This is a genomic window from Massilia alkalitolerans DSM 17462 (assembly GCF_000427785.1).
GTDB lineage: Bacteria > Pseudomonadota > Gammaproteobacteria > Burkholderiales > Burkholderiaceae_D > Telluria > Telluria alkalitolerans.
Genome location: NZ_ATYR01000004.1, coordinates 115,144 through 170,759 on the forward strand (window position 1 = coordinate 115,144; position 55,616 = coordinate 170,759).

Below are 55,616 nucleotides of genomic sequence, written 5' to 3' on the forward strand. Positions count from 1 at the left end.
GCGACAGCCACTTCATCTTCGGCGACGCCTGCACCGCGGTGATCGTCGAAGCCGCCGAGACGGCGACCAGCGCCCACCAGTGGGAAATCCTGGACAGCAAGCTCAAGACCAAGTTCTCGAACAACATCCGCAACAACTTCGGCTTCATGAACCGCTTCGACGAAGCCGGCATCGGCGCGCCGGACAAGCTGTTCCGCCAGCAGGGCCGCAAGGTGTTCAAGGAAGTGTGCCCGATGGCGGCCGAGATGATCGCCGACACCGTCACGAATGCGGGCCTGAAGATCGAGGACGTGTCGCGCTATTGGCTGCACCAGGCCAACCTGAACATGAACCTCTTGATCACTCGCACCCTGCTGGGCCGCGATGCCGAGCCGAACGAAGCGCCGGTGATCCTCGACACCTATGCGAATACCTCGTCGGCAGGGTCGATCATTGCCTTCCACAAGTACCAGGATGACCTGCCGAGCGGCGCGAACGGGGTGATCTGCTCGTTCGGGGCGGGTTACTCGATCGGGTGCGTGGTGGTGCGCAAGAAATAAGTCCATGCGAGGGCGGTCCTGACCCAAGCATTTTCTGCCATTGCGTACCGCGAAGCTACTCCTACTTCCTATCTCTCAAATATCCCGGCAAGCGCTCTACAAGCGCTTGCTGAGGTTTGTTGCAGTGCGGCAGCATGGCACACCCTGGTGTCCGCTGTGTCGCGCAGGATTTTAAACAAAAAGTTTGCGCTGGCAATCTTCAAAGAGTATTATTTCCTACGCAACAAAGAGTAACTCTGCCTTATCAGCAAACTTGGACGTTTTCACGAAAACGTTTGCCCCTCGACTATCAATTTCCCGGGTTGTTCATGCTTCAAAAAGCCGTCCATTCACGCTTCGCGAGCATGCTGATCCTGTTCGTACTCTATTGGATCGTTGCAGCTGCCAGTGTTTCCGGATCTCTGGGCAAATGGGCATTGCGTGATGGAGAGCAGAATTTTGGAATTGAACAAATTCTGAATGAACAGGCAAGCCGGCCATTTGTGTACCGCCGTCTGCTACCCGAAGCTGCGGATTTCGCCGAACGGATCACACCACAGTCGATAAAACTTTACGTAAGTGACAAGCTGTCGCCTCATCGCACATTTGCGCGCGCCAGTGCCGCTGGCAATCCGAAGTATGCATTCCGTTATGTGGTGATGGCTTATCTCTGCCTGGGTGCCAGTTTGCTGACCTTGTTCGTTCTCTCTGCCTTGCTGAGAGACCTCGGCTTTACCCGTCAGACGACAGTGATGGCACCGATTGCACTTGTGCTGGCATTCCCCTTCCTGCAAACTGTAGGCGGCTATTTTTACGATTCCGTGGAACTGTTCTTTTTGAGTGCCGCTGCCTTGCTCGCGGTGCGTGGGTACTGGATCGTGCTCGTTGCTTTGGCAGTCCCCGCAACCTTGAACAAGGAAGCATTTTTCTTTTTCGTACCGTCCTTGTATCCGCTACTGCGCATCCGCCGTGACCGTAAAACGGCCCTGGCGGCGATTGTCGCTACGGTGGCCGTCTCCGGTATCGTGAATGCATGGATAAAATGGCTTTATGCAGGAGCAAGGGGAGATGTGGCACACCTGCAACTGCTGAATAACATAGAAAAATACTTTTACCTGCCTACTTATACCCAGTTCGAGGTAACTTATGGCATGGTTGGGCCAAGTGGCGCTTTTCTCGGCACCTTGCTGGTCATGGCAATCGTTGTTGTTCGTGGCTGGTCCACCTGTCCCCTGGTCGCGCGCCAACACTTGATTATTGGCGCCGCCCTCAACCTTCCCCTGTTCCTGGTATTTTGTGCGCCAGGTGAGTTACGCAATCTCAGCATGCTCTTCGTCGGCTTCGTTGTACTGCTTGCATGCGTGTCGGATTCCGTCAGTTCGCGGACTCCGCTGGCCTCGGCTGATACAAAACGGACCAGCAATATGGATGACGCCAAGCTTAGCGCTTGACCAGCCTGAATGCGTGAATGTGAACGTAAGCCGTCAATTGCTTTGAATGCGATCGATAGCGTCACCGGGTCGCAGCCCTCCGGGCACACCGTGCAACTGTCGCTTTTGACTTACTAATCAATTTCCTCATTTCAAAATACTGAACAAAATGGTAACCTACTATTGGTTATCACATGAATTTCCAATAGTTTGCCGTCATCCTTGCTGCTTGTTGACATGTTCAGGTAGCACTAGTTGAAATGCATGCCTCAGCTAGCAAGATCGGCGCCCCCCATCAGAACAATAAGCCATGAAACGAATTTCTCCAGCTACGGCGCCACAGTTCGGCATCGGCCTGCTCGCCTTCTTCTTGTTATTCAGTGTGTTACTCGCATCCGTGCTGCCGATCTATACCAATGATGGACCAGCTCACCTCGGTATTGCCAACTTCCTGGCACATGCTGTCGAGGGATCGCTGGCCACCGATATGTATCGGTCTAACGACACGCTAAATCCGAATGTCGCCGCCTATCTCGTGCTGATACCATTGTTGAAATTTGTCTCAACGGACCATGCCGAGTCAGTGGTGCAACTGATTGCTTTGCTCGGCCCGCCGCTTGCCGCATATTTTGCGATCGCGCAGATCCGCTCCGACCGGGCATGGCTAGCGATCCTGATCCTGCCGCTATCCTTTAATCAGTGCTTTTTCCTTGGCCTGTACAATTTTTGTTTCTCCATCGTCGCGTTCTTTCTAACGCTCGGTGCCTATTTCTGGATGCTGCGATCAGACGCGATCAAGCGAGCACTGTTTCCGATCGCCATGCTATACCTGGCCTTTTTTGCTCACGCGGCGGGTTTCATTGCTGCCCTCGTCAGCATTGCAAGCCTGGCCCTCGTGCGTGTCGGGTTGGAGCTGCGTATCCACCGAACCTGGGGGAAGTCAATTCTGTCTCTCAAGCGTGAGTTCCTGATCGCCGCCAGCCTCACGCCCCTCGCCTTGCTAATGCTAACCAGCAACAGCAAGGGCCCCATGATTTATGGAACTTGGCTACAAGGACGGCTGCTCGACCTGGCGACACTGCGAATCCTGGAAGTGAACGCGCTCAGCGATGCAAAGATCGGACTGGTGTTGAATCTTGTACTCGTCGGCGGTGTGGTATGGGGGATTGTGAGACTGTGGTTCGCACGCGCGGCCTTGAGCGAGGATATGGCCGGGCTGGCGGGCGCCGTCGCACTCGTTGCAGCGCTCACTCTGCAGGCGTTGCTATTCCCTGACGTCATGGGAGGAGGGTGGACCCATTTTCTGCGGATGTGTCTGTTTCCTGCACTAACCGCGCCCTTCTGCTTTGCCTACTTGCCGCTTGGAAGCAGAACCAAAGCCGTTATTGCGATCGTAGCGGTAGGCGCCAGCGTCGGCCTATTGGCCAGCACGATGCACACACAAGGGAAGGTGAAGGAAGAGCTGGTTCATCTGGACGCGATCGATCGGATCGTCGGCCAGCATTGCGCGGTCTTGCCAGTAGTTCTTGAGAAGCGGCCGCAAAACCAGCAAATGCGCTATAGCCCTTTTTTTCACGTGGCAACACGTCTCGAACACCGGTATGACCGGGTAGCGCTATTTAACTATATCGTCCGGCTCGACGTATATCCGATCCAATACCGCGAAAAACATAATGTCCAAGAACTTCTGTTCGACTGGCAACCAGCTCAGCAGCGCACGGCCATCGAGCACTTGAGCGTGGACCGCTTTGAAGCGCAATCCGGCATCCCTGTCGATTACTTGCTGCGCTGGGGCCACGCCGACCAGGCCAAAATGCCACTCAAGGCGGATATCGCTAACATTGCCGCCCCGAGTACGCTGGTCTATGAATCAGCGGACCGGCGTATCCAGCTGTACCGACGTCCCATCCATCCGCGATCACGCTGCACGACTTGAGAGTGGATTCAATTCTCCTTTAAATGGAGGTAAGGGTAAGTGTTGGCCAAGCACCGTGCTTTCGCTATTCCCGTGCGTCCTGCCTCTTCATGAATTTCATCGAGAGTAGAGGAATCAAGGCGCGCAAGTAATTGCGCAGTAGTGGTTCCCCATATGCAGAGACGGCATAGGCTGCGATGATGGTTGCCGCCACCGCAAGCGCTACCCGAACAAGATAAGGCGCCATGTCGGCAGTCACGTGGTACAAGATGAAACCGCCCAGTGCTTCGTGCATGAGATATAGCGGATAGGTAACCAGTCCCAAGGCGCGCAGGACACGTTTGGCTGGAGGAGCAAGACGCAGCGTCTTCCGGTGGCGCATCGACAGGTAGACCCCGTATGTGCACATGGCGAAGGTCATAATGCACGAGACTAACAAGAAAGTGGAACTCATCACACTGTCCGTTGCCGCAGCATGGATCGCTCCAGTGGAAATTTCGATCGTTGCCAGGATGAATGCAGCGAGAAATAGCAGCAAATCGGTCCGTTTTACTGGATAGCCTTCGGTAAGGTACCAGATATAGATTCCGATCGCGAAGAAACAACCATGTCGGATCAGCAGCATATTCGTTAGCCCGAAACCCACTTCAAGCCAGGGCAAATTCAACAGGCCAATTTTCTGGCAGAAGGCGGCGATCAAGTAGGGACTGCTGAGCACAATCAGCGCACGTGCAATAGCGACCAGCTTTAGCTGCCCACCGGTACACAGTGCGAGAAAGATAAGAAAGTAGAATGCGAGCTCGATCGGCAGTGTCCAGTACGCGCTGCTAATGTAGTAATTGCCCACCAGGGTCATCGAGCGCGCGAGGGCTCCCAGCTGTGGCACAACGCCGATGCCCTGCTCCTTGTAGGCGTCCCAGGGAATCGAGGACATCAGCGCAAAACTTGCGATGCCCGCGATCCATGCAGCAGGATAAAGTCGAAGGAATCGCCCGATCAGGAATCGTCGCGGACTGGAGCCATGCGCTGAATTGGCAATGACGACACCGGAAATGACAAAGAAGATCTCCACACCAACCCAGCCAAAAGGCATGATCATGGCGCCCTCCACCGTACGATAGGTAAGGTGAAATACCGCTACGATCATGGCAGCGAAAAAACGTAGCGCATCAATACCGTAGGCGTAGTCGTCACTTTTGTTCAATTCTTTTCCTGTCGATCGCTATATCTAGAGAAGTGCGCAATTTGCGTACTGAAAGTCCTGGCTGGCGAAAAACCAGGAGTTATGTGCAGACTAGCTGATCAATAATTCGGACGCAAGAAATAAACGTTTTGACACGTTTTGGGTCGCCTCTTATAAACGGGCGCCCAGTTCAGCACCCTCCCGGATCGCCCGCTTCGCATCCAGCTCCGACGCCAGCGCCGCCCCGCCGATCTTGTGGAAGCGCGGCCCGCCCTGGACAGGCTGCGCCGGCATCAGTTCCGCCAGGCTCTCCTGCCCGGCGCAGACCACCACGTTGTCCACTTCCAGCAGGCGCCGTTCCCCGCCGACCGTGATGTGCAGGCCCGCGTCGTCGATGCGCTCGTACTGCACCCCCGCCAGCATCTGCACGCCGTTGCGCACCAGGGTCGCGCGGTGCACCCAGCCCGAGGTCTTGCCCAGCCCTGCACCCGGACGCGTGCTCTTGCGCTGCAGGAGCCAGACTTCGCGCGGCGGATGCGGCTTGACCGGCGGCGCCAGGCCGCCCGGCGTGCCCGCCTCCGGGTCGACGCCCCACTCCCCCATCCAGTGCGCCTTCGGCACCGGCAGCGGCACGCTCGGGTCGTGCACCAGGAACTCGCCCATGTCGAAACCGACCCCGCCCGCGCCGATGATGGCCACGCGCCGTCCCACCGGCCTGCCCTCGCGCAGCACGTCGAGGTAGCTCAGCACCTTCGGGTGGTCGATGCCTTCGATCTTCGGCTTGCGCGTGGTGATGCCGGTAGCGACGATCACGTCATCGTAGCCCGCCGCCAGCAGCTCTTCACGGCTGACGCGCCGGTTCAGCTGCAGGTCGACCCCAAGGAGTTCGATCCTGCGCCCAAAATAGCGGATGGTCTCCGCGAATTCTTCCTTGCCCGGTACGCGCATGGCGACGTTGAACTGGCCGCCGACGCGGTCCAGCGCATCGAACAGCGTCACCCGGTGCCCGCGCTCGGCCGCCACGGTGGCCGCCGACAGGCCGGCCGGCCCGGCGCCGACCACGGCGACATGGCGCGGCCTGGCGCTCTTGCTGAACACCAGTTCGGTCTCGTGGCAGGCGCGCGGGTTGACCAGGCAGCTGGCGCGCCGGTTCGAGAAGGTGTGGTCGAGGCAGGCCTGGTTGCAGGCGATGCAGGTGTTGATCTCGTCGGCGCGGCCGCCGGCCGCCTTCGCCACCCAGTCCGGGTCGGCCAGGAAGGGCCGCGCCATCGACACCAGGTCGGCCTCGCCCCGCCCCAGCAGCGCCTCGGCATCACCCGGCATGTTGATGCGGTTCGATGCCACCACGGGAATGCTGACTTCCCGGCGCAGGCGTCCCGCCACCTCCGCAAAGGCCGCGCGCGGCACCGAGGTGACGATGGTCGGCACGCGCGCCTCGTGCCAGCCGTAGCCGGTGTTCAGGATCGTGACGCCCGCCTCTTCCAGGGCCTTGGCCACTGCCACCACCTCGTCCCAGGTATTGCCGCCTTCGACCAGGTCGAGCACGGAATGACGGTACATCAGGATGAAGTCGGGGCCGGCCACGGCGCGGATGCGGCGCACCACCTCGACGGCCAGGCGCATGCGGTTCTCGATCGGGCCGCCCCACTCGTCCGTCCGCTTGTTGGTGCGCGCGCACAGGAACTGGTTGAGCAGGTAGCCTTCGCTGCCCATCACTTCGACGCCGTCGTAGCCGGCCAGCTTCGCCAGCCTGGCGCAGCGCGCATAGGCGGCGATGGTGGACTCGATGCCGGCGGCGTCGAGCGCTTTTGGTTTGAACTTCGAGATCGGCGACTTCAGGTTCGACGCGGACACCACGAAGGGCTGGTAGCCATAGCGGCCGGCGTGCAGGATCTGCAGCACGATCTTGCCGCCTTCTTCGTGCACGGCACGCGTCACGCGCCGGTGGTTGGGCACGTCGCCGAGAAAGTTGAGGGTGCCGCCGAATGGCAGCAGCCAGCCCTGGCGGTTCGGCGAGATGCCGCCGGTGACGATCAGGCCGACGCCGCCGCGCGCGCGTTCGCGGTAGAACGCGGCCAGCTTGCCGTAGTTGTAGAAGCGGTCTTCGAGCCCGGTGTGCATGGAACCCATGATCACGCGGTTCTTGAGGCTGGTGAAACCGAGGTCGAGCGGTGCGAGGAGCTGCGGATAAAGTGAATGCGTCATCACGGCATTACACCGTGATTTCGTGGAGACGTGGCTCTAAACGGTGCGGCTTGCGTTCAGACGAGGTGGCTTTCGCGGTCGCGCAGCTCGGCGAAGCCTTCGATGCTGCCGATGTTCACCGTGACCGGCCGCAGGACCGCGTCAGGCGACATCGAGCGCCAGGCGAACTGCCATTCCTGTTCCAGCGCCTGGCCGGCGCCTTTGGTGAAGGCCGCGCCCAGGCGCGAGCGCGCGCCGTACTCGACCGGCCCGTCGATGCCGGCCCAGTCGGGCAAGGTACGCTGCACCGCGCGGTGCAGGCGTTCGCCGAACAGCTCGGTGTTGTGGATCACCAGGCAGCTGTCGGCCGGGCCAAGCACGTCGAACAGGCGCTTGTCCCACACGGTCGAGAACGACACGGTCAGGAAGAAACCGCTGGGAACCAGGCGGAACTGGCCACGCAGCGCGGCTTCGAGTTCGGTGCGCGTCGCGTAGCGGTGCAGGGTTGGGGGGCGTTCGTAGTCGTGCATGTTCGGTTCAATCTGTGAAAGTGGCGCGCTGGCGCGGCTGCCGGAGCGAGTGCAGGTGCTGCATGCGCATGAAGCGCGAAGCGATCAATACCTCGCGCAGGAAATAGACGAAGCTGCTGATCAGGCCGATCATGGCGAACACGAACAGGCCGGCGATGTACTGGTCCAGCGGGATGTTCATGGTATCGCCGAGGAACAGCGTCGCAATGACCAGGCAGATCAAGAGGCCGCAAGCGGTGCTGGAGCCGATCGCCGTGTTGACCAGGTGCGAGCGGACGTACAGGATCTCGAGTTCGGCCGAATATTCGGCGTCCGGGCCGTCGCGCAGGCGGTCTTCGAGCACGCGGGTGCGGTCGATGATGCGCGCCAGCCGGTTGGTCAGCACGGTCAGCTTGGTCGCCACGCCAGTCAGCAGGAAGACCGGGGCGATCGCCAACTGGATGACGTGGCCGATGTCGCTAAGCTGGAGATTCATGGGAACGCTTCGTCTTCGTTATTCTAGGTTTTCTTCATAGTGTAACAGCCCTCAATCAAAGCGGCCGTGGCGCTTGAACTGTTCGGTCGCGCTCACCAGCGCCCGGGCGATGCCGGTCTCGAGGGCGCCGTGGCCGCCGTCCGGAATCATGTGCAGCTTGGCGCCCGGCCAGGCCTGGTGCAGGCGCCAGGCCGACAGCGGCGGGCAGATCACGTCGTAGCGGCCCTGCACGATGGTGGCCGGCAGGTGGGCGATGCGGCCGATGTCGCGCACCAGCTGGTCTTCGTCCAGGAAGGCGCCGTGCAGCATGTAGTGCGATTCGAGGCGGCCGACGCCGAGGTCGAGCGCGTCCGACGAGGGCTCGTCCGGTTGCGGCAGCAGGAACACGCGCCGGCCTTCGAAGCGGCTCCAGGCGCGCGCGGCGGGCCAGTACACGGCGGGATCGTTGCACAGCAGGCGCTCGCAATAGGCCTTGAGCAGGTCGTCGCGCTCGGCCTGCGGAATCGGCGCCACGAATTCCTCGTACAGCTCCGGATAGAACCACTTGACGCCGTTGATGAACCAGTCGACTTCGGCCTTGGTGCACAGGAAGATTCCGCGCAGCACGAAGCCGAGGCAGCGCTCGGGGTGGGCCTCGCCGTAGGCCAGCGCCAGGGTCGAGCCCCAGGAGCCGCCGAACACCAGCCACTGCTTGACGCCGAACATCTGGCGCAGGCGCTCGATGTCGTCGATCAGCAGCTGGGTCGTATTGTTGCGCCATTCGCCCAGCGGCGTCGACTTGCCGGCCCCGCGCTGGTCGAACAGGATCACGCGGTAGGCGCTCGGGTCGAAGAAACGCCTGTGCTGCGGCGACAGTCCGGCGCCCGGCCCGCCGTGCAGGAACAGTACCGGGATGCCGTTGGGGTTGCCGACTTCTTCCCAGTAGATCGTGTGCAGCTCGTCGACGGCGAGCATGCCGTGGCGGATGGGCTGGATCGGCGGGAACAGGGACGGCGGTGTGGCAGGCATGGGGACTCTACTCTCTCGGCGGGTGGAAGCCGATTGTAGCGTAGAGCCTATCCTTTCAGAAGAAGGTGTTCAACGCCTCGCGCACGTTATAGGCGTCGTCCACCGCCAGCAGCACCTGCCACTTGTCGAAGGTCGTGCAGGGATGCGAGATGCCGCAGCCGACCAGGTCGCCGACCTGCAGGCTGGCGCGGATGCCGCCCTCGGGAAGCGCTAGGTAAGCGTGCTGGTCGTTCATCTTGAAGATCGTGCAGCCGGGCGGCAGCTCGCTTGGCGCACTTGCGTCGGCGCCCGGACGGTGGGTGAACAGCGGCGTGGGAAGCGCTTCGTCGTAGGAGGCGTCGCGCTTGCCCATGGTGAGGATGGCCAGGCCCGGCTCCGGGCGCGACTGCACGGCGCTCCAGACTTCCAGCGCCGGACGCAATCCCTCCACGGTGTGCGCTTCGCGCGTGTCGAGCTGGGCCAGCAGACGCTGGTAGGAACCGTGGTCGCTGGTGAGGTAGCAGCCGCTGCGCAGCACGGGACGCACCGGGCGCGACAGGTCGTCCATGCCGGCGAAGCCGCGCGCCACCAGGTCGAAATAGGACGAGCCGCCGGCCGAGATCAGGATCTCGTCGGCGCCGAACAGGCGTTCGCCATCCGCCGTTTCCACCAGGTCCACCAGCTCGGCCAGGAAAGCCCGCACCGCGCGTAGATCCGCATCGCGGTCGTCGCTGACCAGCAGGCCTTCGTAGCCTTCGAAACCCGCCAGGACCAGGCCGTCGGCAGCGGCAACGGCGCGCGCCACCGCCAGCGCCTCCTCGGGCTTGCGGCAACCGGCGCGCTTGCCGGCCAGACCGAGTTCGACCAGCACCGGCAGGGGACCGGCCAGGCCGCGCGCCGTCACCGCCGTCGAGAGGCGCGCCACGCCTTCGATCGAGTCGGCCAATACGAAGCATTCGAAATCCGGGTCCTCATGCAGCAGCGCCAGCACGGCCTCGATGTCGGCGCGCGCCACCAGCTGGTTGGCAAGCAGCACGCGGCGCACGTTGAAACGGTGCGCCACCTGTACCTGGGTGGCGCTGGCCAGCGTGATGCCCCAGGCGCCGTTGGCCAGCTGGGCCGCGAACAGCTGCGGGCTCATCGTGGTCTTGCCGTGCGGGGCCAGGGTGGCGCCGTGGCGTGCGCAGAAGTCGCGCATCCAGGCCAGGTTGTGCTGGAGCGCCGAGGCCTTGAGCACGGCAACCGGGAAGGAGGTGTCGCCGCGCAGGACGTTCCAACCCTGCACGCCGATCGCGCCCTGGCGCAGGGCTTCTGTGAGCGGTAAACCCTTGGTGCCGGGCCGCAGCAATTGTTCATCCAGGCTGGACAGCGCCAAGGCGCCGCGCGGGAGAGTGTGCATCGAAGCCTCTCTAAACTGTGAGGAAGACCATGATTGTAATTCGTTCCGGTATCTGGAAAACCGGTCAACACTGAGCCATCAATTCCGCATATTGCATTACTACTAATATTGTGTCGTGGATTTCCAATCTTTTTAAGCCAATTGCATAACCTGTTCTGAAACAGCCGAGAACGAATGTTCCGATCTTGCAAAGCCCTGAAAGCCAGTGCCATACTCGTGCATATCTTGCAGCAATACATCAAGTTTTTCGTTGTTGTGGCAGGGTCTATCGTGCTCGTGATCAATACCGCGTGCAGGCAGATGGCCTGGAGCCAGCTTTGAAAGTGACAGATTTTGCGCGACACCGTTACGACTTCGGACGAGCAGGAAAGTACCCCTTCCGAACATGCTTCAGCTCCCGCAGCGCCACCTGAACCCGCAGCTGCGCCCAAGACCTTGTTCCGGCAGCAGGCCATCGAACACGTCACGGTGCGCCAGTACGGCACCGTCATCCTGACTCGCCCGGTCAGCCATGTGGTGCTCACCGGCGTGTTCGTGACCTTGGCCTTGCTGCTCATCGCCTTTTTCCTCTTTTTCGAGACGACCCGCAAATCGCACGTCCAGGGCATGCTGGTGCCGACCGCAGGTGTTATCCGGGTGTATTCAACCCAGATGGGCGTGATCAAGGAAGCGCGCATCAAGGAAGGCCAGTTCGTGCGCGAAGGCGAGGTCTTGTTCGTCGTGTCCAGCGAGCGCAGCAATGCTGAAGCAAGCTCCACCGAGGCCCTTGTTTCCGACCTGCTGACGCGACGCCGCGACAGCTTCCATGCCGAACTGCAGCAAGCCAAGGCACAGTTCGTCCAGCGCCGCGCAGCCCTGCAGCAGCGCGCGCAAGACTTGCAAAGCGAGATCAAGCGGCTGGACAACCAGGCGCTCATGCAGAAGCAGCGCATCGCCCTGTCCGAGCAGACCGTGGCGCGCTTCGCGCAGTTGAAGGCGACTAACTACATCTCGGCGGCGCAACTGCAGGAGCGCGAAGCCGAGCTGCTCGACCAGCGCCAGCGCCTGCTCGAGATCGAACGCATCCGCTCGACGACCCAACGCGACCTGGCCAGCACCCAGGCGGAGGAAAGGGACGTCGCAGTACAGGCGCTGCGCGACGAAAACGCCTTGCGCCGCAATGCCTCGATGCTCGAGCAAGACCTGACCGAGAACGAGGCGCGCCGCGAAATCCTGGTGCGCGCGCGCCAGAGCGGCACGGTCACGGCGATCTCCGCCAATCTCGGCCAGACCGTCGGTACCAGCACTTCGCTGGCATCGATCCTGCCGGAGGGGAACAAGCTGGAAGCAGAAATGTATGTGCCATCGCGTGCGGTCGGTTTCATCAAGCCGGGCATGACCGCCTTACTGCGCTACCAGGCTTTCCCATACCAGAAATTCGGCCAGCACCCGGCTCGCGTGCGCGAAGTAGCCACTACCTCGGTACGTCCGGATGAATTGCCAACCTCGGCGGCCGCAATGCCGGGCGCGGCCCAGTCGGAACCGGTGTACCGCGTCCGGCTCGAGCTCGATCAGCAGACTGTCCGAGCCTACGGCACAGCAATGCCGCTGCGCTCGGGCATGCTGGTCGACGCCAGCGTCATGCTCGAGCGCCGCAAGCTCTACGAATGGGTGCTGGAACCAGTGTTCAGTATTTCTGGTCGCCTATAAACACATACGTCTTCCGTCATCCTGCCGGCTGCGGTACCGTATTCGTGGCCAGCGCATCCCTGATCGCAGCTGAACTATGCAATTTCCCCTTCTTTCCCAGTTAGCCTTCTGGAACAGCCGCCGGCTGTCCGTCCTGCTGCAGACCGAAGCGGCCGAATGCGGCCTGGCGTGCATGGCCATGGTGGCCAGTTACTGGGGCCACCAGATCGATATCCCCAGCATGCGCCGGCGCTTCTCGGTGTCGATGAAGGGCGTCAACCTGAAGGGCCTGATGGCGATGGCCGGCGGCCTGTCCCTGCAGACACGCCCGCTGAAACTGGACCTGCAGCATTTGCCCGAACTGAAGCTGCCATGCATCCTGCACTGGGACCTGAACCACTTCGTGGTGCTCAAGTCGGTCTCGGCCAAGCACGTCGTCGTGCACGATCCGGCCATCGGCGAGCGGCGCATGCCGATGGAGGAGTTCGCCAAGCACTTCACCGGCATCGCGCTCGAGCTGACGCCGACCGCGCAGTTCGAAGCCAAGGAAGAGCGCCAGCAATTCTCGCTGTTCTCCCTGATGGGGCGCGTGCTCGGTCTGCGCCGTGGCTTGTTCCAGCTGCTCGCGCTCGGCCTGGCCCTGCAGGTGTGCGCCCTGATCGCACCCTTCTACATGCAGTGGATCGTGGACGAGGCGCTGCTGGCCGCAGACCGCGACCTGATCACGGTGCTGGGCTGCGGTTTCCTGCTGCTGGTACTGCTGCAGACCGCGATCGGCGCCGTGCGCTCCTGGGTTACCACGGTGCTCGCCACCAGCCTGAACCTGCAATGGCTGGGCAATGCCTTCTCCCACCTGCTGAAATTGCCGCTGCCGTATTTTGAAAAGCGCCATACCGGCGACATCGTGTCGCGCTTCGGCTCGATCCAGCGAATGCAGACTAGCCTGACCACTCAGTTCGTCGAGGGCGTGATCGACGGCGTGCTGGTGCTGGGCACCCTGATCATGATGCTGCTGTACAGTGTCAAGCTGGCAGCCGTGGCTTGCGTTGCCGTGCTGCTCTACGCACTGCTGCGCTGGTCCATGTTCCGCCCCTTGCGCGATGCGAATTCCGAGCAGATCATCCACGCCGCAAAACAGCAGAGCCACTTCATGGAGACGGTGCGCGGCATGCAGAGCATCCGCTTGTTCGGCCGCAGCGACGAACGGCGTTCGGGCTGGATGAATTCGCTGACCGACGAATTCAATGCCCAGCTGCGCATTGCCAAGCTGTCGGTGTCGTACCAGACCGCCAATACCCTGCTGTTCAGCGGCGAGCGCGTGATCGTGATCTGGCTCGCGGCCCTGGCCGTGCTCAACAACGAATTCTCGGTCGGCATGCTGTTCGCCTTCATCAGCTACAAGGACCAGTTCAGCCAGCGCATGGCCAGCCTCATCGACAAGCTGTTCGAATTGCGCATGATCCGCCTGCATGGCGAACGCCTTGCCGACATCGTGCTGACAGAAGCGGAACGCGATGACGGAGCGGCCGAGATGGACGCCAGCCACATCATGCCCTCGATCGAGATCAAGAACCTCAGCTTCCGCTATTCCGACAGCGAGCCCGAAGTCATCCGCGAGCTCAACCTCAGCATCCCGGCCGGGCAATGCGTGGCAATTACTGGACCGTCGGGCTGCGGCAAGACCACCCTGATGAAACTGGTGCTCGGCCTGCTCACGCCGACCGCCGGCGAGATCCGCATCGGCGACGTGCCGCTTGGTTCGCTCGGCATGACGAACTATCGCGAGATGCTCGGCACCGTAATGCAGGACGACACCCTGTTTGCCGGATCGATCGCGGACAACATCGCCTTCTTCGACCCGATGATCGACATGCAGCGCGTCTACAAGTGCGCAGAACTCGCCGCCATCGCGCCCGAAATCGCCGCCATGCCGATGGCCTTCAATACCCTGGTAGGCGATATCGGCACCGGCCTGTCGGGCGGACAGAAGCAGCGCATCCTGCTAGCGCGGTCCTTGTACAAAAATCCGAAGATCCTGGTACTGGACGAAGCGACCAGCCACCTGGACGTGTGGAACGAACAGGCAGTCAACACGGCGATCCAGAAGATCCCGCTGACCCGGATTATTGTTGCGCACCGGCCAGAGACGATTCAGATGGCAGAGCGCATCATTATCCTGCACAACGGTCAGGTGGACCAGGATGTTACCAAGCCGGTTCCTGAAAACAGACAGGCGGCTTGAAGGATAGCTGGCGAATCTGATAATCCGTCAGGTAGCCGAGCTACAAGTACGAGCTGCCGTGCTAAACCGTTTACCCGGCTGCGCAGGCCGGTCACGATTCCGGTGTTATAAAACGATCTACAAATAGCGTCAGCTCAGCCTGTGCACTATTTGCTCAACAAAGCCTCTCTGTACTCAGATCGAGAATCGAGAACCCTCCATTACGACTCATTGGCGGTGGGCGCGCGAGTTTCTATCCAACTCTATCCCATTATGCTAACGGTTAAATTTTCAGCAAAATTAACGCATGATTTTTGGCGAAACTATCGAATACTATTCTTCAAGTGACCCTCGATGGAGTCTAATTATGCAAGATTAATATTTCTTCGTTGAGCGTTGACTTTCCTCCTGGAGGATTGTTAATATTTATATCGGAGACGCCACATTATCTCCGCTTCGTAAATTTATAAGGAGGACTTATGAATGAATTGACTCTGCAAGAAATTGATGAGATCAGCGGTGGCATTCCCGTCGTTCTCGCTGGGCCGGCCATATCGTTAGGAATTGCCGGCTTTGGCGCGCTGGGAGCCGGTGTCTACGCCGGCTGGGAATTTGGCAAAAAGTTCTTCAATATCCCATAAACTCAAAGTAGAACGAAATTAATTTTCCAAAAATATTATATGATGAATAATACTCTTCAAGCTGACATTGGCGGCATGCAAGCTCTTTCGTTGGAAGAAATTGATGAAGTTGGCGGCGGGATCAGCCCAGGTGTTGGCTACGCAATCCGCGTGGGCCTTGCCTTGACCGCGGTCAGCGGAGTGGGTGTTGCGATTGGATTTGGTGCGGCTGCTGTCATTTACTACTATAATCAGCCGTAAGCAGAATGGCATTGTCATCGTATGACAATGCCATTTTCCCAAGGCTTTATACTGGATGAGAAACCAGAATTGTTTCATAAACTGCACGAGGTGAAAAGATGGACGATAAAGACACCTGGAAATATCTTAAAATTGTAATCGTAGTAGCTGGCTTTATAGCGTTAGCTGTGGGCGTCAGGGCCGGCTGGGCACTAGGTACACATTATTTTGATGGCAGGGATAACGCTCGCGCCGTAAGTCAGTGATTTTATTTAAATTGCGGTGTAGGAGAATGCCTGCTCTGTAGATTCTGGCGCCAACGGTAGGTGGCACTATGGCAGGCGCTATAAATTACATAAAATTAATGCTGGTCATTATAACTCCTTGCCGATATTCGTCGATCAATCGGAATCTAATTGAGACTGGTGCAACCGAGTTTATCGATTTAACTCAAAATTCGACTGTCACTAAGAAGCTTGCCTGTATATTGCCAAGCCTAAGAGGGCTTTGTTGAGCAAATCGAGCAAAGGCCGAGCCGACGCTATTTGTAGTTCGTTATATAACACTGGGGCCGTGACCGGAGCGCCCAGTCGAGTGAATCGGTTCAGCACCGCAGCCCGCACTTGTAGCTCGGCGACCTGACGGTCAAAATCGCGTGCCATGACTCGTTCGCGCAGCAGCTTGAAGCAGCGCATCCTGGTTTCGACAAGGCTGCGCCGGTGGTAGCCGCTCCATCTCTTCCATATTGCCCGTCCCACCCTTTTGGCCGGCCAGAGGATGTCGTTACGCGTATCGCCACCGCAGCGGTTTGCCTTCCAGGGCTTGGCGTTCTTGCCGGTCGAGAGGATCGCATGCGCGGCGCGCAAGGCGATGGCTTCATGACAGTCCTTGGTGTCGTCAGCACCATCGCACTGACGCTGGCAATGCGCTCGTCGGCAGGAATCTAGCTGAGCAGCGCTGGCAGGACAGGTGCGTTGCCGACCATGTCGTCGGTCACTTCCACGACCCGGATCTCGAGCCTGGACGCATCGATCCCAAGATGCACCTTGCGCCACTGGCGGCGGTAGTCCACACCATGTTTCTTCGTCTTTCATTCGCTTTCGTCCAGGATCTTGATGCCGGTGCTGTCCACCAGCAGATGCAAGCCCGTCGTGGGTGGCACGGCGCCGATAGCCACCTTCAGCGTCTTTTGCCGCCGGCTTACCGTGCTGTAGTCCGGCACTTTCCAGTCGAGCCCAGCCAGGCGCAACAGGCTTTGCTTCATCCTCATGACCTGGCTTAGTAGAAATTGAACAGGCACTTGATGCTCAGGCAGAACTGGATCGCCTTGTCGTTGAACGTTCGTCGAAGGGGTCATCGACGGCTTACTGGTGCTGGGCACCCTGATCATGATGCTGCTGTATAGCGTAAAGCTAGCCGCAGTGGCCTGCGTTGCCGTGCTGCTGTACGCGCTGCTGCGCCTAGTGATGTTCCGCCCTCTGCGTGATGCCAACTCCGAAGAAATCATTCACTCCGCGAAACAGCAGAGCCACTTCATAGAAACTGTGCGCGGTATGCAAAGCATTCGCCTGTTCGGGCGTAGCGAAGAGCGCCGTTCATCCTGGATGAACGCGCTGACCGACGAGTTCAACGCCCAACTGCGTATCGCCAGGCTGGCCGTCTCGTACCAAACGGCGAATACTCTACTGTTCAGCGGGGAGCGGGTGATCGTGATCTGGCTTGCAGCCATTGCCGTGCTCGGCAATGAATTCTCGGTCGGGATGGTATTCGCCTTCATCAGCTACAAGGACCAGTTCAGCCAGCGCATGGCTAGTCTGATCGACAAGCTGTTCGAACTGCGAATGATGCGCTTGCATGGCGAGCGTGTGGTCGACATCGTGCTGACCGAAGCAGAACGGGATGATGACGCGGCCGAAGTCGACGCAAACCAGATCATGCCCTCGATCGAGATCAGGAACCTGAGTTTCCGTTATTCCGATAGCGAACCTGAAGTCATCCGTGAACTCAACCTCACCATCCCAGCCGGTCAATGCATGGCGATTACCGGGCCGTCAGGCTGTGGGAAGACGACGCTGATGAAGCTACTGTTGGGCCTGCTCACGCCAACCGGGGGCGAAATCCGGATCGGGGGAGTACCCTTGGGTACGCTTGGCCTGTCGAACTACCGTCATCTGCTAGGCACCGTAATGCAAGACGATACATTGTTTGCCGGATCGATCTCGGACAACATTAGTTTCTTTGACCCGATGGTCGACATGCAGCGCGTCCATATATGCGCCGAACTCGCCGCTATCGCACCTGAGATCGCTGCTATGCCGATGGCCTTCAACACCCTGGTCGGCGATATCGGCACCGGTATGTCGGGCGGACAGCAGCAGCGTATCCTACTGGCACGTGCGCTGTACAAAAATCCAAAAATCTTGGTGCTGGACGAAGCGACCAGCCACCTAGACGTATGGAATGAGCAAGCCGTTAACGCAGCCATCGAGAAGATTCCGCTTACCCGGATTATCGTTGCGCACCGTCCTGAAACGATCCAAATGGCGGAGCGAGTAATTATCCTGCATAACGGCCAAGTCGCGCAGGATGTTACCAAGCCAGCTTCGGAAGACAAACAGGCGGCTTGACGACGGCAATCTGCTAAAAAGCCGACCCGGACGATCGCCCGTCGGGGTCGGCTTTTTCAACTCAAGCGCTTGGTCTGTGCACTCGGTCAATGATCACTGCATGTGCTGGCCGCCGTTGATGGCGATGTTCGCGCCAGTCACGAATGCCGCCTCTTCCGACGACAGGTAAGCCACCAGGCCGGCGACTTCTTCCGGCTTGCCCAGGCGGCCCATCGGAATCTGCGGAATGATCTTGCTTTCCAGCACTTCGCTCGGGATGTCCATCACCATCTTGGTGCCGATGTAGCCCGGCGAGATGGTGTTGACGGTCACGCCCTTGCGCGCCACTTCCAGGGCCAGGGCCTTGGTGAAGCCGTGCATGCCTGCCTTGGCCGCCGAATAGTTGGTCTGGCCGAAGGCGCCCTTCTGGCCGTTCACCGACGAGATGTTGATGATCCGGCCCCAGCCGCGCTCGACCATGCCATCGCAGACCGGCTTGGTCATGTTAAACACGGAATCCAGGTTGGTCTTCATGACCGCGTCCCAGTTCGGCTTGTCCATCTTCTTGAAGGTCATGTCGCGCGTGATGCCGGCGTTGTTCACCAGCACGTCGACCGGGCCGACTTCCTGCTCGACCTGGCGCACGCAGGCCTGGGCCGAATCGTAGTCGGACACGTCGCAGGGATAGGCCCTGAAGTCGTAGCCCTGCTCTTTCATCTGGCTCAGCCAGCTTTCTGCCTTCTTGTTCCCCGGCGAATATGTAGTGACGACCTTGTAACCCAAAGCGGCCAGCTTGATGCACACCGCTTCGCCCAGACCGCCCATGCCGCCCGTCACCAATGCTACTCGTGCCATTGTCTTCTCCAGTTGTATTTGTCAGTCACTGCTTCACGCTAAGTAAGAGCGCGCTGGATCAGTCGCGCTCGACCGCCAGCGCCACGCCCATGCCGCCGCCGATGCACAGGCTGGCCAGCCCGCGCTTGGCGTCGCGGCGCACCATCTCGTGCAGCAGGGTCACCAGCACGCGGCAGCCCGAGGCGCCGATCGGGTGGCCCAGCGCGATCGCGCCGCCGTTCACGTTGATCTTCGACGTATCCCAGCCCATTTCCTTGTTGACCGCGATGGCCTGGGCGGCAAACGCCTCGTTGATTTCCATCAGGTCGACGTCTTCATGGGTCCAGCCGGCCTTCTTGAGGCACAGCTGGGTGGCCGAGACCGGGCCCATGCCCATGATCGACGGGTCCAGGCCGGCCGATGCGTAGGCCTTGATGCGCGCCAGCGGGGTCAGGCCCAGCTCTTTCGCCTTCGAGGCGCTCATCATGATGACGGCCGCGGCGCCGTCGTTGAGGCCGGAGGCGTTGCCGGCGGTGACGCTGCCTTCCTTGTTGAAGGCCGGGCGCAGGCCGCTCAGCGCTTCGAGGGTCGAGCCGTGCTTCGGGTATTCGTCGGTGTCGAAGATGGTCGGGCCCTTCTTGGACGGGATCTCGACGGGGATGATCTCGTCCTTGAACTTGCCGGCCTTCTGGGCGGCTTCGGCCTTGAGCTGCGACTGCAGCGCGAATTCATCCTGCTCGGCGCGCGAGACGTCGTACTTGCGGGCGACGTTCTCGGCGGTCACGCCCATGTGGTACTGGTTGTACACGTCCCACAGGCCGTCGACGATCATGGTATCGACCAGCTTGGCGTCGCCCATGCGGAAACCGTCGCGCGAGCCGTTCAGCACGTGCGGCGAGGCGCTCATGTTCTCCTGGCCGCCGGCGATGACGATCTGGGCGTCGCCGCACTTGATGGCCTGGGCGGCGAGGTGGGTGGCCTTCAGGCCGCTGCCGCAGACCATGTTGATGGTCTGGGCCGGCACCATGTCGGGCAGCCCGCCCTTGATGACGGCCTGGCGGGCCGGGTTCTGGCCGGCGCCGGCGGTGAGGACCTGGCCCATGATCACCTCGCTGACCGAGGCGGGATCGATACCGGTCTTGGCCAGCAGTTGGCGAATCACGTGCGCGCCGAGCTCGGCGGCAGGTATCTTGGCCAGCGTGCCGCCGAATTTACCGACAGGCGTGCGGCCGGCGGCCACGATGACGACATCTTCCATGTTGCTCTCCCTAGTTCCCGGTCTGGCCGGGGAATGTTAAAAACTGAAGACGGCTGGGCCGAAAAGCATGCATCTTACGGTTTGCGCAAAGCCCATGTTTAATCGAAATCAATCTTATCAGCTTATCCACCGATTACAACCTTGCCATGACAGGCTGTCACCATCTTGCGCACATATTTTTGAACGTGCATCACCTAGTCATGGCAACACTCATTTCTACTAGGAATCATGCGTACGTAAATGTCCTTTCGGTCAAATTTCACAGTAGAATGCACGAGCGCAACGCCAACCAGACCGTTTTATGCTGAAGACCCCATCCTCGCTGCCCATCGAAATCAAGATTTCCACGGTCGTCGCCATTTCGACGATCCTGCATTCGGCCGACCCGGCCACGATCGACGCGGCACTGAACCAGATGACCGGCGGGGTCTCGGACTTCTTCGAGGACGAGTTCGCGGTGATCGACATCGCCGCCATCGCCCACGAGGCACCAAGCATCGACTGGCCGGCCCTGGTGGCGCTGCTGAAGAAATACCGGCTCAATGCGGTGGCCGTGCGCGGCGCCGGCCCGGAGATGGCAGACGCGATCCGCGCCCATGGCCTGTCGCTGGACGACGGCTCGAGCGGCGTGCGCGCCCCTGAAACGAAAGAAGTGCCGGCCGCGGCGGCGCCGACCCCGGCGCCCACGCCAGCGCCCACGCCGGCGCCTGAACCGGCCCCGGCGCCCGCGCCGGTGGCGGCCATGATCATCGACACCCCGGTGCGTGCCGGCCAGCGCATCTACGCGCGCGGCACCGACCTGATCATCACCGCGGTCGTCAACAATGGCGCGGAAATCATCGCCGACGGCAGCATCCACGTGTACGCGCCCCTGAACGGCCGGGCACTGGCGGGCGCCTCCGGCAATCCGGAAGCGCGCATCTTTGCCCTGTCGATGCAGCCGGAACTGGTGTCGATCGCGGGCGTGTACCGCACCTTCGACGACGGCTTCCCGAATGACCTGACGCGCCAGCCGGCGCAGATCAAGCTGGTCGGCGACCGGCTGGCGATCTCGTCGCTGGCGCCTGCATCCCGCGCATAAACCTTCGACCGCAGATACTGCTAGAACTGTAAAGGACCTTTTTGTGGCAAGAATTATTGTTGTGACGTCCGGCAAGGGCGGTGTGGGCAAAACCACTTCGAGCGCAAGCTTTTCCAGCGGCCTGGCCCTGCGCGGCCACAAGACCGCGGTCATCGACTTCGACGTCGGCCTGCGCAACCTCGACCTGATCATGGGTTGCGAGCGCCGCGTGGTCTACGACCTGATCAACGTGATCAACGGCGAGGCGACCCTGAACCAGGCGCTGATCAAGGACAAGCATACCGACAACCTGTTCATCCTGCCGGCCTCGCAGACGCGCGACAAGGAAGCGCTGAGCGAAGACGGCGTCGAGCGCGTGCTGAACGATCTGGTCAAGATGGGCTTCGAATTCATCATCTGCGACTCGCCGGCCGGCATCGAGCATGGCGCGCTGATGGCGCTGACCTTCGCGGACGAGGCGATCATCGTCACCAACCCGGAAGTGTCCTCGGTGCGCGACTCGGATCGCATCCTCGGTATCCTGCAAGCCAAGTCGCGCCGCGCCCAGAGCGGTTCGGAGCCGGTCAAGGAACACCTCCTGATCACCCGCTACTCGCCGAAGCGCGTGGAAGCCGACGAAATGCTGTCCTACCAGGACGTGCAGGAAATCCTGCGCATCCCGCTGATCGGCATCATCCCGGAATCGGAATCGGTGCTGCATGCCTCGAACCAGGGCAACCCGGCGATCCATTTCAAGGGCACCGACGTGGCCGAGGCCTACGAAGACGTGATCGCCCGCTTCCTGGGCGAAGAGCGTCCGCTGCGTTTCACCAACTACGAAAAGCCGGGCCTGTTCCAGCGTATCTTTGGAGCCAAGTGATATGGCACTTCTCAACTTTCTATTCCCGGAGAAAAAGAAGAGCGCTTCAGCCGCCAAGGAACGCCTGCAGATCATCATTGCCCGCGAGCGCAGCAGTGTCACGGGCCCGGACTTCCTGCCGGCCCTGCACCGCGAGCTGATCGAGGTCATCTCGAAATACACCAAGGTCAGCGCGGACGACATCAAGATCTCGCTCGACCGCCAGGGCAACCTGGAAGTGCTGGACGTGAACGTGGTGCTGCCGGACGCCTGAGCGCGCCACGTCCTGATAAACAAATGCCCGCTCAAGCGGGCATTTGTTTATCCGCCTGCGCCGTCCCCGCATCGATCACCTGCAGCTTCTGCAACTCGCGCGCCACCTTGGCGCAGGCCTCTACGTGCTGGTAGCCCATCTTGCGGAACAAGGCGAAGCCGATCGCCGCCGAGGCCACCTGCCCCGCGATCGGCACCACCTTCGCCACCGTCTTGGCCGCGATCTTCACCCCGGCGCGCTTGAACAGCACCAGCACCAGCCGCTTGGTCACCAGTTTCCCCACCAGCATGCCGCCGACCGAAGCCGCCGCCTGGTAGGCCAGTACCCGCAGGCGCGGATGCAGGCGCTCGATCTGTTTCTGGCTCAGGCCGAATTCCTTGTTGACCTCTTCCACCAGCAGCGTGAAGGTGCTCAGGTCCGACAGCACATCCAGGCCCGGCAGCGGTACCGCCGCCACCCCGGCCGACACCAGCGCCCGCTTGCGCACCATCTCGCGGCAGCGCTCGCGCACCACCTCGATCTCGGCCCCGCTCACCGGCGTCGCCGGCGCCTCGGCCGCGACGACGTCTTTATTTTTGCGTCGAAACAACATATCGGCTCCCGGTTACTTCGTACGGACAAGTGTAACGCGCGGCTCGCGTTCGCTTGAACACAACACAACGGCGTTTCCCGCAGAAAATCTTTATTTTGCTGTAGCGTTATTTTGTAAAAGTCTGCTATATTCGGTTTAACCCTTGTAGGAGCCTTCCTACAAGGGCAACCTCAACAGTAGATGTCCTATGAAGATCGCCGTTCTTGAACAAGACCGCAGCCAGGCTGAACTCATTTGCCAGGTGCTGACGGCCGCGGGCCACAGCTGCCAGCCGTATGACAGCGCCAGGGAATGCCTCGCGCAACTGCGCAAGGAAAATGCCGACATGCTGGTCATGGACTGGAACGTCCCCGACATGGAAGGGGCCGAAGTGCTGCGCCGCGCCAAGGAAAAGATGGCGGCCAGCGCGCCCGTCATTTTCCTGGTCGGTAACAATGCCGAAGACGACATCATCGCCGGCGTCACCGCTGGCGCCGACGATTACCTGGTCAAGCCGCTGCGCCGCGGCGAACTGGTGGCCCGTGTCTCGGCCCTGCTGCGTCGCGCCTACCCGTCGCAGAACAGCGCCGAGCAGCTGCAGTTCGGTCCGTTCACCTTCGAGACCCGCCCGGGACGCCTGCTCAAGGACGGTTCGATCATCGACGTGACCCAGAAGGAATTCTCGCTGGCGCTGCTGTTCTTCCGTAACATCGGCCGTCCGCTGTCGCGCGCCTACATCCATGAATCCGTGTGGGTACGCGATACCGACGTGCCTTCGCGCACCATGGACACCCACGTCTCGCGCGTGCGCAACAAGCTCAGCCTGCGTCCGGAAAACGGTTTCCGCCTGGTGCCGGTCTACAGTTACGGCTACCGCCTGGAAAAGCTGGGCGCCTGATCATTGCGTCAACATGGGCGGCCGGCCCCGGCCATCCGCTGAAACCCTTCTCGCACAAGGGTATAATGGGTGCAACCCTGTCGACCCCGTCCCACCATGCAACTGCTTGCCGTTGGCCTGAACCACACGACCGCACCGGTCTCGCTGCGCGAGCAGCTGGCGCTCGCGCCTGACCAGCTCGGCAAGGCGGTGCAGGCGGCGCGCAGCTGGTTCGCACGCCAGGGCGCGCATGGGGCTTCCGGCAACGAGGCGGCCATCCTCTCGACCTGCAACCGCACCGAGATGTATGCGGCCAGCGACATCGCCCATCCGCTCGACGCCTCGGCCCAGTTCCTGGCCCACTACCACGCCTTGAATTTCGCCGAACTGCGCCCGCACCTCTACATGCTGCCGCAAGACAGTGCGGTGCGCCACGCCTTCCGCGTCGCCTCCGGGCTCGACTCCATGGTGCTCGGCGAGCCGCAGATCCTGGGCCAGATGAAGGACGCGGTGCGCACCGCCGAGGAAGCCGGCGGCCTGGGCACCTACCTGCACCAGCTGTTCCAGCGCAGTTTTGCCGTGGCCAAGGAAGTGCGCAGCACCACCGAGATCGGCGCCCACAGCGTCTCGATGGCCGCCGCCGCGGTGCGTCTGTCGCAGCGCATTTTCGACCGCATCGCCGACCAGCACGTGCTGTTCATCGGCGCCGGTGAAATGATCGAACTGTGCGCCGCCCACTTCGCGGCCCAGAACCCGAAATCCGTCACCATCGCCAACCGCACCATGGAGCGCGGCCAGCAGCTCGCCACGCGCTACAACGGCGAGGCGATCCGCCTGGCCGACCTGCCCGAGCGCCTGCAGCATTTCGACATCGTGATCTCCTGCACCGCCTCGTCGCTGCCCCTGATCGGCCTCGGCATGGTCGAGCGCGCGATCAAGGCGCGCCGCCACCGCCCGGTGTTCATGGTCGACCTGGCCGTGCCGCGCGACATCGAACCCGAAGTCGCGCGCCTGGACGACGTGTTCCTGTATACCGTGGACGACCTTGCCCAAGTGGTCCAGACCGGCATCGAAAGCCGCCAGGCCGCCGTGGCCCAGGCCGAAGCCATCATCGAGACGCGCGTGCAGTCCTTCATGCACTGGGTCGGCGACCGCGCCATGGTGCCGGTCATCCGCGACCTGCACGAGTCGAGCGAAGCGCTGCGCCTGGCCGAACTCGAACGCGCACGCAAGCTGCTGGCGCGCGGCGACGACCCGGAGGCCGTGCTGGAGGCGCTGTCGAAGGGCCTGGCCGCCAAGTTCCTGCACGGCCCCCAGCAGGCGCTGCACCACGCCCAGGGCGACGAGCGCGCCCGCCTCGCCAGCCTGCTGCCCCAGCTGTTCCGCGGCCGCCGTTAGCGGCCCGCTTCCTTTCGTCGTGCGCTTCACCTGAGGCGCGTTCCGGCCGCCCCGCGGCTATCTAGACCTTACCTAGCACCCATGAAACCATCCATGCTGGCCAAGCTGGACCAACTGGCCAACCGACTCGTCGAACTGGACGAACTCCTGATGTCCGAAGGCGCCACCGCCAACATGGACAGCTACCGCAAGATGACCCGCGAGCACGCCGAGCTCTCGCCCCTGGTCGCCCTGTACCGCCAGTACGGCGCGGCGCAGGACGACATCGCGGCCGCCCAGGAGATGGCGCAGGATCCGGAGATGAAGGACTTCGCCCAGGAAGAAATCGAAGCCGCGAAAGCGCGCCTGGCCGAGCTCGACCTCGAGCTGCAGAAAATGCTGCTGCCGAAGGATGCCAACGACGAGCGCAACATCTTCCTCGAGATCCGCGCCGGCACCGGCGGCGACGAGTCGGCCCTGTTCGCCGGCGACCTGCTGCGCATGTACAGCCGCTTCGCGGAGCGCAATCGCTGGCAGGTCGAGCTGGTGTCGGAGTCGCCCTCGGACCTGGGCGGCTACCGCGAAGTCATCGTGCGCATCATCGGCAACGGCGTGTACTCGAAACTGAAATTCGAATCGGGCGGCCACCGCGTGCAGCGCGTTCCCGCCACCGAGACCCAGGGCCGCATCCACACCTCGGCCTGTACCGTGGCCGTGATGCCGGAAGCCGACGAGGTCGAGGACGTGAACATCAACCCGGCCGACCTGCGCATCGACACCTACCGCGCATCCGGCGCCGGCGGCCAGCACATCAACAAGACCGATTCGGCGGTGCGCATCACCCACCTGCCGACCGGCATCGTGGTCGAGTGCCAGGACGACCGCAGCCAGCACAAGAACAAGGCGCAGGCGCTCAAGGTGCTGGCGGCGCGCATCAAGGACGTGCAGCTGCGCGAGCAGCAATCGAAAGAGGCGGCCACCCGCAAGAGCCTGATCGGCTCGGGCGACCGCAGCGAACGGATCCGCACCTACAACTTCCCGCAGGGCCGCCTGACCGACCACCGCATCAACCTGACCTTGTACAAGCTGGACTTCATCATGGATGGCGACCTGAGTGAACTGACCAATGCGCTGGCGGCGGAGCACCAGGCGGAGCTGCTGGCCGCGCTGGGAGACTGATGGGTTAAGCAAAGAATAAAGTAGCCATTCGGGCTTCATGCGAGAATTGCCCCGTCCTGAACCACACTATAAGAACCATGATGCTGCCTTCCAACCGCCAGATCCTGTTCGCCATCTCCTCGATCTGCTTCGCCCTGATCGGCGTCGCCCTCTACCTGCAACATGCCCACGACATGCTGCCCTGCCCGCTGTGCGTGATCCAGCGCTACATGTTCCTGGCGATCGGCGTGGCCAGCCTGGTGGCGGCCATCAGCGGCAAGGTGCGCGAAGGCACGGTGCTGGCCCTGCTGGCGGCGCTGGGCGGCCTGTACACGGTCGGCAAACACCTGTACGTGATCGCCAACCCGGGCTTCAGCTGCGGCATCGACCCGATGGAGACTTTCCTCAACAAGATCCCCACCGCCGAATACCTGCCCTGGCTGTTCCGCGCCGACGGTCTGTGCGAAGGCGCCACCGACGGCATCATGGGCCTGGCGATCCCGCAGTGGTCGGCGATCTGGTTCGTGGTATTGACCGTGCTGCTGGCCTTCGTCCTGCTGCGCAAGAAACGCACATGACGCAAGCCATCCAGGCCGGGGCAAGCATCCGGCAGCTGCTGGCCGCCTTGCCGCTCGAGCCGCTGGAAAACCGCATCCTGCTGTGCCACGCGCTGGGAATATCGCGCGTGTCCCTGATCACCCAGTCCGAACGTGCCTTGAGCAGCGCGGAAGCCGCGCACCTGGACGCGCTGGTGCAGCGGCGCCTTGCCGGCGAACCGATCGCCTACATCGTCGGCGAACGCGAATTCTTCGGCCTGCCCTTCCGGGTCGGTCCGGGCGTCCTGATTCCGCGCCCCGACACCGAACTGATCGTCGAACTGAGCCTGGAGCGCCTGCCGCCGCGCGGCCGCCTGCTCGACATGGGTACCGGCAGCGGCGCCATCGCCGTGGCCTGCGCCCACGCGCGCCGCGATGCCAGCGTGACGGCGCTCGACCTCAGCGAAGAAGCGCTGGCCATCGCGCGCGCCAACGCCGCGGCCAACGGCGCGCAAGTGCGCTTCCTGCGCAGCGACTGGTTCGCCGCCATCGGCGAAGAACGCTTCGAACTGATCGCGTCCAACCCACCCTATATCGCCGCCGGCGACGCGCACCTGTCGCAGGGCGACCTGCGCTTCGAGCCGGTCAGCGCCCTCACCGACCATGCCGACGGCCTGGCTGCGCTCCGTAACATCGTCGACGGGGCCCCCGATCACCTGGTGCCGGGTGGCTGGCTGCTGCTCGAGCATGGCTACGACCAGGCCGAGGCCGTGCGCGCCCTGCTGGCGGCGCGTGGTTTTCTTGAGGTACAAAGCTGGCGCGACCTGGCCGGCATCGAGCGTGTCAGCGGCGGCCGCCTATCCTGACGGGCGCGCCGCCGGGAACAGTCTTGCTAAAATGACCAGACCATTCCTTGGGTCCGGCATGCGCAAACTGTTCGCCTCGATCGTCCTGCTTGTTCCCTTCGTCTGCGGCGCCGCCGATACGACGACGGATGCCGCACGCCGGTTGTTCGAGCGCGAATGGCAGTGGCAGCTGCGCCAGCAGCCCGAGTATGCGACCACCATCGGCGAACACCGCTTCGACGCCAGCCTGAGCGACACCAGCCTGGCCGCCCGCGCCGCCGCCGCCGAGCACGCGCGCCAGGTCCTCGCCGAAATACGCCAGCTCGAGCGCGCGGAACTCGAGGGCCAGGACCGGATTTCCTACGACCTGTTCATCGCTCAGCGCGAACGCCTGCTGGCGGCCGACGCCTTCACGCCCTTCGATCCGCAGCCGCTGAGCAGCGTCGACGGCCTGCAGGTACGCCTGCCGCGGCTGGTCGCCGCGATGCCCTTCACCAGCGAGCTTGATTACCGCAATTACCTGGGACGCCTGGCCGCCCTGCCCGCGCACGTAGACGGCCTGGTCGAGCAGCTGCGCGCCGGGATGGCCGCCGGCTGGACCCAGCCGAAAACCGTGATGGCGCCGGTGCCGGCGGCCCTGCGCGCGCTGCACGAGGAGATCGCCACGGGCCCGCTGTTCGCGCCTTTCCTGCGCATCCCCGCCACGATCGAGCCGGAGACAAGGGACAAGCTGCTGGTGGACGGCATCTCGGCGCTGGGCAATGCCGCCCAGGCCCTGCACCGGCTGGAGGAGTTCGTGCGCACCGAGTACCTGCCGGCGGCGCGCGAGACCATCGGCGCGTCCAGCCTGCCCGGCGGCGCGGACTGGTATGCCTTCCTGGTACGCCATGCCACTACCACGCGCCTGACCCCGGGCCAGGTGCACGAGATCGGCCTGCGCGAAGTCACCCGCCTGCGCGCCGAGATGGCGGCGCTGGTGCCGCGCACCGGTTTTCGCGGCAACCTGGCGCAGTTCCTGAGCTTCGCGCGCACCGACCGGCGCCTGTTCTTCCCGGACCAGGAAGCCCTGCTGGCCCGCTACCGCAAGGCCGTGGCGCGCGCCAGTGCGAAACTGCCCCGGGTCGTGGCGACGGTGCCGGAAGCCGGCATCGCGGTCAAGCCGATGTCCGCGGAAGGCGCCGGCCAGCCGCTCGCCTATTACGAAGGCGGCAGCGAAGGCCGCAGCGCCGCGCTGGTGGTGAACGTGTCGCACCCTGGCCTGCGGCCGGCCTGGCAGGTCGACAGCGTGGCCCTGCACGAAGCGCTGCCGGGCCATCACCTGCAGGTGGCGCGCGCCCAGGAACTCGCATTGCCGGCCTTCCGCCGCCACGCCTGGTACCAGGCCTTCGGCGAAGGCTGGGCCACCTATGCCGAGGGCCTCGGCCCGGAACTGGGTTTCTTCGGCGACCCGTTCTCGCGTTTCGGCCACCTGAACGAAGAGGTGCTGCGCGCGGCGCGGCTGGTGGTGGACACCGGCATCCACACGCTGGGCTGGTCGCGCAAGGCGGCGATCGACTACCTGAACACCCACACCGCCAATCCGCCGCCCGATAACGAGGCGGAAGTCGACCGCATCATCGCCCAGCCGGCGCAGGCGCTCGGCTACAAGATCGGCCAGCTGCGCATCGCCGCGCTGCGCGAGCGCGCCGCCACCGTGCTGGGCCGGCGTTTCGACCTGCGCCGCTTCCACGACGTGGTGCTGGGGAACGGCGCCCTGCCGCTGGACGAGCTCCAGCGCCAGGTCGAGCGCTGGATCACGGCCGAACAGGCGCCGCCCACCCCTGCCATGGGCTCCTCGAAAGAATGAGGCGGTCGCCGACGCACTCCGCATTTTTCGGTTACTCTCTGCTCCAATCGAATTGGCAGTAAAAGAAAGGAAACACCCGTGGGTATGCAACCAGAGTCGAACCAACTACAGCGCCGCCTGGCCCTGCTCGACGACGATGAGCACCGCGCCCTGCTCGGCCAGGGCCTGCGCGGCATCGAGCGCGAAACCCTGCGCGTCGACCACAGCGGCCACCTGGCGCGCACCCCACATCCGGTCGAGCTCGGTTCCGCACTGACCCATCCGCAGATCACCACCGACTATGCCGAAGCCCTGCTGGAATTCATCACGCCGGCCGAGCACGACATCTCCGTGGTGCTGAACCACCTGGACGCCATCCACCGTTTCGCGCATGCGCGCCTGAAAGACGAGATGCTGTGGAGCGTGTCGATGCCGGGCGAACTGCCGTCCGAGGAAGACATCGAGATCGCGTGGTACGGCAAGTCGAACATCGGCATGCTCAAGCACGTCTACCGTCGCGGCCTGGCGCTGCGCTACGGGAAGGCGATGCAGTGCATCGCGGGCATCCACTACAACTACTCGCTGCCGGAAAAACTGTGGCAGCTGGTGGCCGCCAGCGAAGGCATCACGGAAGAACGCCGCCATGCGCTGCGCGACTTCCAGTCCGAAAGCTACATCGCGATGATCCGCAACTTCCGTCGCTACAGCTGGCTCCTGATGTACCTGTTCGGCGCCACCCCGGCCCTGACCACCAGCTTCCTGCGCGGCCGCCCGCACCGGCTCGAGACGCTATCCGACGACACGCTCTACCTGCCCTACGCGACCAGCCTGCGCATGAGCGACCTCGGCTACCAGAACGACGCCCAGTCCGGCCTGCGCCCGCACGAGAACAGCCTGGAAAGCTACGTCACCAGCCTGATGGCCGCCGTGAACACGCCTTACGAACCGTATGCGGCGCTCGGCACCAAGCGCGATGGCGAGTGGATCCAGCTCTCGACCAACGTGCTGCAGATCGAGAACGAGTACTACTCGACGATCCGTCCGAAGCGCGTGATCCGCACCGGCGAGCGTCCGGTGCAGGCGCTGTGCAACCGCGGGGTGCAGTACATCGAGGTGCGCTGCCTCGACGTCGACCCGTTCGAGCCAGTCGGCATCAGCCTGGAAACCGGCCGCTTCCTCGACGCCTTCCTGCTGTTCTGCGCCTTCGAGGAAAGCCCCCTGATTAGCGCCCACGAAGGCCAGGTCCACGCGCGCAACTTCGCCCGCACCGTCAAGGAAGGCCGCGACCCGGCCCTCACGCTCACCCGCGACGGTAGTGAAGTGCCGCTCAAGGACTGGGCACTGGAACTCATCGAACGCATCCGCCCGGTGGCGCAACTGCTCGACGACCAGCACAACGAAGGCAATGTGCACGAGTCCTCGCTCAACCTGCAGAAGGCCAAGATCATCAATCCGGCGCTGACCCCGTCGGCGCGGGTGCTGGAAGAGATCCGCAGCCTCGGCTCGGCCACCGCCTTCGGCCTGCGCCAGAGCGAGCTGCATGCGGCGAGCTTCCGCGACAGCCCCTTGATGCCGGCCGAGGAAGCCCTGTTCGACGAACTGGCCCGCAAGTCGGTGGACGAGCAGGCCGCGATCGAAGGCCAGGACAGCGGCAGCTTCGACGATTTCGTCGCCGCCTACAACTGCAGCAAACTGTGCAGCAACCAATAAGCATCGTCTTGCCCGCGCATGCTCACGTTCTACAACGAACACCACGCCCGGCAAGGCGCCTGCGCCACGGCGGCGCCGTGGGACGAGCAGCCTGACGCGGTCGCGCTGACGCTGGCGGAATTCGAGCGGCGCGGCCTGGGCCGCATCGTCACCCCGCACGGCGTGCCGCTGGTCTCGCTCGAGCGCGTGCACACGCCGCGCTACCTGCACTTCCTGCGCACGGCGTCGGGCGTGTGGAACGCGCTGGATGCATCGAACGCCGACCAGCCGCTGCTGCCGGTCCTGTGGCCGCCGCGCGGCGCACCGAGCGAGGCCGAGCCGGAGGACTTCTTCGCTCGCCTCGGCCTGTTCGCGTCCGACGGCCGCACGCCCATCACGGGCGGCACCTGGACCGCGGCCAGGACTGGCGCCGACTGCGCCATCAATGCGGCGCACGCGCTGCGCGTGGGCGAGCGCGCCAGCTTCGCGCTGACCCGGCCCGCGGGCCAGCATGCGCGCGCCGAAGGCTACGGCGGCGGCTGCTTCCTGAACAATGCCGCGCTGGCGGCCCAGCACCTGCTGGACGACGGTCTGGCGCGGGTAGCGATCCTCGACATCGCGCGCCACCACGGCCACGGTACCCAGGACATCTTCTACGCGCGCAGCGAGGTGCTGTTCGTGTCGATCCACCTGGACCCGCGCCAGGCCTACCCTTTCTATGCCGGCCATGCCGGCGAACAGGGCGTGGGTGCGGGGCTGGGCGCCAACATGAACCTGCCGCTGCCTCCGGAGTGCGGCAGCGGCCCCTGGCTCGCGGCGCTGGAAACGGCCTGCGTCAAGCTGGCCATGTTCCGGCCCGAGGCCCTGGTGGTCTCGCTGGGCGGCCTCGCCCCGGGCTTCGGCCTGCAGGGCGGCGACTTCCTGCGCATCGGCGAGCGCATTGCCCATCTCGGCCTGCCCACCACCTTCGTGTTCGAGGGCGGCGGCACGGGCGCCGTCAGCATCCTCGAAGGTTTCGAAACCGCCGCGTGAGCGTCCCGCCGCGCGGCCCCACCATCCCGACTTATCCCATGATCGACTGGCAGTTCTCCCATTTCAACGACCTCACTCCCGCCGAGCTGTACGCCGTGCTGGCCCAGCGCCAGGACGTGTTCATCCTCGAGCAGACCTGCCTCTATCCCGACATCGACGGGCTCGACCCCGTGGCGCACCACCTGCTGGGCTGGCGCACGGTCGACGGCGAGCGCCGGCTGGCCGCCTACCTGCGCGTGCTGGGCCCGGGCGTGAAATACCAGGAGATGTCGCTCGGCCGCGTCATCACGACCAAGGCCGCGCGCGGCAGCGGCGCCGGGCGCGCCCTGCTGCTTGAGGGCATCGCGCGCGCCGAAGCGCTCTATCCGGGCCACCGCATCCGCATCGGCGCCCAGCAATACCTGGAAAAGTTCTACCAGGGCTTCGGCTTCGAGACCGTCTCCGCGCCGTATGACGAAGACGGCATCATGCACATCGATATGCTGCGCTAGGAAAAGCGCAGGCTTTCCCGCCTGCCCGAGCTGCGCCACCCCGCCAGCAGCACCAGTCCGGCCGTCAGCAACGCATAGCTGCCCGGCTCGGGCACCGCGGAGACCGGGTCCGGCTGCACCGACAGGCAATCGCCGTCCCGGCAGGCCTTGCCGAGGATGTGCTGGTCATCCTTGATCTCGTAGGGGAGGCTGTCCCAGCCTCCGGGGCTGCCCGGGTCGACAAAGGCCCCATCCCGGTACAGGAAAGCGTACCCGGTCCAAAGGGCATCAGCCTCTTCGCAGGTCAAGGCGCCCGCCATCTGTCCCACGCCCGCAACCGTATTGCCGACGATGTCGCCTTCATCGTTCATGGCCGAGTAGATGGGTTCTGCCATTGCCAGGACCGGGCAGGCCAGCAGGACCAGCAAGCAGCCGCGAAAAGTTTTTCCATCCATGTTCGCTTTAGCCTTATCTGAATCACAAGCTTGAGGCATGCATGGATGGACACTCTGCGCTAGCTCAGGCGAGCTCAGAGCTCGAGCAGCACCGCGCGGCATTCGCCGTAGAGGGTGCAGGCATAGGCGGCGATCTGCTGGGCGTCGTTGATGCCGACCGCATCGAGCACCGTCCAGATGCCGCGCTTGGCGACCAGGTCGTTCAGGTCATGCATCACGCCGTCGCGGTACAGGAAGGCGTGCGAAAAACTCGCGCCGGGCACGTGGTTCGCCTGGGTCGAGTAGCCGACCACCATCCCGGCATTGTTCAGGGCCCGCGCGTCGGTGTAGGGGCCGCCGAGCGAGCCGATGTCGAGCATCGCGCCGCCGCGGTACAGGAAGGCGTGCTGGACGTCGTCGTTCACGAAGCTCATGCCGGCCACCTCGCCGCGCTCGTTGATGGCCGCGGCCGTGCTGGTGGGGCCGCCGAGCGTCCCGAGGTCCTTCATCACGCCGTTCGCGTACGTAAAGGCGTGCTGGGCCGTGAAACCGCGCAGGAAGGACATGCCGGCCACGGTGCCGGTGCCGTTGATCCCGGTCGCGCGCGCGACACCGCTGCCGAGGCTGCCGATCGCGCTCATCTTGCCGCCGGAAACCACGAAGGCGCGGTCGTTGCCGTTGCGGTCCAGTGCGTACCCGGCCACCTGGCCGCTCGCATTGATGGCCGTGCCGAAGCTCGGCCGGCCGTTCAGCATGCCGAGGTCGCGCAGCACGCCGCCCTGGTACATGAAGGCGTGGGACAACCCGTTCTTCGCCTCCGACGAACCGGCAACCTGGGCGTTCGCGCCGATGGCCGCGGCCGCGCTCCCGTTGCCGCCGAGCGTGCCCAGGCGTGTGAGCACGCCGCGCGCCCACAGGAAGCCGCGGCCGTCGGCTCCGACGCCGACGATGCGCCCGCTGGCGTCGATGGCGTGGGGCGTGGTGTCGGGCGGGAGGAAGGTCATTTTGTAGAGAGTCTGGCTGTGCGCGGTGAGCGGAGCGGCAAGCGAGGAGGACAGGACGAGGGCGAGCAGGGAATGACGCATGACTTTCCTTTGATGCTTGAGTGAAGAGGACTTTCAGCATCTCGAATAGCCGAGCCAGCAGGTTTGAGATAGATCAATGTCCAAAATCTCATTTCTTCAGAGCGTAATCGGCTTCTGGCTGAGTAGCGTATTAGCGACTCATCAGTTCCGCTGCGCCGCCAGCCGCCCCGCCAAGCACACGACCAGCCCCGCCAGCAGCAACCAGCCGTCCGGCTCGCCCTGCACCGCGGGCAGCGGCAGGCATGCCGGGGGCGCCGTGGGCGCCGCCGTGCCGGCGGACGATGAATAAAAGAAGAAGACAGGGAGGAAAAGAAGGGTTCGCATGGCGCACGGGAGCTTCGTCGGGATCAGCAGCTTCAGGCATGAAGCGGACCCGGCCTGTGCGCCAGCGCAGGCGTGCGCGCAAAAAAAAACCGGGGCAGCGCCCCGGTCCTGGCCAGCAAGACCTTACTCGATCTTGGTCAGGGTGATCTCGAAGATCAGGCCATTGCCGCCCGGAATGCCGTTCGAGCCTTTATCGCCATAGCCCAGGCTTGCCGGCACTTCGATGGTGCGCTTGCCGCCCACTTTCATGCCGAGCACGCCCTGCTGGAAGCCAGGGATGACGCTCGTCGAGCCCAGCAGGAAGGAGAAGCTGTTCGACTCGAGCTGGGTGCCCTTGTGGTCGGCGATCGCCGTGTTGTACAGCCACAGGGTATAGGTGACGGTGGCGGTCTTGCCGTTGACGGCTTCCGCGCCGGTGCCCAGGACGTTGTCGGTCTTGACCAGTGCGGTCGGGTTGTTCGGGTTGACAACAGGCGAACTGGAATCGTCGCCACCGCCGCCGCAGGCGGTCAGGCTCAGGATGACGACAAAAGCGGCGATCAGGGGGAACTTCAGTTTCATGGGGCGGGTCCTTGGGTACGGAGGTGCAGAAAGTTTATGCAGCGAAACTCTGCACCTTACCCGAGCCCTCCACGGGCGTCTATCCCTGGACTGTCCGCCTTTTGTATTTTTCTGTAATGAGGGACTTAAATCTCCACCTGCGTGCCGAGCTCGATGACGCGGTTGGGCGGGATCTGGTAATAATCGGCCGCGGCACGCGCATTGCGCGACAACATCACGAACAGGTGCTCGCGCCATGGCGCCATGCCGCCGCCCGGGGCCGAGATCACGGTCTGGCGCGCGATGAAGAAGGAGGTCTCCATCATCTCGAAGGTCAAGCCCAGTCCGCCGCACTGGCGCAGGATGCCGGGGATGTCCGGCTCGTCCTTGAAGCCGTACTGGACGTCGAGCTGGAAGCAGTTGTGGCCGAGCTCCACCACCTCGACCTGCTCTTCCGCCGGCACCCAGGGCACTTCGCGCATGTGCACCGTGAGGAAGACGACGCGCTCGTGCAGGACCTTGTTGTGCGACAGGTTGTGCAGCAGCGCATGCGGCACGCCGTCGCTCTCGCCGCGCAGGAACAGCGCGGTGCCCGGCACGCGCGCCGGCGGCGCCACGAACAGCGACTCCATGAAGGCGTCCAGCGGGATCGCATGCTTTTCCAGGTTCTCGAACACCAGCTCGCGGCCGCGCTTCCAGGTCAGCATCAGGGTCAGCAGGATGGTGCCGAGCAGCAGCGGGAACCAGCCGCCGTGCAAGAGCTTGAGCGTGGTCGACGAGAACAGCAGCACGTCGATCACCAGGAAGAAGCCGGTCGCGCCCACGCACACCACCAGCGGCAGGTGCCAGCGGTAGCGGGTGACGAAGAAGGTCAGGATGGTGGTCGCCATCATGGTCGCGGTCACGGCGATGCCGTAGGCGCCGGCCAGCCCGTCAGAGGAACCGAAGCCGATCACGGCGATCAGCACGATGGCCAGCTGCAGCCAGTTGACGGCCGGGATGTAGATCTGGCCGATCTCGCTTTCCGAGGTGTGCAGGATGCGCATGCGCGGCAGCAGGCCCAGCGCGATCGCCTGCTTGGTCATCGAATAGGTGCCGGAGATGGTCGCCTGCGACGCGATCACGGCCGCCATGGTCGACAGGATCACCAGCGGGATCACGCTCCAGGTGCCGAGCTGGTGGAAGAAGGGATTCTCGACCGCGCTCGGATCGTTGATCAGGAGGCCGCCCTGGCCGAGGTAGTTCAGCACCAGGGCCGGGTAGGCGATCGCAAACCAGGCCAGGCGGATCGGCTTGCGCCCGAAATGGCCCATGTCGGCGTACAGGGCCTCGGCCCCGGTGATCGCCAGCACCACCGCGCCCAGCGCCACGAAAGCGAGCAGCTTGTTCTCGAGCATGAAGTGCAGCGCATGGTAGGGATTGAGCGCGTTCAGGATCACCGGCGTGGCGATGATGTTGATGACGCCCATGGTCGCCAGCGCGATGAACCAGACCAGCATGACCGGCCCGAAGAAGCGGCCGATGCCGGCGGTGCCGTGGCGCTGCACGCTGTAGAGAAGCACCAGCACCACCACCGCCAGCGGCACCACGTAGTGCGACATGCCGGGCGCCGCCACTTCCAGGCCCTCGATCGCGCCCAGCACCGAGATCGCCGGCGTGATCACGCTGTCGCCGTAGAACATGGTGGCGCCCAGCACGCCGATCACCAGGAGCGGGAAATGCCAGCGCGAGGCCTTGGTGACCGAATTGGTGGCCAGGGCCATCAAGGCCATGATGCCGCCTTCGCCACGGTTGTCGGCGCGCAGCACCAGCGTGACGTACTTGAGCGAGACGATGATCGTCAGGCTCCAGAAGATCAGGGAAATGATGCCGAGGATGTTGGGGGTGTTGAGGGGGAGGCCGTGCTCGTGGTGGAAGATCGCGCGCAGGGTGTAGAGAGGGCTGGTGCCGATATCGCCGTAGACGATGCCGATGGCGGCCAGCGTCAGCGCCGCGACACTGCTCTTCTTGTTTTCGGTACTCAAGTTTGCACCATGGTTTTGTTATTGGTGCAGCGCACCATAAAATAACAGCAAGAAAATTGCAAGAAGATTTCGTATTGATAGTACATCCTCTAAAAACTGGTTGCGCCTGCAGAGAAACTGCGCATCAGGGATAATGTCACCTCAGCAATCGCCCTCCTTTTCCCCATGCGCTCCGGTATCCTGTCCGCCGCCCTCGCCTTCCTGTGCTGGGGGCTGTTCCCTATTTATTTCCATGCGCTCGGCGACGTGCCGCCGGTGCAGATCCTGGCGCACCGGGTGCTGTGGTCACTTGCTTTTCTCCTTCTTGTGCTGGCCTTGCGGCGCCAGTGGAAATGGTTATCTCAGGTACGCCAGCCGCGCGTGTTCTGGAGCTTCGTCGCCTCCGCCCTCCTGCTCTCGGCCAACTGGCTGGTGTACATCTGGGCGGTGAAGAATGGGCACGTGATCGAGGCCAGCCTCGGCTACTTCATCAATCCGCTGGTGAACATCATGTTCGGCTACCTGCTGCTGAAGGAACGCATGCGTCCGGCGCAATGGTGCGCCATCGCGATCGCCGCGCTGGGCGTGGGCTGGCTCACCTGGCAGTCGGGTTCGGTACCCTGGATCGCGCTGTTCCTGGCCGCGTCCTTCGGCGGCTACGGCCTGCTGCGCAAGACCGCGGCGCTCGGCGCGCTCGAGGGCCTGTCCTTCGAGACCATGGTGCTGTTCCCGTTCGCGGCCGCCTATGTCGGCTGGCTGACCGTCACCGGCGACAACGCCTTCCTGAACGCGCCGCTGGACTCGACCCGCATCCTGCTGATCATGGCCGGTCCGATCACGGCGATCCCGCTGCTGCTGTTCGCGACCGGCGCGCGCAAGATCCCGCTGTCGATCCTGGGCCTGCTGCAGTACCTGTCGCCGACCATCCAGTTCCTGCTGGGCGTGTGGCTGTTCCACGAAGCCTTCAGCAGCGACCGCCTGGTCGGCTTCCTGATGATCTGGGCCGCGCTGGCGCTGTTTGCCGGCGAAGGCCTGTGGCGCAACCGGAGCGCGGCAAGCCGCGCCGCGCAGGCAGGCTGATTCCGCCCCGCGCCCGGACAGACGAAAGTCCTATCTCGGGCGCGGGTTCTGTCGTATCCTCTGCACCTTAAACAACACCAGAGTTAAAGCATGGCCAATTACGTCTATACCATGAATCGCGTGGGCAAAATCGTCCCGCCAAAACGTCAAATCCTGAAAGATATTTCCCTGTCCTTCTTCCCGGGTGCGAAGATCGGCGTGCTGGGCCTGAACGGCTCGGGCAAGTCGACCCTGCTGAAGATCATGGCCGGCATCGACACCGACATCCAGGGCGAAGCGCGGCCGATGCCGGGCCTGAACATCGGCTACCTGCCGCAGGAACCGCAGCTCGATCCGGAAAAGACCGTGCGCCAGGAAGTGGAAAGCGGCCTGGGCGAAGCCTTCGAGGCGCAAGCCAAGCTGGAAGCCGTGTACGCCGCCTATGCGGAAGAAGACGCGGACTTCGATGCCCTGGCCAAGGAACAGGAGCGCCTGGAAGCCATCATCTCGTCGTCGGACGGCGGCAACCTGAATCTGCAACTGGAAATGGCCGCCGACGCGCTGCGCCTGCCGCCGTGGGACGCGAAGATCGCCGTGCTGTCGGGCGGCGAGAAGCGCCGCGTGGCGCTGTGCAAGCTGCTGCTCTCGAAGCCGGACATGCTGCTGCTGGACGAACCGACCAACCACCTGGACGCCGAATCGGTCGAGTGGCTGGAGCAGTTCCTGCTGCGCTTCCCGGGCACCGTGGTCGGCATTACCCACGACCGCTACTTCCTCGACAACGCCGCCGAATGGATCCTGGAACTGGACCGCGGTTCGGGCATCCCATGGAAGGGCAATTACTCCTCGTGGCTGGACCAGAAACAGGCGCGCCTGAAGCAGGAAGAAGCGACCGAATCGGCACGCCAGAAGGCGCTGGCCAAGGAACTCGAGTGGGCGCGCCAGAACCCGAAGGCACGCCAGGCCAAGTCCAAGGCCCGCCTGGCCCGCTTCAACGAGCTGAGCGAATTCGAATACCAGAAGCGCAACGAGACCCAGGAGATCTTCATTCCCGTGGCCGAGCGCCTGGGCAACGAAGTCATCGAGTTCAAGAACGTCTCGAAGGCCTTCGGCGACCGCCTGCTGATCGACAACCTGTCCTTCACCGTGCCGCCGGGCGCGATCGTCGGCATCATCGGCCCGAACGGCGCCGGTAAGTCGACCCTGTTCAAGATGATCGCCGGCAAAGAGCAGCCGGACAGCGGCGAAGTCGTGATCGGCAAGACCGCCAAGGTCTCGCTGGTCGACCAGAGCCGCGACGAGCTGGCCAACAACAAGACCGTGTTCGAGGACGTCACCGGCGGCGCCGACATGCTGAGCGTGGGCCGCTTCGAGATGCCGTCGCGCGCCTATCTCGGCCGCTTCAACTTCAAGGGTTCCGACCAGCAGAAGGTGGTCGGCAACCTGTCGGGCGGCGAACGCGGCCGCCTGCACCTGGCCAAGACCCTGCTGCAAGGCGGCAACGTGCTGCTGCTGGACGAACCGTCGAACGACCTCGACGTGGAGACCCTGCGCGCGCTGGAAGACGCCCTGCTCGAGTTCGCCGGCAGCGTGATGGTGATCTCGCACGACCGCTGGTTCCTGGACCGCATCGCGACCCACATCCTGGCCTTCGAAGGTAACTCGCAGGTGACCTTCTTCGACGGTAACTATCAGGAATACGAAGCCGACAAGAAGAAGCGCCTGGGCGAAGAAGGCGCCAAGCCGAAGCGTATCCGCTACAAGCCGCTCACGACCTGAGCTCATCAGTAAGTGTTTGTTATATAAAAGAAAACCCCGCTTTGCGGGGTTTTTTTATCACCGGAAACGAACGCGGCTTCGAAACCGTCGTGTGTAAAATCCTTGGCGATTGGGCCGGATGGCCGGCGATGTCCGCTGCCTTTGCAAGGCAGGGACTGACGGAGCCTATGATTGATTACCGCAACAACCGCGTCCCGGGCGGGACCTTCTTTTTCACGGTGCGACTGCTCGAACGCGGCAGCACCTTGTTGACAGACCATATCTCCGCCTTTGGTGAAGCGATGCGCCTGGCGCGCGTGCGCAAGCCCTTCCATGTCGATGCCTGGGTGGTCCTGCCGGACCATGCGCATGCGATGTGGACGCTGCCGCCGGGCGACCACGACTGCTCGAGCCGCTGGCGCGCGGTCAAGATCGCCTTTTCCAAGGCCTTGCGCAAGTCCACCATGCCGGAGGCGACCGACGGCACGATCTGGGAACGCCACTACCAGCACTACCGGGTCGGCGACGACGACGAGTACGCGGCACTGGTCGACTACACCCACCTCGATGCGGTACGGCACGGCTTCTGCAGCCATCCGCGCGAGTGGCCGTGGTCTTCGCTGCATCGCTTCGTCAATGCCGGCCACGCGATGCCGGCGCCGGAACTGGTCGTGCCGCCCTGGGTGCACCGGCCGCAGCCGCACGGCTACGCGCGTTTGTAGGAAAAACAAAAGGCCCCGCAGGGCCTTTTGTCGTTGGAGCGATGGACGTTTAGAAAGCGTACTTGGCGCCGATGGTCCAGACGTCGGCCTTCGCGCCGAAGTCCTTGCTCTTGCCATAGCGCTCGTATTCGCCGATCAGCGACACGTTCTGGTTCAGCTTGTACTCCGCGCCGAGCGCGCCATAAGCCTCGGTCTTGCTGCGGCTCATGTTTTGCGAGGCATTGATCAGTTCCAGCTCGCTCTTGGTGCGCGCCGCGCCGAGCTTGCCGTAGACCGAGAACTGTTCGTTGACCGGCAGGGTGGCCTTGGCCGCCAGGTAGAAAGCGTGACCATCGGTCTCGCCGCGGTTGTTCACGCCGCCGATCGAATAGTTGACGTCCGACTTGCGGAAATCGGTATAGCCCGCTTCGACACCCCAGTTCTGGTCGAACTCATAGCCGCCGAAAATCTTGCCGGAGGCCTTGTAGCCTTCGGTATCGACATTGGTCGCGCCGGACATCTTGAAATCATGATCGGCGCTTGCCACACCGGCGCCGACATAGGCGCGTGGCGCTGTGGTCTGGGCCTGGGCCGCCGACATGGCGGCCGCGGATGCGATCAGTGCAACGATGAGCTTTTTCATGCGAATCCTTTTACTTTGGCTGGTTCGCGATTCCCATTGAATCGCGATACTGCCAAGGTAGCATCGGTTTCGCTTTATTAAAGTCCCAGGGCCGTAAAAACTGTAAGCAGTTGTAAATTACTGACTCAAGCGTTAGATAATTCTCCGAAAAGATACGGAAAGTAGCGTGCTGATTAGACGATGTTGCGGAAAGTTAGGTTCAGGCGTGCGCCGACGGGCTTGGCCGTTTTGTTGATCCCGTGCATCCAGTTGGCCTGCATCGGGCCAGCCATGAACAGCAGGCTGCCGTCCGTCAGCGGCAGTTTCAGGGTCTCTTTCGTGTGTTTGTGGCGCAGGATGAAGGGCCTGGTCGCGCCGAAGCTGAGCGAGGCGATGGCCGGCTGCGAGCCCAGCTCGGGCTCGTCGTCGCTGTGCATGCCCATGCTGTCTCGGCCGTCGCGGTAATAGTTCAGGAGCACGCTGTTGTAGCGCCGGCCGGTGACCGCCTCGACTGCCCGGCGGATGGTATCGAGCAGCGGCGTGAACGGGAGCGGCGCCAGGCTCAGGCCCGAATAGCGGTAGCCCTTCTCGCCATGCCAGGCGCTCAGGCGCGGCTGCAGGTGGCGCTTGCCATAGACGACGACGCTTTCCTCGCGCCAGGCGGTTTCTTCGATCAGGCGCGCCAGCACCACCTCGTTCGGCCAGGGCAGTGGCAACTGGGGCAGGAAGGCCAGTTCCCCATCGCGAATGGGAATCGGGGCAAGCGTGCAGGCTGAGGTAAACAAGTCCATTGTGCAATATCTGTGGCTATGATGACGGTTTTCCGCCACCACGCATTTTCGCATGGACAAACGTCACTTCCTGGGCGCGGCACTTGCCTCCAGCGCCCTGCCCGCCATTGCCGCACCGGCCCCGGCGCCGGCCGGCGGACCTGCCCTGCTCACCATCACGGGTGATATCAAGCGCAGCAACCGCGCTGGCCTCGACCCGGTACGCGACCAGATGATGTTCAAGCAGAAGCTGGCATTCACGCGCGCCTTGGCGCTGGATTTCGCGGCGATCGCGGCCTTGCCGGTCCAGACGATCCGGCCGACGCTGGAATACGACGGCAAGCCGCATACCCTGCGCGGACCGCTGCTGCTTGAGGTACTGGCCCTGGCCGGTGTGCGTCCCGGCGACACCGGCAAGGTCCTCTTGCGTGCGGTGGACGGCTATGCCGCCGCCGTCCCGATGGGCCAGCTGCGTGCCTGGAAATTCATCGTCGCGACCCATCTCGACGGGCAGCCGATGGCGCTGGGTGGATTGGGGCCCTTGTGGGCGGTGTACGACGCGGACCGCGTGCCGGCAATGGCGGCGCGGCCGGTCAGGGAGCGCTTCGGGGCTTGCCCCTGGGCGCTGTATCACATCGAGGTATTAGCGGATCAGGCGTAGGCTTCGGCCAGGCTCATGACGCGCGGCGTCACCGTGACGCCGACATTGCCGAACAGGGCTTCGATCGCCGCCAGGTTGGCCTTGCATTCCTCGGCTTTCCAGCCGTTGAACAGGTCGGTGCCGTCCTTCTGGAAGTGCAGGTCCAGCACCTTGCCCTTGTCCTTGTGGACATAGCTCTGCTGGTGGGTGTTCCTGAAGCCGAGTTCGGCCAGGCCCGCCAGCACGGTTTGCGGCGGATTGTCCGGATCGGTCGCCAGGAAAACACCGAAGGTCTTGCCCGGCGGTTTGGCGGCAACGTCGACTTCATAGATCCCCGGGGCCTTGGTGACGCTGGTGCTCTTCAGGAACAGCATAGGTTCTCCTTCTCCTGTTGCCCGCGCGGCCATGCTGGCGGGCGGACGGTTATTGGTATCAGCGTCCTAGCTTATTGCTCTGCGGGAACTTTGTCGATCACTGTATGCACTTTTTTGGCGTTAGCGCAGTAACAGGCCCCATACGGTGCCGCCAATTAACAACGCGCAAGCCAGCATTCCCGTAATAAACCCCAGTTCGCGCTTCGCCGGGTCGCGGTAATAGCCGAGCGCATAGGCGATGCGGCCCAGGCACCACAGCAGGCCGCCAGCCGCCGCCCACAGGTCGCCCAGGTAGAAGGCGCACAGCCACAGCGGCACCAGCACCAGGGGCAGTTGTTCGAGGGTATTGGCCTGTACGCGCTGGCAGCGCAGGAACTCTTCCGGCCCTTCCATCATCGGCGCTGGCACATCGTGGCGGATGCGGGCACGGCCGGCATTTACGCCGGTCCAGAAATAGACACCGAGCGCGGCCAGGGTGGCCCAGGCGGTGAAGAACATCGGAACTCCTGTGGATAAAGCTTTGGATAAGAACATGGAAAGGCCTTGGAAAAACCGGGGAAAAGCGCGTGGATAAGCCTTGGATAAGACCTGGACAAGCGCTGGATAAGCGGTGGGATATCCCTTGGAAAAGCGCTGGACAAGCCCTGGATAAGTTCAGGATTCGCCGCGCTTGCGGCGCGCCAGCTCGACGGTCGGCGGCACCAGCGCTTCGTACAGGCGGCCGGTGGCGGCATCCCAGCGCATGACCGCCTCCTGTTGGCGCGCCACCGTGGCGAAGTCGCCGCGCGCCACCGGTCCGCTGAGCGCCGCCTCAGGGCCCAGGCGGAACACGTTAGCCAGGGCTTCCGTAGCGAGCGGCCGCGCCAGTTCGCGCGCCACCTCCGCCGGCACGCCGGCCGCTTCATAGGCGCGCAGGGCGGCGTCGACCACCGTCACCAGGTAATTCGACGCGAACACGGCGGCCGCGTGGTAGACCGTCTTGGCGGCCGGGTCGATACGCACCAGGCGCGCGCCGATCGCCGCAAAGGCCGGCTCCAGCAGCCCCAGCGCTTCCTCGTCGCCCTCGATGCCGCAGAAGGTGCCGGCGAAATCCGCAGCCACGGCTTGCGGGTCGGCGAAGCTGCGCACCGGATGCACGCTGGCGACGTGGGCGCCGGCCGCGCGCGCCGCCTGCAATTCGCCGGAGGCCTTGGCGCCGCTGCAGTGGAACACGATCGCTCCCGCCAGCTGCCCGTGCGTCGCCAGGGCTTCGTTGGCCGGCACGATGGCGTCGTCGCCCACGGCCAGCATCCACACCTGGGCCGGGCGCATCTGCGCGAGCGTGGTGCAGGCCTGGCCGGCGCCGATGAAATCGACCGCCTCGCGGGCGCTGGCAGCGTTGCGGGTCAGGACGTCCTGCACGGTGAAGGCGCCGCCGGACGCGAACAGGCGCGCAAGCGCCCGGCCGACGTGGCCGGCGCCGACCAGGTTCAGCGTCGCCACCTCAGAAACCGGAGCCGGGAAGCGCGAGGTAGGCCAGCTCTTCCGGCGACGAGGCGCGGCCGAGGATGGTGTTACGGTGCGGGAAACGGCCGAAGCGGGCGATCACGCCGCGGTGGCGGTGTGCGTAATCCAGCGCCTCGGCGAAGCCTTCGTGCTGGCCGGCCAGCTCGGTGAACAGGGTCACGGCTTGCTCCTGCATGCGCGCGTCCTCCGCGTGCTCGAAGGGCATGTAGGCGAACTGGCGCTCGACCGGAGAGAGCGTCAGATGCTCGCCCGAGTCCACCAGCTGCTGCGCGCTGGCCAGCGCCAGCGTGTCGCCGGCGAAGGATTCCGGCTTGCCGCGGAAGGCGTTGCGGGTGAACTGGTCGAGCACGAGGATGCGCGCCAGCGCGCCGCGCGGCCCGAGCTCGTCCCATTCGCGCAGCCCGCCCGCCAGCGCCTGGTGGATGAGGGCGCCGAAGCGCTCGCGCAGCGCCGCATCGAAGGCCTCGTCCTTGCGGAACCATTCGATGCGCTGTTTGCCATGGCCTTCGCTGCCTTCCGGCAGGAACCAGAAATCGAGAACGTCTTGTGCTTGCATTGATGACCCCCAGTTCTGAATAAACCAATTTATTGTTGTTGGATTTTTCTTAATTACGGGCATGCGACAGCTGGAAGGCTTCCAGTCCCTCGAAGGCGGCCAGCTCCTGTGCCAGTTCCGACAAGGGCGCGCCGCTGCGGTTCGACAGCGCCAGCGCCACGAAGCGCCATTCCTGGCGGCCTTCGTCGCTGCTGATGGTGAGCGAGCTGCCCGCGATCTCGTAGCCGCGCTCGAGCGCGGCCTGGCGCAGGATCTCTTCGCGCGGCATCACCTGCGGCTTGAAGCGCATGCGCACCGCCACCGCATGGCGCGAAGGCAGGATGGTTTCCAGGCGGTTCAGGTAGATCATGATCATGCCCGAGAAGAAGGCCAGGCCCATGGCCGCCAGGTAGAAGCCGACGCCGACCAGGATGCCGATCGCGGACGAGGCCCAGATCGAGGCGGCCGTGGTCAGGCCGCTGATGTTGAAGCCTTCGCGCATGATGACGCCGGCGCCGAGGAAGCCGATGCCGGTCACCACGCCCTGGATGATGCGGGTCGGGTCGACCGGCGCCAGCACGCCGCCATGGCCGCCGTACCAGAAGTCCGGGTAGCCGGCCAGGATGGTCAGCGCGGCCGAGGCCATGCACACCAGGCCATAGGTGCGCATGCCGGCGGCGCGGCCGTGGTAGGCGCGTTCATAGCCGACCAGCAGGCCGAGCGCCAGCGCGCCGGCCAGGTGCAGCAGGATCAGGCCATTGGTGATGATGCTGGGTTCGGACCAGTAGGCGGTCAGCAGCGGGTTCGAAGGCATGGCGGGTCGCTACGCTCCCGGCTTCTTGCGCACCAGCTGCTTCTCGAACGCTTCGTCGTGCTTGCTGATCCGCTTGACCTCCTGCGGGCCGAGGCCGTTCACGAAGGCGACGAAGTCGTCCAGCTCGAGCGGCGCATTGAGCGCGGGCGCGCCAGCGGCTTCGGACAGGTAGAACAGCCCGTCGCCGGTGCGCGCCATCGAATACGCGGCATTCCCGGTGCGCTTCTTGAGACGCTCGACCGCCGCGCTGGCGCGGGTGGAACGGGAGCTCGCCATCAGATCGCCTCCGTCCGTTCGATGAGCCAGTCGCGCGCCGCGCCGGCGACAATCGGCTCGAGGCGCGCACGCACCGTGGCGTGGTAGGCGTTCAGCCACGCGATCTCGTCTTCGCGCAGCAGCGAGCGATCCAGTGGACGGGTGTCGATCGGGCACAGGGTGAGCGTCTCGAAGCCCAGGTATTCGCCGAACTCGGTAGTGTCCACCACCCGGTTCAGCACCAGGTTCTCGATGCGGATGCCCCAGCGGCCCGGGCGGTAGATGCCCGGCTCGATCGAGGTGATCATGCCCGGCTCCATCGCGGTATGCGGCTCCGGCGGCACGGCCGGAGAAATCGTCTGCGGACCTTCGTGCACGTTCAGGAAGTAGCCGACGCCGTGGCCGGTGCCGTGGCCGTAGTCGATGCCGGCGGCCCAGATCGGCGCGCGCGCGATCGCGTCCAGCATCGGCGAACGGGTGCCGCGCGGGAAGCGCGTCGCGGACAGGTTGATCAGGCCCTTCAGGACCAGCGTGTAGTCGCGCTTCTGCGCTTCGCTCGGGGTGCCGACCGGGATCACGCGCGTGATGTCGGTGGTGCCGCCCAGGTACTGGCCGCCCGAATCGATCAGCAGCAGGCCGTCGCCCTCGATCGTCGCGCAAGTCTCTTGCGCGGCGCGGTAGTGCATGATCGCGCCGTTGCTGTTGAAGCCGGCGATGGTCGAGAAGCTCGGGCTGATGAAGTTCGGACGGCGCGCGCGTGCTGCCGTGATGTGGGTGTCGATGGCGACTTCGTCGAGCGGGGCGCGGCCCGGGTTGGCCAGTTCGGCTTCCAGCCAGGAGAAGAATTCGCACAACGCCGCGCCGTCCTGCTCCATGGCGGCGCGCACGTTGACCGCTTCGCTATCGAGCTTGCGCGACTTGGCGAAGGTGGTCGGGTTGATCGCTTCCACCACGCTCACGCCCTGGGCCACCGCGGCGCGCATGCCGGCGGTCACCCGGCGCGGGTCGAGCAGCAGGGTGGCGCCGTCCGGCAGCGCGCTCAGCGCGGTGTCGGCATTGGCGTACGGCGCCAGGTGTACGCCGTCGGACTCGAGACGCGCACGCACCTCAGCCGGCACCTTGCCTTCGCCCACGAACAGGGTCGCATCGGCGCGGCCGATCAGCGCATGCGCCAGGAACACCGGATTGAAGCTGACGTCGGCGCCGCGCAGGTTGAACAGGTAGGCGATGTCGTCGAGCGTCGAGATAAAGTGGAAGCCGGCGCCGTGGTGTTCCATGGCGGCGCGGGTCGCAGCCAGCTTCTCAAGGCGGCTCATGGTCGCGTAGGGCGGCAGGTGCTCGAACACCGGGTCGGCCGGCAATGCCGGGCGGTCCTGCCAGACCTCGTCGAGCAGGTCGATATCGGTACGCAGCGCGATGCCCTTGGCCGACAGTGCGTCCGACAAGAGGCGCGCGCCGGCCAGGCCGAGCACACGCGCATCCACCGCGACGGTCTGGCCACTGGTCAGGTTCGCCGCCAGCCAGTCCACGTGCATCTGGCTTGCCGCGCCCGGAATCTTCATCAGGGCGATCTCGCTGCCGGCCAGCTCGGTCTCGGCCTGGGTCCAGTAGCGGCCATCAGTCCACACGCCGGCAAAGTTGGCGGTGGCGATGAAGGTGCCGACCGAGCCGGTGAAGCCCGACAGCCACTCCCTGCCCTTCCAGTGCCCCGGCAGGTATTCCGACAGGTGCGGGTCGCTCGACGGCACGACAAAGGCGTCGATGCCGGCACGCGCCATTGCGCTGCGCAGCTGGGCCAGGCGCTTGCTGCGGGCTTGTTCAAATTCAGTGGACATGGCTTGGGTCTTGGGTTGTTATCCTAGCCACGTATGATACGCCGAACGGCGCGTTACAATGTTGTCCGAGACGAACAAACGACCGGCGCACACGCCGGCACAGGAGACAGAATGGATTTTGAAGCGGCAAAGGCACTCTGCCGCAGCTTCCCCGGCTGCACTGAAGACACCAAGTGGGAGCACGACACCGTCTTTTCGGTGGGCGCCAAGATGTTTGCCGTCACCAACAAGGACGGCCCCTCGACCGGCTTCAGCCTGAAGGCCGACGACGAGCGCTTCCTCGAACTGACCGACCGCCCCGGCATCCTCCCTGCCCCCTACCTGGCGCGCGCCAAGTGGGTCTTCGTGACGCCGGAGGCCCGGCTCGACGACGAGGAGTTCACAGCCCTGCTGCGCCGCTCGTATGAGCTCGTTTTCGCCAAGCTCACCCGCAAGCTGCAGCGTGAGATCCAGGGCGCCTGATTCCAACAGGAACGCGCCCGCCTACCCGATTGGCGCATAATCGCAGCGCCATCCCGACACCAGAGACAGAACGACATGCAAGACTACCACCATGACCGCGCCCGCGCGCTGCTTGCCAACGCCACCCAGATCGTCACGCCCGAGGAAGTGCAAGCCGCGGTGGCGCGCGTCGCCACCGAGCTGAACAAGCGCTTCGGCAATCCCGACGAGAAGACCTTCCCGCTGGTGCTGGGCGTAATGGGCGGCGCCGTCGTGTTCACCGGCCACCTGCTGCCGCAGCTCGACTTCCCGCTCGAATTCGACTACATCCACGTGAGCCGCTACGGCGACGCCGACCGCGGCGGCCAGATCGTGTGGAAGGTCATCCCGCGCCAGGACGTGGCGGGCCGCACCATCGTCGTGGTCGACGACATCCTCGACGAAGGCGAGACCCTCGCCCACGTGAAGCAGCGCCTGCTTGACATGGGCGCGGCCGAAGTGGTCGTCGCGGTGTTCGCCGACAAGGATTTGAAACGCGCCAAGCCGATCAAGGCCGACCTGGTCGGCCTGACGCTGCCGGACGAGTTCGTGGTCGGCTTCGGCATGGACGTGTACAACTACTGGCGCAACCTGCCGGGGCTGTGGTCGATCAACCAGGACGACCTGAGCGCGGCGAACGAACCGGCGCCTCCGTTCCCTACTCCCGACGCGAAACGCCTGGATTGATGTTGTAGGGTGGTCGGCTCTGCCGACCGCGCGTTCAACCAGCTGAAGAATAGCCGCAGCATTTGCTCGACCGGGATATGAACGCGCGGACGGCGAAGCCGTCCACCCTACGATTCAACTCAGCTGAAGGCGCGCACGCGCCGCCGCGTACTCCGCCTTCAGGCGCTCGACCATCTCGGCCACGCTCGGCACGTCGTCCATCAGGCCCACGCCCTGGCCGGCGCCCCAGATGTCGCGCCAGGCCTTGGCGCTGCCCGCGCCAAAACTCATCTTGCTCTTGTCCGATTCCGGCAGGTTGTCCGGATCGAGCCCGGCGGCGACGATCGATTTCTTCAGGTAGTTGCCGTGCACGCCAGTGAACAGGTTGGTGTACACCACATCGGCTGCCGCCGATTCCACGATCGCGTCGCGGTAGGCGTCGCTGACGTTCGATTCCTTCGTTGCCAGCCAGCGCGAGCCGATGTAGGCGAAGTCGGCGCCCATGGCCTGGGCCGCGAGGATCGCGTCGCCGGTGGCGATCGAGCCAGACAGCGCGATCGGCCCCTTGAAGAACTTGCGCACCTCGCCCACCAGCGCGAAGGGCGACAGTGCGCCCGCATGGCCGCCGGCGCCGGCCGCCACCAGGATCAGGCCGTCCACGCCGGCCTCCAGTGCCTTTTCCGCGTGGCGGATCGAGACCACATCGTGCATCACGATGCCGCCGTAGGCGTGCACCGCATCGAGCATCTCCTTCGGCGGCGCGCGCAACGAAGAGATGATGATCGGCACCTGGTGCTTCACGCAGACCTCGACGTCGTGCGCCAGGCGGTCGTTCGAGGCGTGCACGATCTGGTTCACCGCGATCGGGCCGACCTTCACGCCCGGATTGGCCTCCTGGTAGGCGGCCAGTTCGCGCTGCAGGTCCGTCAGCCAGGTGTCCAGCAGCTCGGCCGGGCGCGCGTTCAGGGCGGGGAAGGAGCCGACAATGCCGGCCTTGCACTGGGCCGCCACCAGCGCGGGACCGCTGGCGATGAACATCGGCGAAGCGATGACAGGGAGGGACAGGTCTTGCAGCACGGGGGGCAGCGTCATGGAAGGCTTTTGCTCGTCAAGTTGTTGGAGGAAGGGTCTCCGGGCATTATAGCCCTGAAAAAAGAACGATCGTGCTAGATTTTTGCCTCTAAACGTCGGTCAAGGCGTCGCCATCGATGCGGGCGGCGCCGGCGCGCACCAGTGCCGCGCAGGCCCACTGCGCCAGTTCGTCCTTGGCCATCGCCAGCACCCCGGTGCGCACCCGCTCCACCAGCGGGATCGACGCCAGCAGGCCAGGGAGCGCGGCCAGCGCCAGCGTTCGCCGCTCCAGCAGCAGGAATTTCAGCAGCACCTTGACCGCGTTCTGCGCATTGCGCAGCGGATCGGCGCTCAGGTAGTCCAGGCGCGTCCGCGCCCGCGCCAGCGCCCCCGGCACGTCGCCGAACACCGCGCCATGGCCGGGAATGACCACGCGCGCATCCAGGGTGGCGATCAGGTCGAGGGTCGCGCCGACCTCGTCGAAGCCCGGCTCGCCCGCCAGTTCCGGAAACACCACGCCGAAGCCGTTTTCCCACAGCGCGTCACCGGAAATGAGGATGCCTTCCGCTTCGCAGAAGAACAGCAGCGCATGCGGGTCGTGCCCGGGCGCCGCCAGGAGCTGCCAGCGCAGATCACCAAGCATCAAGATATCGCCCGGCGCCAGGGTGGCATCGAAACCGAAGCGCGCGCACTGCTGGCCGGTGGCGCGGTAGCTGAGCGCGTCCTCGTCCCATGCCGCCACCTTGGGGGCGTCCAGTGCCGGGATCGCGACCCGGCAGCCATAGGTATGCGCCAGCAGGGCGTTGCCGCCGCAGTGGTCGGAGTGCAGGTGGGTGTTGAGCAGGCGGTCGAGCGGGAGGGAACCGAGCACCTGGCGCACCAGCGCCAGGGTCTGCGCCGCATGCGTCACGTAGCCGCTGTCGACCAGCGCCGTGTCATCGGCGCCGGTGAACAGGATGTTGTTGGACGAGAGCCAGCCGCGCTCGAAGACGTGGATCGACGGCGGCAGGCGCAGGTCCACCTCAGCCCCAGTCGATCTCGGCTTCGCGGCGCCGGATCTCGGCCCACACGGCGCGCTTGTAGTCGTCGCCGGCGCTGCCCCAGGCGACGATCTCCTCGATCGTGCGCAGGCAGCCCCGGCACAGGCCGGTGGCGTGCTCCATCTGGCACACGTTGATGCAGGGGGAAGGGACGGGGCGTTGCAGCTCCGGTGCACTCGGCACCGGCGGTTTTTGCGGCAGGGACATCAGAAGATCGCAGCCGAGTCGAAGAAGTAGGCACAGCCCATGACCACGCCCATCGCGATCACGACCAGCCGGCTGCCGCGGTCTTTGAGCGCATACAGGACCGGGTCGTCGTCCATTTCATCGCGCCCGGTCTTGATCCACAAGCGTCCGAGCCAGTAGATCAGCAGCGCCACGGCAGCCCATAGCAGCGTGGGGGTGGCGTAGCGTGCCTGGGTTTCGGGTGCGTGGATGTAGAGGCCGAACACTACCACCGCCGACATTGCCGAGGCCAGGCCCATCGGCCACAGCACGGCCAGGTCACTGACACGGTAGTCGCGCCCGCGTGTACTGTTGCCGCCGCTGCCCTGCAGGGCCTTGAGCTCGGAACAACGCTTGACCAGCGCCAGGCTGAGGAAGACGAACAGTGAGAAGGCCAGCAGCCAGGAGCTGGTTTCGATACCCACCGCTACCGAGCCGGTGACGATGCGCATGGTATAGAGGATCGACAGCGCCATGACGTCCACCAGCACGTATTCCTTCAGGCTCCAGCTGTAAGTCGTGGTCATGACGACGTAGGCCAGCAGCATGGCGGCGAAGCCCGCGTTGACACCCAGAATAGCGAGCCCGAAAGCAACGGCCATCAGGCCGATCGCGGCCGCGATACCCGAGGGGATAGACAGCACGCCGCTGGCGAAGGGGCGCAGGCGCTTGCGGGGATGCTGGCGATCGTTGTTAAGGTCCCACAGGTCGTTGGCGATGTAGGTCGCCGAAGCTGCCAGCGAGAAGCACAGGAAAGCCAGCAGCATAGTAATGATGTCGGCTGGTGCGAACGAGAACGCGGTAAGCATCGGCACGAATAGCAGGACGTTCTTGGCCCACTGGTGCATGCGCAGGGCCTTGCGCCACACTCGCAGCCCGGCGGCGGGACGGGCAAACTCCTTCTCGACCACGTGTTCCCTGCGCACCTGGCGCGCCAGCGATCCGGACGCACCGACCAGCAGCGCCGCTTGAGCGCCTTTCCATACCGCGAGGTCGGCCGGACTGTCGCCGGCGTAGGCAAACTCAGGTCCGACTTCTTCGCGGATCGCGGCCAGCTTGTTGGATCCCTTCAGGTTGCGCGTCTCGTCGGTGGCCAATACCCGGTCGAACAGACCGAGGTGGGCGGCAACGCCATCGGCGATCTTGCGGTGCGCCGCCGTGGCCAGCACGATCTCGCGGCCAGCCGCCTTTTCGGCGCGCAGGTAATCGAGCAGCTCTTCGCGATAGGGCAGCTGCGCCGCCGGCAGGTCGACGCGACGCGCGATTTCGGATTTGAGCGCTTCACGGCCGCGTAGCAGCCAGAAAGGCAGGCGCAGAAGGCTGGATGGCGATTGCCGGGCCAGCAGTACGACGGACTCGACCAGCGTATCGGTCAGGGTCAGGGTGCCGTCGAGATCAACGACCAGCGGCACGGCGGCAGACACTGGTTCAGCCTGTTGGAAATTCAACATACACACTCGAAAAAAGTGAACGCAATAGAAGGCATTTTCTACTTATAGAAATGCCGGTAGAGGGTCAATTGTAATTCTGGTATCGATTTATTGCTTGTCAATTACAACATCGACACGCACCTGTTGCTTTCGTGCCAGTTTTTCGGCAAAGCGTGCTGTATCAATCAAACAACGCTCATGCGTTCCTTCGCACACTTTTTCAAATTCGTCCCAAGCTTCGACCCGAAAGTGCACGCGCCGTCCTTCGACTTCCAGCACTTCGCCTCGAATTGTCAGCCGCATGCCCGGCGGCGTCGGCGCCAGGTGGCGGAAGTTCACCATGGTCCCCAGGCTCTGCTCGTGCGGCCAGTCGACGTAGGGCATCATTCCGTGCAAGCAGGCAAGTTCCATCATGCCAACAAGGTAACCGGTGGCCAGCACATCCGGCATATCGCGGCAAAACAAGGTATCGTGGTAAAGCTGGGGCACGCTGGCGCGCTCCGGGACGGTGTAGTGCCATTCGAAGCGAAGGCCGGGCTGGAAAGTGGGATGCATGGGCGCAGCTTAGCGCATTGCAAGGCTGCCGTAAGCCTGCGCAGGGAGATTGCAAGCAATGGCACGAACAGGAGGGCCAATGAAGCTCAACAAGAAACTGATGGCGCAGATGCGTGCCGCCACCCGCTCGACAGTGCACTCGTTCCTGCACACGGGACCGGCGGCGGCCGACACCATGATCCAGGAAACGCTGAAGAGCGCCAGCGCCCTGCAGCGCGAAGCCCAGCGCCAGATGCGCAGCGTCGGCGTGGGGGCCGCGGCGGCGGCAAGCGATCCTTTCGAAGCGGAACTCGGCGTCAGCCTGCCCGGCAAGTTCATCGACGGCAGCCACACCAACCCGGCCGGCACCCGCGACTACAAGCTGTATGTCCCCGGCAGCAATGGCGGCAAGCCGCTGCCGCTCCTGGTGATGCTGCATGGCTGCACCCAGGATCCGGAGGATTTCGCCAACGGCACCGGCATGAACGAGCTGGCTGAGGAAACGCCCTGCCTGGTGCTGTATCCCGCGCAGAGCAAGGCGGCCAACCCGTCGCGCTGCTGGAACTGGTTCAACGCGGTCGACCAGCAGCGCGACCAGGGCGAACCCGCGATCATCGCCGGCATGACGCGTGCGATCATGGAACAGTACCCCGTCGATCCGGAACAGGTGTACGTGGCGGGCCTGTCGGCCGGCGGCGCGATGGCGACCATCATGGGCACGCTCTACCCGGACCTGTACGCGGCCGTGGGCGTGCATTCGGGCCTGCCGTTCGCATCGGCGCACGACCTGCCCTCGGCGCTGGCGGCCATGAAGGGCGAGTTCCGGCGCGCGCAAGCGCAAGCCCAGCTGCCCGGACGACAGCTCCCGATCATCGTCTTCCATGGCGACCAGGACACCACCGTGCATCCGGCGAATGCCGACGAACTGATCGCCCAGGGCGCGCGCCAGGCGGCACGCCGCGCCGCGGAGCCGGGACGGGTGCCCGACGGCCATGCCTACACGCGCACCCTGCACCACCGCGAGGACGGGGCGGTGCATGCCGAGCACTGGCTGATCCACGGGGCGGGCCATGCCTGGTCGGGCGGACGCGCACGCGGCAGCTATACCGACGGGCGCGGACCGGATGCGAGCCGGGAGATGCTGCGCTTTTTCCGCACTCGCCGTTGAACCTCAACCGGCGCGGCGCTTCGCCTCATCGGCCTCGATATGCGCGCGCAGGCAGGCCGGGCACCAGCAGCCGACGGCTTCCTGCGGCACCGGCACGGCGGGCGGCAGCGCCGTGCACCAGCAGGGTTCAGCGCTGCCGGTTACCATGGCACAGCCGAATTCGGCGCCACAGCGGCTGCATGTGCTCGGGGTGGGAACGCTACTCATGGTTCTTTACGGTGGGGATCGAGCCCATAAAATACAACAAGACGCCATATAATCAGCACAAGTACTACCCTGTTGCCTTAAAATCTTGCGACATTTAATTTGGACCCTCCATGAACGCTACTCTGACCAGCCTGAACACCGACGACCAGCCCAATGATCTGACGAAAGTATCGCCGCAGATCAAGGCGCAGATCCTGGCCGAGGCGCTTCCCTACATCCGCAACTTCCACGGCAAGACCATCGTCATCAAATACGGCGGCAACGCCATGACCGACGAACGCCTGAAGCACGGCTTCGCGCGCGACGTCATCCTGCTCAAGCTGGTGGGCATGAATCCGGTGGTGGTGCACGGCGGCGGTCCGCAGATCGACAATGCGCTGAAAAAGATCGGCAAGCAGGGCACCTTCGTGCAGGGCATGCGCATCACCGACGAGGAAACCATGGAAGTGGTCGAGTGGGTGCTGGGCGGCGAGGTCCAGCAGGACATCGTCATGCTGATTAACCACTACGGCGGCCAGGCCGTGGGCCTCACCGGCAAGGACGGTGGCCTGATCCGCGCACGCCGCATGTCGATGCCGGACAAGGAAAAGCCGGGCGAATTCCTGGACATCGGTTTCGTCGGCGAGATCGAGGCGATCAACCCTGCCGTCGTCAAGGCGCTGCAGGACGACGCCTTCATCCCGATCATCTCGCCGATCGGCTTCGGCCAGGACGGCCAGGCCTACAACATCAATGCCGACGTCGTCGCCGGCAAGATCGCCGAGATCCTGAAGGCCGAAAAACTCATCATGATGACCAACATCGCCGGCGTGCAGGACAAGGCAGGCAACCTGGTCACCGACCTGTCGGCGCGCGAGATCGACGAGATGTTCGAAGACGGCACGATTTCGGGCGGCATG

At 63.8% G+C, this 55,616-nt stretch carries 57 protein-coding genes and 1 pseudogene (2 of these 58 only partly in view); 28 read left to right on the forward strand and 30 right to left on the reverse strand.

What is annotated here, in order from left to right:
- The 3 genes from YWC_RS0106130 to YWC_RS0106140 all read left to right on the forward strand — a co-directional run.
- Positions 1-539 carry the end of a beta-ketoacyl-ACP synthase III gene (locus tag YWC_RS0106130; protein ID WP_027864579.1) on the forward strand. 583 nt of this gene lie to the left of the window's left edge, so only the last 539 of its 1,122 coding nucleotides appear in the window; its start codon lies beyond the left edge, outside the window; its stop codon occupies positions 537-539.
- A gap of 134 nt (positions 540-673) precedes the next feature.
- Positions 674-1,969 (forward strand): hypothetical protein, encoded by a 1,296-nt coding sequence (locus tag YWC_RS32680; protein ID WP_156923527.1) that lies wholly within the window; start codon positions 674-676, stop codon positions 1,967-1,969.
- A 289-nt stretch (positions 1,970-2,258) separates the two neighbouring features.
- Positions 2,259-3,884, forward strand: coding sequence for a hypothetical protein (locus YWC_RS0106140; protein WP_027864581.1), 1,626 nt, complete (start codon positions 2,259-2,261; stop codon positions 3,882-3,884).
- Between the two features lie 64 nt (positions 3,885-3,948).
- On the opposite strand, the gene YWC_RS0106145 is transcribed toward YWC_RS0106140, so the two are convergent.
- From YWC_RS0106145 to YWC_RS0106170, 6 genes are all read right to left on the reverse strand, one after another.
- On the reverse strand, positions 3,949-5,067 hold the full coding sequence (locus YWC_RS0106145; protein ID WP_027864582.1) for an acyltransferase family protein: 1,119 nt from the start codon (positions 5,065-5,067) through the stop codon (positions 3,949-3,951).
- Between the two features lie 150 nt (positions 5,068-5,217).
- Positions 5,218-7,251 (reverse strand): NADPH-dependent 2,4-dienoyl-CoA reductase, encoded by a 2,034-nt coding sequence (locus YWC_RS0106150; protein ID WP_036213346.1) that lies wholly within the window; start codon positions 7,249-7,251, stop codon positions 5,218-5,220.
- Positions 7,252-7,307: 56 nt separating this feature from the next.
- Entirely contained in the window at positions 7,308-7,760 is a 453-nt protein-coding gene (locus YWC_RS0106155; RefSeq protein ID WP_027864584.1) for a hypothetical protein, read from the reverse strand.
- A 7-nt stretch (positions 7,761-7,767) separates the two neighbouring features.
- Entirely contained in the window at positions 7,768-8,235 is a 468-nt protein-coding gene (locus YWC_RS0106160) for a DUF2721 domain-containing protein (RefSeq protein ID WP_027864585.1), read from the reverse strand.
- Positions 8,236-8,286: 51 nt separating this feature from the next.
- The gene (gene pip, locus YWC_RS0106165) at positions 8,287-9,243 is read right to left on the reverse strand and encodes a prolyl aminopeptidase (RefSeq protein WP_027864586.1); all 957 of its coding nucleotides are present in this window, start codon (positions 9,241-9,243) and stop codon (positions 8,287-8,289) included.
- 55 nt (positions 9,244-9,298) lie between these two features.
- On the reverse strand, positions 9,299-10,621 hold the full coding sequence (locus tag YWC_RS0106170; protein ID WP_027864587.1) for an amino acid deaminase: 1,323 nt from the start codon (positions 10,619-10,621) through the stop codon (positions 9,299-9,301).
- A gap of 435 nt (positions 10,622-11,056) precedes the next feature.
- On the opposite strand from YWC_RS0106170, the gene YWC_RS0106180 reads away from it, so the two are divergent.
- The 4 genes from YWC_RS0106180 to YWC_RS0106195 all read left to right on the forward strand — a co-directional run bounded on the left by YWC_RS0106180 (position 11,057) and on the right by YWC_RS0106195 (position 15,391).
- A complete protein-coding gene (locus YWC_RS0106180; RefSeq protein ID WP_027864588.1) occupies positions 11,057-12,310 on the forward strand; it encodes an HlyD family secretion protein in 1,254 nt (417 codons plus the stop codon).
- 76 nt (positions 12,311-12,386) lie between these two features.
- Positions 12,387-14,531, forward strand: a complete 2,145-nt coding sequence (locus YWC_RS28495; RefSeq protein ID WP_036213349.1) for a peptidase domain-containing ABC transporter — start codon at positions 12,387-12,389, stop codon at positions 14,529-14,531.
- Between the two features lie 458 nt (positions 14,532-14,989).
- Positions 14,990-15,151: a hypothetical protein gene (locus YWC_RS32685; protein WP_156923529.1), complete on the forward strand. Its 162-nt coding sequence runs from the start codon at positions 14,990-14,992 to the stop codon at positions 15,149-15,151.
- 39 nt (positions 15,152-15,190) lie between these two features.
- Positions 15,191-15,391 (forward strand): hypothetical protein, encoded by a 201-nt coding sequence (locus YWC_RS0106195; RefSeq protein ID WP_027864589.1) that lies wholly within the window; start codon positions 15,191-15,193, stop codon positions 15,389-15,391.
- A 542-nt stretch (positions 15,392-15,933) separates the two neighbouring features.
- Here YWC_RS0106195 and YWC_RS31945 read toward each other — a convergent pair.
- Positions 15,934-16,838: pseudogene (locus YWC_RS31945) on the reverse strand (IS5 family transposase); the annotation flags it as partial.
- Here YWC_RS31945 and YWC_RS28505 point away from each other — a divergent pair.
- Positions 16,741-17,997: a peptidase domain-containing ABC transporter gene (locus YWC_RS28505; protein ID WP_036213352.1), complete on the forward strand. Its 1,257-nt coding sequence runs from the start codon at positions 16,741-16,743 to the stop codon at positions 17,995-17,997. The pseudogene YWC_RS31945 and the gene YWC_RS28505 sit on opposite strands and share 98 nt — an antisense overlap.
- 93 nt (positions 17,998-18,090) lie before the next feature.
- Here the strand turns inward: YWC_RS28505 and YWC_RS0106205 are convergent, their stop codons facing one another.
- Both YWC_RS0106205 and YWC_RS0106210 read right to left on the reverse strand, forming a co-directional pair.
- Positions 18,091-18,831, reverse strand: coding sequence for a beta-ketoacyl-ACP reductase (locus YWC_RS0106205; protein WP_027864590.1), 741 nt, complete (start codon positions 18,829-18,831; stop codon positions 18,091-18,093).
- Positions 18,832-18,889: 58 nt separating this feature from the next.
- The gene (locus YWC_RS0106210) at positions 18,890-20,068 is read right to left on the reverse strand and encodes an acetyl-CoA C-acetyltransferase (RefSeq protein WP_027864591.1); all 1,179 of its coding nucleotides are present in this window, start codon (positions 20,066-20,068) and stop codon (positions 18,890-18,892) included.
- A 301-nt stretch (positions 20,069-20,369) separates the two neighbouring features.
- Here YWC_RS0106210 and minC point away from each other — a divergent pair, with 301 nt between their 5' ends.
- Genes minC through minE form a run of 3 tightly spaced genes read left to right on the forward strand, consistent with a single transcriptional unit; the run spans position 20,370 to position 22,261 of the window.
- Positions 20,370-21,149: a septum site-determining protein MinC gene (minC, locus tag YWC_RS0106215; RefSeq protein WP_027864592.1), complete on the forward strand. Its 780-nt coding sequence runs from the start codon at positions 20,370-20,372 to the stop codon at positions 21,147-21,149.
- Between the two features lie 43 nt (positions 21,150-21,192).
- Entirely contained in the window at positions 21,193-22,008 is an 816-nt protein-coding gene (gene minD, locus YWC_RS0106220; RefSeq protein ID WP_027864593.1) for a septum site-determining protein MinD, read from the forward strand.
- 1 nt (position 22,009) lies between these two features.
- Positions 22,010-22,261: a cell division topological specificity factor MinE gene (minE, locus tag YWC_RS0106225; protein WP_027864594.1), complete on the forward strand. Its 252-nt coding sequence runs from the start codon at positions 22,010-22,012 to the stop codon at positions 22,259-22,261.
- A 31-nt stretch (positions 22,262-22,292) separates the two neighbouring features.
- On the opposite strand, the gene YWC_RS28510 is transcribed toward minE, so the two are convergent.
- Entirely contained in the window at positions 22,293-22,853 is a 561-nt protein-coding gene (locus YWC_RS28510; protein ID WP_051306270.1) for a hypothetical protein, read from the reverse strand.
- A 187-nt stretch (positions 22,854-23,040) separates the two neighbouring features.
- Here YWC_RS28510 and YWC_RS0106235 point away from each other — a divergent pair, with 187 nt between their 5' ends.
- From YWC_RS0106235 to YWC_RS0106275, 9 genes are all read left to right on the forward strand, one after another.
- Complete coding sequence (locus YWC_RS0106235; protein ID WP_027864595.1) at positions 23,041-23,730, forward strand: response regulator transcription factor; 690 nt, start codon at positions 23,041-23,043, stop codon at positions 23,728-23,730.
- A 96-nt stretch (positions 23,731-23,826) separates the two neighbouring features.
- Positions 23,827-25,107: a glutamyl-tRNA reductase gene (gene hemA, locus YWC_RS0106240; protein ID WP_027864596.1), complete on the forward strand. Its 1,281-nt coding sequence runs from the start codon at positions 23,827-23,829 to the stop codon at positions 25,105-25,107.
- Between the two features lie 81 nt (positions 25,108-25,188).
- Positions 25,189-26,265: a peptide chain release factor 1 gene (gene prfA, locus YWC_RS0106245; RefSeq protein WP_036213355.1), complete on the forward strand. Its 1,077-nt coding sequence runs from the start codon at positions 25,189-25,191 to the stop codon at positions 26,263-26,265.
- Positions 26,266-26,348: 83 nt separating this feature from the next.
- Positions 26,349-26,822 (forward strand): disulfide bond formation protein B, encoded by a 474-nt coding sequence (locus YWC_RS0106250; RefSeq protein ID WP_027864598.1) that lies wholly within the window; start codon positions 26,349-26,351, stop codon positions 26,820-26,822.
- The gene (gene prmC, locus YWC_RS0106255) at positions 26,819-27,646 is read left to right on the forward strand and encodes a peptide chain release factor N(5)-glutamine methyltransferase (RefSeq protein ID WP_027864599.1); all 828 of its coding nucleotides are present in this window, start codon (positions 26,819-26,821) and stop codon (positions 27,644-27,646) included. Before YWC_RS0106250 ends, prmC begins: the two co-directional genes overlap by 4 nt.
- Positions 27,647-27,704: 58 nt before the next feature.
- Entirely contained in the window at positions 27,705-29,471 is a 1,767-nt protein-coding gene (locus YWC_RS28515; protein ID WP_051306271.1) for a DUF885 domain-containing protein, read from the forward strand.
- A gap of 84 nt (positions 29,472-29,555) precedes the next feature.
- Positions 29,556-31,160, forward strand: coding sequence for a glutamate--cysteine ligase (gene gshA / locus YWC_RS0106265; protein WP_036213358.1), 1,605 nt, complete (start codon positions 29,556-29,558; stop codon positions 31,158-31,160).
- A gap of 18 nt (positions 31,161-31,178) precedes the next feature.
- The gene (locus YWC_RS0106270) at positions 31,179-32,171 is read left to right on the forward strand and encodes an arginase family protein (RefSeq protein WP_027864601.1); all 993 of its coding nucleotides are present in this window, start codon (positions 31,179-31,181) and stop codon (positions 32,169-32,171) included.
- A gap of 38 nt (positions 32,172-32,209) precedes the next feature.
- Positions 32,210-32,662, forward strand: coding sequence for a GNAT family N-acetyltransferase (locus YWC_RS0106275; protein WP_027864602.1), 453 nt, complete (start codon positions 32,210-32,212; stop codon positions 32,660-32,662).
- Here YWC_RS0106275 and YWC_RS0106280 read toward each other — a convergent pair.
- From YWC_RS0106280 to YWC_RS0106300, 5 genes are all read right to left on the reverse strand, one after another.
- The gene (locus tag YWC_RS0106280) at positions 32,659-33,096 is read right to left on the reverse strand and encodes a PEP-CTERM sorting domain-containing protein (RefSeq protein WP_169728092.1); all 438 of its coding nucleotides are present in this window, start codon (positions 33,094-33,096) and stop codon (positions 32,659-32,661) included. The genes YWC_RS0106275 and YWC_RS0106280 overlap by 4 nt on opposite strands.
- Before the next feature lie 74 nt (positions 33,097-33,170).
- Positions 33,171-34,160, reverse strand: a complete 990-nt coding sequence (locus tag YWC_RS28520) for an HAF repeat-containing protein (RefSeq protein ID WP_051306272.1) — start codon at positions 34,158-34,160, stop codon at positions 33,171-33,173.
- Positions 34,161-34,301: 141 nt separating this feature from the next.
- On the reverse strand, positions 34,302-34,484 hold the full coding sequence (locus YWC_RS28525; protein ID WP_036213362.1) for a hypothetical protein: 183 nt from the start codon (positions 34,482-34,484) through the stop codon (positions 34,302-34,304).
- A gap of 123 nt (positions 34,485-34,607) precedes the next feature.
- The gene (locus YWC_RS0106295; protein ID WP_027864605.1) at positions 34,608-35,045 is read right to left on the reverse strand and encodes an FKBP-type peptidyl-prolyl cis-trans isomerase; all 438 of its coding nucleotides are present in this window, start codon (positions 35,043-35,045) and stop codon (positions 34,608-34,610) included.
- 125 nt (positions 35,046-35,170) lie between these two features.
- Entirely contained in the window at positions 35,171-37,048 is a 1,878-nt protein-coding gene (locus YWC_RS0106300) for a potassium transporter Kup (RefSeq protein WP_027864606.1), read from the reverse strand.
- A 165-nt stretch (positions 37,049-37,213) separates the two neighbouring features.
- Here YWC_RS0106300 and rarD point away from each other — a divergent pair, with 165 nt between their 5' ends.
- The 3 genes from rarD to YWC_RS0106315 all read left to right on the forward strand — a co-directional run bounded on the left by rarD (position 37,214) and on the right by YWC_RS0106315 (position 40,566).
- Positions 37,214-38,107: an EamA family transporter RarD gene (gene rarD, locus YWC_RS0106305; RefSeq protein ID WP_027864607.1), complete on the forward strand. Its 894-nt coding sequence runs from the start codon at positions 37,214-37,216 to the stop codon at positions 38,105-38,107.
- A gap of 90 nt (positions 38,108-38,197) precedes the next feature.
- Positions 38,198-39,865 carry an energy-dependent translational throttle protein EttA gene (gene ettA / locus YWC_RS0106310; RefSeq protein ID WP_027864608.1) on the forward strand — a complete coding sequence of 556 codons (1,668 nt, stop codon included), beginning with the start codon at positions 38,198-38,200 and terminating at the stop codon, positions 39,863-39,865.
- A 167-nt stretch (positions 39,866-40,032) separates the two neighbouring features.
- Entirely contained in the window at positions 40,033-40,566 is a 534-nt protein-coding gene (locus YWC_RS0106315) for an REP-associated tyrosine transposase (RefSeq protein WP_027864609.1), read from the forward strand.
- A 49-nt stretch (positions 40,567-40,615) separates the two neighbouring features.
- Here YWC_RS0106315 and YWC_RS0106320 read toward each other — a convergent pair whose 3' ends face one another.
- The gene (locus YWC_RS0106320) at positions 40,616-41,188 is read right to left on the reverse strand and encodes a porin family protein (RefSeq protein ID WP_027864610.1); all 573 of its coding nucleotides are present in this window, start codon (positions 41,186-41,188) and stop codon (positions 40,616-40,618) included.
- A 173-nt stretch (positions 41,189-41,361) separates the two neighbouring features.
- The gene (locus YWC_RS0106325) at positions 41,362-41,958 is read right to left on the reverse strand and encodes an alpha-ketoglutarate-dependent dioxygenase AlkB family protein (RefSeq protein ID WP_027864611.1); all 597 of its coding nucleotides are present in this window, start codon (positions 41,956-41,958) and stop codon (positions 41,362-41,364) included.
- Positions 41,959-42,010: 52 nt separating this feature from the next.
- Between YWC_RS0106325 and YWC_RS0106330 the strand changes: the two genes are divergently transcribed.
- Positions 42,011-42,598 (forward strand): putative pterin-binding protein, encoded by a 588-nt coding sequence (locus YWC_RS0106330; protein ID WP_027864612.1) that lies wholly within the window; start codon positions 42,011-42,013, stop codon positions 42,596-42,598.
- Here the strand turns inward: YWC_RS0106330 and YWC_RS0106335 are convergent.
- The 7 genes from YWC_RS0106335 to YWC_RS0106365 form a co-directional block, all read right to left on the reverse strand.
- Entirely contained in the window at positions 42,589-42,951 is a 363-nt protein-coding gene (locus YWC_RS0106335; protein ID WP_027864613.1) for a hypothetical protein, read from the reverse strand. The genes YWC_RS0106330 and YWC_RS0106335 overlap by 10 nt on opposite strands.
- Before the next feature lie 120 nt (positions 42,952-43,071).
- Positions 43,072-43,449, reverse strand: a complete 378-nt coding sequence (locus tag YWC_RS0106340; protein WP_027864614.1) for an MAPEG family protein — start codon at positions 43,447-43,449, stop codon at positions 43,072-43,074.
- A gap of 156 nt (positions 43,450-43,605) precedes the next feature.
- On the reverse strand, positions 43,606-44,433 hold the full coding sequence (locus YWC_RS0106345; protein WP_027864615.1) for a Rossmann-like and DUF2520 domain-containing protein: 828 nt from the start codon (positions 44,431-44,433) through the stop codon (positions 43,606-43,608).
- A 1-nt stretch (position 44,434) separates the two neighbouring features.
- Entirely contained in the window at positions 44,435-45,013 is a 579-nt protein-coding gene (locus YWC_RS0106350; protein WP_027864616.1) for a DUF924 family protein, read from the reverse strand.
- Between the two features lie 49 nt (positions 45,014-45,062).
- Entirely contained in the window at positions 45,063-45,806 is a 744-nt protein-coding gene (locus tag YWC_RS0106355) for an MgtC/SapB family protein (protein ID WP_027864617.1), read from the reverse strand.
- A gap of 9 nt (positions 45,807-45,815) precedes the next feature.
- Positions 45,816-46,082: a hypothetical protein gene (locus YWC_RS0106360; protein ID WP_027864618.1), complete on the reverse strand. Its 267-nt coding sequence runs from the start codon at positions 46,080-46,082 to the stop codon at positions 45,816-45,818.
- On the reverse strand, positions 46,082-47,896 hold the full coding sequence (locus YWC_RS0106365) for an aminopeptidase P family protein (RefSeq protein WP_027864619.1): 1,815 nt from the start codon (positions 47,894-47,896) through the stop codon (positions 46,082-46,084). The genes YWC_RS0106360 and YWC_RS0106365 overlap by 1 nt, the downstream gene beginning before the upstream one ends.
- 111 nt (positions 47,897-48,007) lie before the next feature.
- Between YWC_RS0106365 and YWC_RS0106370 the strand changes: the two genes are divergently transcribed.
- Positions 48,008-48,358: an MmcQ/YjbR family DNA-binding protein gene (locus tag YWC_RS0106370; RefSeq protein ID WP_027864620.1), complete on the forward strand. Its 351-nt coding sequence runs from the start codon at positions 48,008-48,010 to the stop codon at positions 48,356-48,358.
- A gap of 75 nt (positions 48,359-48,433) precedes the next feature.
- Positions 48,434-49,063, forward strand: a complete 630-nt coding sequence (locus tag YWC_RS28530; protein WP_051306273.1) for a hypoxanthine-guanine phosphoribosyltransferase — start codon at positions 48,434-48,436, stop codon at positions 49,061-49,063.
- Between the two features lie 114 nt (positions 49,064-49,177).
- Here YWC_RS28530 and YWC_RS0106380 read toward each other — a convergent pair whose 3' ends face one another.
- The 5 genes from YWC_RS0106380 to YWC_RS0106400 form a co-directional block, all read right to left on the reverse strand.
- On the reverse strand, positions 49,178-50,134 hold the full coding sequence (locus tag YWC_RS0106380; protein WP_027864621.1) for an NAD(P)H-dependent flavin oxidoreductase: 957 nt from the start codon (positions 50,132-50,134) through the stop codon (positions 49,178-49,180).
- Positions 50,135-50,222: 88 nt separating this feature from the next.
- A complete protein-coding gene (locus YWC_RS0106385; RefSeq protein WP_027864622.1) occupies positions 50,223-51,134 on the reverse strand; it encodes an MBL fold metallo-hydrolase in 912 nt (303 codons plus the stop codon).
- Position 51,135: 1 nt separating this feature from the next.
- Positions 51,136-51,360: a DUF1289 domain-containing protein gene (locus YWC_RS0106390; protein ID WP_051306274.1), complete on the reverse strand. Its 225-nt coding sequence runs from the start codon at positions 51,358-51,360 to the stop codon at positions 51,136-51,138.
- Positions 51,360-52,829, reverse strand: a complete 1,470-nt coding sequence (locus YWC_RS0106395) for a UbiA family prenyltransferase (RefSeq protein ID WP_051306275.1) — start codon at positions 52,827-52,829, stop codon at positions 51,360-51,362. Before YWC_RS0106395 ends, YWC_RS0106390 begins: the two co-directional genes overlap by 1 nt.
- Positions 52,830-52,916: 87 nt before the next feature.
- Complete coding sequence (locus YWC_RS0106400) at positions 52,917-53,363, reverse strand: thioesterase family protein (protein ID WP_027864625.1); 447 nt, start codon at positions 53,361-53,363, stop codon at positions 52,917-52,919.
- A 79-nt stretch (positions 53,364-53,442) separates the two neighbouring features.
- Between YWC_RS0106400 and YWC_RS0106405 the strand changes: the two genes are divergently transcribed.
- Positions 53,443-54,510 (forward strand): extracellular catalytic domain type 1 short-chain-length polyhydroxyalkanoate depolymerase, encoded by a 1,068-nt coding sequence (locus YWC_RS0106405; RefSeq protein WP_027864626.1) that lies wholly within the window; start codon positions 53,443-53,445, stop codon positions 54,508-54,510.
- A gap of 3 nt (positions 54,511-54,513) precedes the next feature.
- Here YWC_RS0106405 and YWC_RS0106410 read toward each other — a convergent pair whose 3' ends face one another.
- Positions 54,514-54,717, reverse strand: coding sequence for a cysteine-rich CWC family protein (locus YWC_RS0106410; RefSeq protein WP_027864627.1), 204 nt, complete (start codon positions 54,715-54,717; stop codon positions 54,514-54,516).
- Between the two features lie 110 nt (positions 54,718-54,827).
- Between YWC_RS0106410 and argB the strand changes: the two genes are divergently transcribed.
- Positions 54,828-55,616 carry the 5' portion of an acetylglutamate kinase gene (gene argB, locus YWC_RS0106415; protein ID WP_051306276.1) on the forward strand. 141 nt of this gene lie beyond the right edge of the window, so 789 of the gene's 930 nt are visible here — the first part of the coding sequence; the start codon lies at positions 54,828-54,830; the stop codon falls past the right edge of the window.

Bases quoted from the DNA above. Each gene is read 5' to 3' on its own strand.
- YWC_RS32680 (WP_156923527.1), top strand. From the start codon at position 674: ATGGCACACCCTGGTGTCCGCTGTGTCGCGCAGGATTTTAAACAAAAA.
- YWC_RS0106140 (WP_027864581.1), top strand. From the start codon at position 2,259: ATGAAACGAATTTCTCCAGCTACGGCGCCACAGTTCGGCATCGGCCTG.
- YWC_RS0106150 (WP_036213346.1), bottom strand. From the start codon at position 7,251: ATGACGCATTCACTTTATCCGCAGCTCCTCGCACCGCTCGACCTCGGT.
- YWC_RS0106155 (WP_027864584.1), bottom strand. From the start codon at position 7,760: ATGCACGACTACGAACGCCCCCCAACCCTGCACCGCTACGCGACGCGC.
- YWC_RS0106160 (WP_027864585.1), bottom strand. From the start codon at position 8,235: ATGAATCTCCAGCTTAGCGACATCGGCCACGTCATCCAGTTGGCGATC.
- pip (WP_027864586.1), bottom strand. From the start codon at position 9,243: ATGCCTGCCACACCGCCGTCCCTGTTCCCGCCGATCCAGCCCATCCGC.
- YWC_RS0106170 (WP_027864587.1), bottom strand. From the start codon at position 10,621: ATGCACACTCTCCCGCGCGGCGCCTTGGCGCTGTCCAGCCTGGATGAA.
- YWC_RS28495 (WP_036213349.1), top strand. From the start codon at position 12,387: ATGCAATTTCCCCTTCTTTCCCAGTTAGCCTTCTGGAACAGCCGCCGG.
- YWC_RS32685 (WP_156923529.1), top strand. From the start codon at position 14,990: ATGAATGAATTGACTCTGCAAGAAATTGATGAGATCAGCGGTGGCATT.
- YWC_RS0106195 (WP_027864589.1), top strand. From the start codon at position 15,191: ATGATGAATAATACTCTTCAAGCTGACATTGGCGGCATGCAAGCTCTT.
- YWC_RS0106205 (WP_027864590.1), bottom strand. From the start codon at position 18,831: ATGGCACGAGTAGCATTGGTGACGGGCGGCATGGGCGGTCTGGGCGAA.
- YWC_RS0106210 (WP_027864591.1), bottom strand. From the start codon at position 20,068: ATGGAAGATGTCGTCATCGTGGCCGCCGGCCGCACGCCTGTCGGTAAA.
- minC (WP_027864592.1), top strand. From the start codon at position 20,370: ATGCTGAAGACCCCATCCTCGCTGCCCATCGAAATCAAGATTTCCACG.
- minE (WP_027864594.1), top strand. From the start codon at position 22,010: ATGGCACTTCTCAACTTTCTATTCCCGGAGAAAAAGAAGAGCGCTTCA.
- YWC_RS28510 (WP_051306270.1), bottom strand. From the start codon at position 22,853: ATGTTGTTTCGACGCAAAAATAAAGACGTCGTCGCGGCCGAGGCGCCG.
- YWC_RS0106235 (WP_027864595.1), top strand. From the start codon at position 23,041: ATGAAGATCGCCGTTCTTGAACAAGACCGCAGCCAGGCTGAACTCATT.
- hemA (WP_027864596.1), top strand. From the start codon at position 23,827: ATGCAACTGCTTGCCGTTGGCCTGAACCACACGACCGCACCGGTCTCG.
- prfA (WP_036213355.1), top strand. From the start codon at position 25,189: ATGAAACCATCCATGCTGGCCAAGCTGGACCAACTGGCCAACCGACTC.
- prmC (WP_027864599.1), top strand. From the start codon at position 26,819: ATGACGCAAGCCATCCAGGCCGGGGCAAGCATCCGGCAGCTGCTGGCC.
- YWC_RS28515 (WP_051306271.1), top strand. From the start codon at position 27,705: ATGCGCAAACTGTTCGCCTCGATCGTCCTGCTTGTTCCCTTCGTCTGC.
- gshA (WP_036213358.1), top strand. From the start codon at position 29,556: ATGCAACCAGAGTCGAACCAACTACAGCGCCGCCTGGCCCTGCTCGAC.
- YWC_RS0106270 (WP_027864601.1), top strand. From the start codon at position 31,179: ATGCTCACGTTCTACAACGAACACCACGCCCGGCAAGGCGCCTGCGCC.
- YWC_RS0106275 (WP_027864602.1), top strand. From the start codon at position 32,210: ATGATCGACTGGCAGTTCTCCCATTTCAACGACCTCACTCCCGCCGAG.
- YWC_RS0106280 (WP_169728092.1), bottom strand. From the start codon at position 33,096: ATGGATGGAAAAACTTTTCGCGGCTGCTTGCTGGTCCTGCTGGCCTGC.
- YWC_RS28520 (WP_051306272.1), bottom strand. From the start codon at position 34,160: ATGCGTCATTCCCTGCTCGCCCTCGTCCTGTCCTCCTCGCTTGCCGCT.
- YWC_RS28525 (WP_036213362.1), bottom strand. From the start codon at position 34,484: ATGCGAACCCTTCTTTTCCTCCCTGTCTTCTTCTTTTATTCATCGTCC.
- YWC_RS0106295 (WP_027864605.1), bottom strand. From the start codon at position 35,045: ATGAAACTGAAGTTCCCCCTGATCGCCGCTTTTGTCGTCATCCTGAGC.
- rarD (WP_027864607.1), top strand. From the start codon at position 37,214: ATGCGCTCCGGTATCCTGTCCGCCGCCCTCGCCTTCCTGTGCTGGGGG.
- ettA (WP_027864608.1), top strand. From the start codon at position 38,198: ATGGCCAATTACGTCTATACCATGAATCGCGTGGGCAAAATCGTCCCG.
- YWC_RS0106315 (WP_027864609.1), top strand. From the start codon at position 40,033: ATGATTGATTACCGCAACAACCGCGTCCCGGGCGGGACCTTCTTTTTC.
- YWC_RS0106320 (WP_027864610.1), bottom strand. From the start codon at position 41,188: ATGAAAAAGCTCATCGTTGCACTGATCGCATCCGCGGCCGCCATGTCG.
- YWC_RS0106325 (WP_027864611.1), bottom strand. From the start codon at position 41,958: ATGGACTTGTTTACCTCAGCCTGCACGCTTGCCCCGATTCCCATTCGC.
- YWC_RS0106330 (WP_027864612.1), top strand. From the start codon at position 42,011: ATGGACAAACGTCACTTCCTGGGCGCGGCACTTGCCTCCAGCGCCCTG.
- YWC_RS0106335 (WP_027864613.1), bottom strand. From the start codon at position 42,951: ATGCTGTTCCTGAAGAGCACCAGCGTCACCAAGGCCCCGGGGATCTAT.
- YWC_RS0106340 (WP_027864614.1), bottom strand. From the start codon at position 43,449: ATGTTCTTCACCGCCTGGGCCACCCTGGCCGCGCTCGGTGTCTATTTC.
- YWC_RS0106350 (WP_027864616.1), bottom strand. From the start codon at position 45,013: ATGCAAGCACAAGACGTTCTCGATTTCTGGTTCCTGCCGGAAGGCAGC.
- YWC_RS0106355 (WP_027864617.1), bottom strand. From the start codon at position 45,806: ATGCCTTCGAACCCGCTGCTGACCGCCTACTGGTCCGAACCCAGCATC.
- YWC_RS0106360 (WP_027864618.1), bottom strand. From the start codon at position 46,082: ATGGCGAGCTCCCGTTCCACCCGCGCCAGCGCGGCGGTCGAGCGTCTC.
- YWC_RS0106365 (WP_027864619.1), bottom strand. From the start codon at position 47,896: ATGTCCACTGAATTTGAACAAGCCCGCAGCAAGCGCCTGGCCCAGCTG.
- YWC_RS0106370 (WP_027864620.1), top strand. From the start codon at position 48,008: ATGGATTTTGAAGCGGCAAAGGCACTCTGCCGCAGCTTCCCCGGCTGC.
- YWC_RS28530 (WP_051306273.1), top strand. From the start codon at position 48,434: ATGCAAGACTACCACCATGACCGCGCCCGCGCGCTGCTTGCCAACGCC.
- YWC_RS0106380 (WP_027864621.1), bottom strand. From the start codon at position 50,134: ATGACGCTGCCCCCCGTGCTGCAAGACCTGTCCCTCCCTGTCATCGCT.
- YWC_RS0106390 (WP_051306274.1), bottom strand. From the start codon at position 51,360: ATGTCCCTGCCGCAAAAACCGCCGGTGCCGAGTGCACCGGAGCTGCAA.
- YWC_RS0106395 (WP_051306275.1), bottom strand. From the start codon at position 52,829: ATGTTGAATTTCCAACAGGCTGAACCAGTGTCTGCCGCCGTGCCGCTG.
- YWC_RS0106400 (WP_027864625.1), bottom strand. From the start codon at position 53,363: ATGCATCCCACTTTCCAGCCCGGCCTTCGCTTCGAATGGCACTACACC.
- YWC_RS0106405 (WP_027864626.1), top strand. From the start codon at position 53,443: ATGAAGCTCAACAAGAAACTGATGGCGCAGATGCGTGCCGCCACCCGC.
- YWC_RS0106410 (WP_027864627.1), bottom strand. From the start codon at position 54,717: ATGAGTAGCGTTCCCACCCCGAGCACATGCAGCCGCTGTGGCGCCGAA.